The sequence below is a fragment of the Pasteurella bettyae CCUG 2042 genome (assembly GCF_000262245.1).
Lineage (GTDB): Bacteria > Pseudomonadota > Gammaproteobacteria > Enterobacterales > Pasteurellaceae > Basfia > Basfia bettyae.
Map to the genome: position 1 here is coordinate 115344 of NZ_AJSX01000041.1, position 57671 is coordinate 173014.

Annotated in this window: 57 protein-coding genes, 1 pseudogene and 1 other annotated feature (2 of these 59 cut by a window edge); of the genes and pseudogenes, 25 read left to right on the forward strand and 33 right to left on the reverse strand. The window is 35.0% G+C overall.

Going from position 1 to position 57671, the window contains the following annotated elements; all coding sequences use genetic code 11:
- The 8 genes in view from wbaP to HMPREF1052_RS09435 are tightly spaced (at most 20 nt apart) and all read right to left on the reverse strand, a layout consistent with a single transcriptional unit that may run on beyond the window.
- Positions 1-572 carry the beginning of an undecaprenyl-phosphate galactose phosphotransferase WbaP gene (wbaP, locus tag HMPREF1052_RS09400; RefSeq protein WP_005761543.1) on the reverse strand. Its footprint begins 844 nt before the window's first position, so the window shows 572 of its 1416 coding nt (coding positions 1-572); the start codon lies at positions 570-572; the stop codon falls past the left edge of the window.
- A 19-nt stretch (positions 573-591) separates the two neighbouring features.
- The gene (gene glf, locus HMPREF1052_RS09405) at positions 592-1692 is read right to left on the reverse strand and encodes a UDP-galactopyranose mutase (RefSeq protein WP_005761413.1); all 1101 of its coding nucleotides are present in this window, start codon (positions 1690-1692) and stop codon (positions 592-594) included.
- Between the two features lie 19 nt (positions 1693-1711).
- Positions 1712-3187 (reverse strand): flippase, encoded by a 1476-nt coding sequence (locus HMPREF1052_RS09410; RefSeq protein ID WP_005761525.1) that lies wholly within the window; start codon positions 3185-3187, stop codon positions 1712-1714.
- Complete coding sequence (locus HMPREF1052_RS09415) at positions 3177-4496, reverse strand: O-antigen polymerase (protein WP_005761605.1); 1320 nt, start codon at positions 4494-4496, stop codon at positions 3177-3179. The genes HMPREF1052_RS09410 and HMPREF1052_RS09415 overlap by 11 nt, the downstream gene beginning before the upstream one ends.
- 8 nt (positions 4497-4504) lie before the next feature.
- Complete coding sequence (locus tag HMPREF1052_RS09420; protein WP_005761517.1) at positions 4505-5554, reverse strand: sugar transferase; 1050 nt, start codon at positions 5552-5554, stop codon at positions 4505-4507.
- Between the two features lie 20 nt (positions 5555-5574).
- A complete protein-coding gene (locus HMPREF1052_RS09425; RefSeq protein WP_005761518.1) occupies positions 5575-6627 on the reverse strand; it encodes a glycosyltransferase family 2 protein in 1053 nt (350 codons plus the stop codon).
- A gap of 8 nt (positions 6628-6635) precedes the next feature.
- Positions 6636-7703, reverse strand: coding sequence for a glycosyltransferase (locus tag HMPREF1052_RS09430; RefSeq protein ID WP_005761583.1), 1068 nt, complete (start codon positions 7701-7703; stop codon positions 6636-6638).
- Between the two features lie 11 nt (positions 7704-7714).
- Positions 7715-8530, reverse strand: coding sequence for a DUF4422 domain-containing protein (locus tag HMPREF1052_RS09435; RefSeq protein ID WP_005761564.1), 816 nt, complete (start codon positions 8528-8530; stop codon positions 7715-7717).
- Positions 8531-9012: 482 nt separating this feature from the next.
- On the opposite strand from HMPREF1052_RS09435, the gene infA reads away from it, so the two are divergent.
- Positions 9013-9231, forward strand: coding sequence for a translation initiation factor IF-1 (gene infA / locus HMPREF1052_RS09440; RefSeq protein ID WP_005717339.1), 219 nt, complete (start codon positions 9013-9015; stop codon positions 9229-9231).
- A 77-nt stretch (positions 9232-9308) separates the two neighbouring features.
- Here infA and lnt read toward each other — a convergent pair whose 3' ends face one another.
- Positions 9309-10847 (reverse strand): apolipoprotein N-acyltransferase, encoded by a 1539-nt coding sequence (gene lnt, locus HMPREF1052_RS09445; protein WP_005761469.1) that lies wholly within the window; start codon positions 10845-10847, stop codon positions 9309-9311.
- Positions 10848-10948: 101 nt separating this feature from the next.
- Positions 10949-11854, reverse strand: a complete 906-nt coding sequence (gene corC, locus HMPREF1052_RS09450) for a CNNM family magnesium/cobalt transport protein CorC (protein WP_005761448.1) — start codon at positions 11852-11854, stop codon at positions 10949-10951.
- A gap of 229 nt (positions 11855-12083) precedes the next feature.
- Between corC and mglB the strand changes: the two are divergent.
- From mglB to nrdG, 7 genes and pseudogenes are all read left to right on the forward strand, one after another.
- Positions 12084-13076 (forward strand): annotated as a pseudogene (gene mglB / locus HMPREF1052_RS09455) (galactose/glucose ABC transporter substrate-binding protein MglB).
- A gap of 479 nt (positions 13077-13555) precedes the next feature.
- Positions 13556-14890 carry a porin gene (locus HMPREF1052_RS09460; RefSeq protein WP_370446583.1) on the forward strand — a complete coding sequence of 445 codons (1335 nt, stop codon included), beginning with the start codon at positions 13556-13558 and terminating at the stop codon, positions 14888-14890.
- A gap of 63 nt (positions 14891-14953) precedes the next feature.
- Positions 14954-15493 (forward strand): methylated-DNA--[protein]-cysteine S-methyltransferase, encoded by a 540-nt coding sequence (locus HMPREF1052_RS09465; protein ID WP_005761597.1) that lies wholly within the window; start codon positions 14954-14956, stop codon positions 15491-15493.
- A 26-nt stretch (positions 15494-15519) separates the two neighbouring features.
- Positions 15520-16191: a DNA mismatch repair endonuclease MutH gene (gene mutH / locus HMPREF1052_RS09470; protein ID WP_005761607.1), complete on the forward strand. Its 672-nt coding sequence runs from the start codon at positions 15520-15522 to the stop codon at positions 16189-16191.
- Positions 16192-16266: 75 nt separating this feature from the next.
- A complete protein-coding gene (locus HMPREF1052_RS09475) occupies positions 16267-16992 on the forward strand; it encodes a TerC family protein (protein WP_005761494.1) in 726 nt (241 codons plus the stop codon).
- Positions 16993-17261: 269 nt separating this feature from the next.
- Positions 17262-19391 (forward strand): anaerobic ribonucleoside-triphosphate reductase, encoded by a 2130-nt coding sequence (nrdD, locus tag HMPREF1052_RS09480; protein WP_005761456.1) that lies wholly within the window; start codon positions 17262-17264, stop codon positions 19389-19391.
- 51 nt (positions 19392-19442) lie between these two features.
- Entirely contained in the window at positions 19443-19919 is a 477-nt protein-coding gene (gene nrdG / locus HMPREF1052_RS09485; RefSeq protein ID WP_005761554.1) for an anaerobic ribonucleoside-triphosphate reductase-activating protein, read from the forward strand.
- Between the two features lie 59 nt (positions 19920-19978).
- Here the strand turns inward: nrdG and apaH are convergent, their stop codons facing one another.
- The 9 genes from apaH to HMPREF1052_RS09530 all read right to left on the reverse strand — a co-directional run bounded on the left by apaH (position 19979) and on the right by HMPREF1052_RS09530 (position 27344).
- Entirely contained in the window at positions 19979-20809 is an 831-nt protein-coding gene (gene apaH, locus HMPREF1052_RS09490) for a bis(5'-nucleosyl)-tetraphosphatase (symmetrical) ApaH (RefSeq protein WP_005761490.1), read from the reverse strand.
- 44 nt (positions 20810-20853) lie between these two features.
- Positions 20854-21720 (reverse strand): 16S rRNA (adenine(1518)-N(6)/adenine(1519)-N(6))-dimethyltransferase RsmA, encoded by an 867-nt coding sequence (gene rsmA / locus HMPREF1052_RS09495; protein WP_005761455.1) that lies wholly within the window; start codon positions 21718-21720, stop codon positions 20854-20856.
- A gap of 143 nt (positions 21721-21863) precedes the next feature.
- Positions 21864-22808, reverse strand: a complete 945-nt coding sequence (locus HMPREF1052_RS09500) for a peptidylprolyl isomerase (protein WP_005761510.1) — start codon at positions 22806-22808, stop codon at positions 21864-21866.
- 76 nt (positions 22809-22884) lie between these two features.
- A complete protein-coding gene (gene pyrR, locus HMPREF1052_RS09505) occupies positions 22885-23424 on the reverse strand; it encodes a bifunctional pyr operon transcriptional regulator/uracil phosphoribosyltransferase PyrR (protein WP_005761559.1) in 540 nt (179 codons plus the stop codon).
- Between the two features lie 90 nt (positions 23425-23514).
- A complete protein-coding gene (purN, locus tag HMPREF1052_RS09510) occupies positions 23515-24153 on the reverse strand; it encodes a phosphoribosylglycinamide formyltransferase (RefSeq protein ID WP_005761522.1) in 639 nt (212 codons plus the stop codon).
- A 72-nt stretch (positions 24154-24225) separates the two neighbouring features.
- Positions 24226-25263, reverse strand: coding sequence for a phosphoribosylformylglycinamidine cyclo-ligase (gene purM, locus HMPREF1052_RS09515; protein ID WP_005761614.1), 1038 nt, complete (start codon positions 25261-25263; stop codon positions 24226-24228).
- 113 nt (positions 25264-25376) lie between these two features.
- On the reverse strand, positions 25377-26165 hold the full coding sequence (locus tag HMPREF1052_RS09520) for a TatD family hydrolase (RefSeq protein WP_005761449.1): 789 nt from the start codon (positions 26163-26165) through the stop codon (positions 25377-25379).
- Positions 26166-26211: 46 nt separating this feature from the next.
- Entirely contained in the window at positions 26212-26772 is a 561-nt protein-coding gene (locus HMPREF1052_RS09525) for a peptidylprolyl isomerase (protein WP_370446584.1), read from the reverse strand.
- A 62-nt stretch (positions 26773-26834) separates the two neighbouring features.
- Positions 26835-27344, reverse strand: a complete 510-nt coding sequence (locus HMPREF1052_RS09530) for a peptidylprolyl isomerase (RefSeq protein WP_005761447.1) — start codon at positions 27342-27344, stop codon at positions 26835-26837.
- A gap of 152 nt (positions 27345-27496) precedes the next feature.
- Here HMPREF1052_RS09530 and cysS point away from each other — a divergent pair, with 152 nt between their 5' ends.
- Entirely contained in the window at positions 27497-28876 is a 1380-nt protein-coding gene (cysS, locus tag HMPREF1052_RS09535; protein ID WP_005761547.1) for a cysteine--tRNA ligase, read from the forward strand.
- A 187-nt stretch (positions 28877-29063) separates the two neighbouring features.
- On the forward strand, positions 29064-29894 hold the full coding sequence (locus tag HMPREF1052_RS09540; RefSeq protein ID WP_005761431.1) for a class II glutamine amidotransferase: 831 nt from the start codon (positions 29064-29066) through the stop codon (positions 29892-29894).
- Between the two features lie 65 nt (positions 29895-29959).
- On the opposite strand, the gene thrC is transcribed toward HMPREF1052_RS09540, so the two are convergent.
- The 4 genes from thrC to sodC all read right to left on the reverse strand — a co-directional run bounded on the left by thrC (position 29960) and on the right by sodC (position 35552).
- Complete coding sequence (thrC, locus tag HMPREF1052_RS09545) at positions 29960-31234, reverse strand: threonine synthase (RefSeq protein WP_005761464.1); 1275 nt, start codon at positions 31232-31234, stop codon at positions 29960-29962.
- A gap of 57 nt (positions 31235-31291) precedes the next feature.
- On the reverse strand, positions 31292-32239 hold the full coding sequence (thrB, locus tag HMPREF1052_RS09550; protein WP_005761500.1) for a homoserine kinase: 948 nt from the start codon (positions 32237-32239) through the stop codon (positions 31292-31294).
- Positions 32240-32250: 11 nt separating this feature from the next.
- Positions 32251-34701: a bifunctional aspartate kinase/homoserine dehydrogenase I gene (gene thrA, locus HMPREF1052_RS09555; protein ID WP_005761505.1), complete on the reverse strand. Its 2451-nt coding sequence runs from the start codon at positions 34699-34701 to the stop codon at positions 32251-32253.
- Positions 34702-34744: 43 nt separating this feature from the next.
- Positions 34745-34861: a sequence feature (Thr leader region), on the reverse strand.
- 130 nt (positions 34862-34991) lie between these two features.
- Entirely contained in the window at positions 34992-35552 is a 561-nt protein-coding gene (sodC, locus tag HMPREF1052_RS09560; RefSeq protein WP_005761573.1) for a superoxide dismutase family protein, read from the reverse strand.
- 192 nt (positions 35553-35744) lie between these two features.
- On the opposite strand from sodC, the gene HMPREF1052_RS09565 reads away from it, so the two are divergent.
- Positions 35745-36443 (forward strand): YggS family pyridoxal phosphate-dependent enzyme, encoded by a 699-nt coding sequence (locus HMPREF1052_RS09565; RefSeq protein WP_005761580.1) that lies wholly within the window; start codon positions 35745-35747, stop codon positions 36441-36443.
- An 89-nt stretch (positions 36444-36532) separates the two neighbouring features.
- On the opposite strand, the gene murA is transcribed toward HMPREF1052_RS09565, so the two are convergent.
- From murA to mlaF, 7 genes are read right to left on the reverse strand one after another with little or no spacing between them, the layout of a single operon-like run.
- Entirely contained in the window at positions 36533-37804 is a 1272-nt protein-coding gene (gene murA, locus HMPREF1052_RS09570) for a UDP-N-acetylglucosamine 1-carboxyvinyltransferase (protein ID WP_005761516.1), read from the reverse strand.
- A 21-nt stretch (positions 37805-37825) separates the two neighbouring features.
- A complete protein-coding gene (locus HMPREF1052_RS09575) occupies positions 37826-38083 on the reverse strand; it encodes a BolA family protein (protein WP_005761539.1) in 258 nt (85 codons plus the stop codon).
- Between the two features lie 49 nt (positions 38084-38132).
- On the reverse strand, positions 38133-38495 hold the full coding sequence (locus HMPREF1052_RS09580; protein ID WP_005761599.1) for an STAS domain-containing protein: 363 nt from the start codon (positions 38493-38495) through the stop codon (positions 38133-38135).
- 10 nt (positions 38496-38505) lie between these two features.
- Entirely contained in the window at positions 38506-39150 is a 645-nt protein-coding gene (mlaC, locus tag HMPREF1052_RS09585; RefSeq protein ID WP_040596539.1) for a phospholipid-binding protein MlaC, read from the reverse strand.
- 47 nt (positions 39151-39197) lie between these two features.
- Positions 39198-39704: an outer membrane lipid asymmetry maintenance protein MlaD gene (gene mlaD, locus HMPREF1052_RS09590; RefSeq protein WP_005761584.1), complete on the reverse strand. Its 507-nt coding sequence runs from the start codon at positions 39702-39704 to the stop codon at positions 39198-39200.
- Between the two features lie 35 nt (positions 39705-39739).
- On the reverse strand, positions 39740-40522 hold the full coding sequence (gene mlaE / locus HMPREF1052_RS09595; protein ID WP_040596560.1) for a lipid asymmetry maintenance ABC transporter permease subunit MlaE: 783 nt from the start codon (positions 40520-40522) through the stop codon (positions 39740-39742).
- Positions 40519-41331 (reverse strand): phospholipid ABC transporter ATP-binding protein MlaF, encoded by an 813-nt coding sequence (gene mlaF, locus HMPREF1052_RS09600; protein WP_005761565.1) that lies wholly within the window; start codon positions 41329-41331, stop codon positions 40519-40521. Before mlaF ends, mlaE begins: the two co-directional genes overlap by 4 nt.
- 230 nt (positions 41332-41561) lie before the next feature.
- Here mlaF and lptC point away from each other — a divergent pair, with 230 nt between their 5' ends.
- The 5 genes from lptC to rapZ are packed head-to-tail and all read left to right on the forward strand — an operon-like array spanning position 41562 to position 44817.
- Complete coding sequence (lptC, locus tag HMPREF1052_RS09605; protein WP_005761430.1) at positions 41562-42137, forward strand: LPS export ABC transporter periplasmic protein LptC; 576 nt, start codon at positions 41562-41564, stop codon at positions 42135-42137.
- A complete protein-coding gene (gene lptA, locus HMPREF1052_RS09610; RefSeq protein ID WP_005761533.1) occupies positions 42118-42630 on the forward strand; it encodes a lipopolysaccharide transport periplasmic protein LptA in 513 nt (170 codons plus the stop codon). The genes lptC and lptA overlap by 20 nt, the downstream gene beginning before the upstream one ends.
- A 17-nt stretch (positions 42631-42647) precedes the next feature.
- Complete coding sequence (lptB, locus tag HMPREF1052_RS09615) at positions 42648-43373, forward strand: LPS export ABC transporter ATP-binding protein (protein ID WP_005761438.1); 726 nt, start codon at positions 42648-42650, stop codon at positions 43371-43373.
- 4 nt (positions 43374-43377) lie between these two features.
- Positions 43378-43917, forward strand: coding sequence for a PTS IIA-like nitrogen regulatory protein PtsN (ptsN, locus tag HMPREF1052_RS09620; protein WP_005761601.1), 540 nt, complete (start codon positions 43378-43380; stop codon positions 43915-43917).
- Positions 43918-43941: 24 nt separating this feature from the next.
- Positions 43942-44817: an RNase adapter RapZ gene (rapZ, locus tag HMPREF1052_RS09625; RefSeq protein WP_005761571.1), complete on the forward strand. Its 876-nt coding sequence runs from the start codon at positions 43942-43944 to the stop codon at positions 44815-44817.
- 46 nt (positions 44818-44863) lie between these two features.
- Here the strand turns inward: rapZ and xseA are convergent, their stop codons facing one another.
- The 3 genes from xseA to HMPREF1052_RS09640 are packed head-to-tail and all read right to left on the reverse strand — an operon-like array spanning position 44864 to position 47749.
- Positions 44864-46189: an exodeoxyribonuclease VII large subunit gene (gene xseA, locus HMPREF1052_RS09630; protein WP_040596541.1), complete on the reverse strand. Its 1326-nt coding sequence runs from the start codon at positions 46187-46189 to the stop codon at positions 44864-44866.
- A gap of 14 nt (positions 46190-46203) precedes the next feature.
- Positions 46204-47403, reverse strand: coding sequence for a ribosomal protein uL16 3-hydroxylase (locus tag HMPREF1052_RS09635; RefSeq protein ID WP_005761470.1), 1200 nt, complete (start codon positions 47401-47403; stop codon positions 46204-46206).
- A 1-nt stretch (position 47404) separates the two neighbouring features.
- Entirely contained in the window at positions 47405-47749 is a 345-nt protein-coding gene (locus HMPREF1052_RS09640; RefSeq protein ID WP_005761617.1) for an RnfH family protein, read from the reverse strand.
- Between the two features lie 92 nt (positions 47750-47841).
- On the opposite strand from HMPREF1052_RS09640, the gene HMPREF1052_RS09645 reads away from it, so the two are divergent.
- From HMPREF1052_RS09645 to HMPREF1052_RS09685, 9 genes are all read left to right on the forward strand, one after another.
- Positions 47842-48258 (forward strand): EamA family transporter, encoded by a 417-nt coding sequence (locus HMPREF1052_RS09645; protein ID WP_005761532.1) that lies wholly within the window; start codon positions 47842-47844, stop codon positions 48256-48258.
- Between the two features lie 20 nt (positions 48259-48278).
- Complete coding sequence (locus tag HMPREF1052_RS09650; RefSeq protein ID WP_005761425.1) at positions 48279-49892, forward strand: phosphoethanolamine transferase; 1614 nt, start codon at positions 48279-48281, stop codon at positions 49890-49892.
- A 53-nt stretch (positions 49893-49945) separates the two neighbouring features.
- Positions 49946-50530 carry an aminoacyl-tRNA hydrolase gene (gene pth / locus HMPREF1052_RS09655; protein ID WP_005761616.1) on the forward strand — a complete coding sequence of 195 codons (585 nt, stop codon included), beginning with the start codon at positions 49946-49948 and terminating at the stop codon, positions 50528-50530.
- 93 nt (positions 50531-50623) lie between these two features.
- Positions 50624-51715, forward strand: coding sequence for a redox-regulated ATPase YchF (gene ychF, locus HMPREF1052_RS09660; RefSeq protein ID WP_005761544.1), 1092 nt, complete (start codon positions 50624-50626; stop codon positions 51713-51715).
- A 111-nt stretch (positions 51716-51826) separates the two neighbouring features.
- Positions 51827-52723 carry a homocysteine S-methyltransferase family protein gene (locus tag HMPREF1052_RS09665; protein ID WP_005761531.1) on the forward strand — a complete coding sequence of 299 codons (897 nt, stop codon included), beginning with the start codon at positions 51827-51829 and terminating at the stop codon, positions 52721-52723.
- A 141-nt stretch (positions 52724-52864) separates the two neighbouring features.
- The gene (locus tag HMPREF1052_RS09670; protein WP_005761476.1) at positions 52865-54274 is read left to right on the forward strand and encodes a basic amino acid/polyamine antiporter; all 1410 of its coding nucleotides are present in this window, start codon (positions 52865-52867) and stop codon (positions 54272-54274) included.
- Between the two features lie 123 nt (positions 54275-54397).
- The gene (locus tag HMPREF1052_RS09675) at positions 54398-55708 is read left to right on the forward strand and encodes a nucleobase:cation symporter-2 family protein (protein WP_005761606.1); all 1311 of its coding nucleotides are present in this window, start codon (positions 54398-54400) and stop codon (positions 55706-55708) included.
- A gap of 255 nt (positions 55709-55963) precedes the next feature.
- Positions 55964-56941, forward strand: coding sequence for a PTS mannose transporter subunit IIAB (manX, locus tag HMPREF1052_RS09680; RefSeq protein ID WP_005761436.1), 978 nt, complete (start codon positions 55964-55966; stop codon positions 56939-56941).
- A 10-nt stretch (positions 56942-56951) separates the two neighbouring features.
- Positions 56952-57671, forward strand: the 5' portion of a protein-coding gene (locus tag HMPREF1052_RS09685) for a PTS mannose/fructose/sorbose transporter subunit IIC (protein ID WP_005761619.1). Its footprint extends 81 nt past the window's final position; the window shows 720 of its 801 coding nt (coding positions 1-720); the start codon lies at positions 56952-56954; its stop codon lies beyond the right edge, outside the window.

Sequence of the window (57671 nt, forward strand, 5' to 3'; positions counted from 1 at the left end):
GTTGCAGAAATAATAGTTACACCATCAATATTATCTTTTTGAATAGAATCTGAAACAACAAAATAACGAATATCAAACCCTAAATAAGACTCACTATTTAAGGCATTATACACTTCTTTTACATTCTTTCCGGTACCAATAATTACTGTATTTTTCTTGTACCACCCTAATACAATCAACCCTTTTTTAACATAGACTCGAAGCAGGGGAACAAGAATAAATAACATCCCCCATGTTAGTCCCCATAATATTCTAGATAAATAAACTTTTGATAAGGCAATAATAGATAATTCAATAACAAAAAATATCAATAATGTTCGAATAATCTCTTTTAATTCAAACCAAAATGGTTTTCTATAAGTATAATGGCGTAATCTAGTACCAAACCACATAATGCACATAAATGAAGTCACAAGGTGGATAATAATATAATTATTAACTTGATCGACTGGGAAATAAACATGGCTATTATTAAAATAAGATAACCAAAATAAAGCAATAAATAAGGAAAAGAAGAAAGAAATAAAATCTGTACATACTAGTAAAATCTTACTCAAAGTTACTTTATTCATAATGAGTTAACCGCTTACATTAATCTAATTCTTTTAACACACAATCTAAAGCTTCTGCAATAATATTATGCATATCAAAATATTTATACTGTGCCAATCTTCCACCAAAAATAACATTCGATTTTTGTTCAGCTAGCTTTTTATATTTCGCATACATTTCGTTATTTCGTTGATCATTAATTGGATAATAAGGTTCATCACCAGCTTGATATTCTTTAGAATATTCACGAGTAATATAAGTTTTTTCTTGTGTACCAAATTCAAAATGTTTATGTTCAATAATTCGTGTAAAAGGAACCGCACTTTCCGTATAATTGACCACGGCATTCCCCTGATAATTGCCTATATCTAACAATTCATTTTCAAATTTCAAACTACGATATTCTAATTTTCCAAACTTATATCCAAAATATTCATCAATCATACCTGTGAATACTATCTTTTCTGCTAATGATTCATAATGTTCTCTTTGTGCAAAAAAATCGACATTTAGTTTAACTTCAATACCATTTAACATTTTTTCAAAAATGCCAGTATATCCACCAATAGGGATCCCTTGATAAGTATCGTAGAAATAATTATTGTCATAACTGTAACGCACAGGTAAGCGTTTAATAATAAAGGCAGGAAGCTCTGTACACTTACGTCCCCATTGTTTTTCTGTGTAGCCTTTGATCAATTTTTCATAAATATCACGACCGACTAAAGAAATAGCTTGTTCTTCTAAGTTCTGTGGTTCAGAAATATTTTCTTTAGCAATTTGCTCTTTAATTTTTCCCTCAGCTTCCTGAGGTGTAATAACGCCCCACATTTTATTAAATGTGAACATATTAAATGGCAAACTATAAAGTTCGTCTTTATAACGAGCCACAGGAGAATTCGTAAAACGATTAAATTCAGCAAATTGTTGAATATAGTTCCACACCACTTTATTACTTGTATGGAAAATATGCGCACCATATTTATGTACATTGATCCCCTCTACACGATCAGTGTAACAATTACCACCAATGTGATCACGTTTTTCAATAACTAAACATTTTTTACCACGTTTTGTGGCTTCATGAGCAAAAATAGAGCCAAATAATCCTGCACCAACAATTAAATAATCATATTTCATGCAATACCCCTTCATATTTTTAAATATCTTGTCTGTTTTTCTGTATAAACTTATTACTAATGATGTGAAAAATATTAATAACAAAGTTTTCTTTTAATATAACTAATAATAAAAAATAAAATAAAAAGAATACTATACCAATGATAGTAAAATTGACTAATCTATATGATGATAACTCTAACAAAAATGCTAAATAGCTTATATATAACGACAATAATAGAGATAATATTATTTTTCCATAAGATATGTTCTTAAATAGAATAGGAATATATTTTTTTAGTATTATCATTTGCACAATAAATACACTCAACTCGGCTAGAAAAACAGAAATTGCCGTACCTATAGCTGCTAGCTTTGGTGCTAAAATCAGATTTCCAATAATATCAACTAAAGCAGCAATAAATACTGATAGTAATAATTCCTTATCCTTTTTTAATGGCAATAAAATTTGAATACCAAGAATATTAGTGATGCCACTAAAAATCAATGTAACAACAATAATTTGTAATGGTAACACTGACTCTAAATAATTGTTTCCAGCAAGAATTAAAATAGTCTCTTTAGCAAATAAAATAAAAAATGCAATTAAAGGAAGCGTTATTACAATAATGAAATTCATAGATTTTTGTAGTGTTTCATGAAATTTATTATCCATCTTATTTTCAACATAATAGGATAATCTAGGGAGTAAAACGACACCTAAGGAAGTAATAAAAGTAAACAAAATACCTTTTATTCTTACAGCAGCATTATAGTAACCAACGTTAGAAGGAATACTTAATAAACCTAATATAGCTTCATCAACACTTGTATAAATAGCAATAGATAATGAAGTCATAAAAAGAAAAAACATAGGCTTCAAATGTTTTTTAATTTCATAATCAGTATAAATTTTAAAATAAATAATCTGCCTAGTATTAAATATATTTAGAAGCGCAGAGCCCACCATTGCTAAAATTGAGATAAAGGCAAAATAGATATAATCATCTTTATTTTTAATAAAGATAAAGACTAAAACTAACGCAATAAGTTTAAATAAAATAGTTCTAACTGTAATATATTGATACCTTTCTAATCCTTTATATAACCATTCAACTCCTATAACAGTAAACAAAATAAAAACTGAACTTAAAAAGAAAAGATTTTTTTCATTATTAAATTTAGGAATAAAATAAATAGAAAGAGTAAATACGATATAAACAATAAAAAAAGAGATAAAATTTATGAATAACAACTCATGAGCTGTTTTAGATAATAGTTCTTTATTATCTCTGACCCTAGCAATAGCTCTCACACCATATGTAGCTACTCCGAAAGATGCAAAAATAGAAAAATAACTAACGACTGAAAGCGCAAAAGCCACTTTTCCTGTTCCCTCAGGCAATAATACCCTTGACACATAAGGAAAAGTTATCAATGGAAATACAAAATTAGATACCGTTAGAATAAAATTCATAAAAAAATTAAATCTTATACTTTTTACATCAAATTTCATTTATTGATTTTCTCCTTACAAACAAATATGAGAAGAAATATGCAAAAACTATAATTTTAATAAAACTTGCATCGAATATTGTCGAATAAAATCTATTTGAAAAAGATAGCATTAAGATATCATTAAATAGGTAAGCATAAACAAATAGTATAAAACTCACTTTATTTAATTTTACTTTTTTTATTTTTTCGTAGGTAAAAATATAATAAAGTCCTATAAGTAATATTAATGGCATAAATCCTTTGTATGCGAAATCATAAATAAAAGCATAAAATGTCGTATAAACATTACCTATTTCAAAGCCATTATTACTAAATGTAAAAACATCTATTGTGGGAAATATTAGATCTGGATTACTTGTTATTTTACCAATATAAGCATATAACACCCTAAATGTTTGTTCACCAAAAATCAAAGAAAGCGATTCAGCTGGTCTAGAAGCAAGATAATTATCAAGATTAACTAATGGCGCGCCAAGATAAATAAATAGATAATGAAATAATGTTAAATTATTCTCTCTTCCCATTAAATGAAGTAAAAATATAAAAGATATACCAGAGAAAAGTAATATAATTAAAATTTTGACTAATAATAAGATACTTCCTCGATTTAATGCATATTTCCTATTATATAACAGATAAAATGTGACTAACATCATCGTAATAACCCTAAATATAGGACTACGACTTCCATTTAATACAATATTAATACAAAGCAATAAGATAATGATAAGATGTAAAAAATCTATTTTTTTAGTGGCGATATAATTATGAATGCAAATATATACGACTAGGTATCCAAAACCCTGAGTAATAGGATTACCAATACGATACAATAAAGGAACTGAAATATTTAAATCTCTAAATATATCAGTCCAAAACTTAGTCATTACATCATATAAAGAAATCATCTCAGCTAAACTACCTACACGCCCTAAATATGCGATAGAAATAGACTGAAGATATTCAATAAAGGAGAATTGAGTAATAATAAATAAAAAAATAAAGCCTAATGTAATAAATTTATTTATTTTAATTCCCTTAATATCATAAGGACATAGAATAGATTTATCATAAATTCGAGAACATAAAGTGATCAAAGTAAAGATTAAACAAGAACTCACTACAACCAAAACTGTCACTTGATGAAAAACAATCTCATATTCTGACGCACCTAATACACAAATAGCACTAGAAACAAAGAAGGAAAAAATAAACAACACAGATGGATGCATATAGTCAAACTTAACGATTACTAAATTAAATATTAGTAGTAATAATAAGATAGCTGACAATAAATATAAAAACATTAAAATACCTAAATAATTGTTTCAGCAAACTTTATTGCTGTTTTAGTATATGTTCCATTCACTAAAAAAAGAGCCTGTTTTTCTACATTTTCTATCATTTTCAAATAATCATCATAAGTTATTAAAGCTAATTTTTCTGGTAATTCAGTTAACGACGATACACAAATACCTAAATTATTCTTTTTAATAAAATCTGACTCCGCCGCTTCACTCCAAATGATAACAGGCATTCCTGAAGATAAATATAATGATAATTTATGTGGGTTATTATATTTTAAATATTCACCAAACTCACCACTGCAAGTTTCTATACTTTGCCCATCCCAAACCAAACCAAAACCACAAGTTAATTGTCGTGGAATTTCCGCTGAGGGAAATGAACCATGATATTGAATATTTGAAAATTTCTCTAATGAGCATGCAAAATTAGGTCCATATAAATGTACGTTAATGGTAGACAATGAGCCTAATTTTGCAATATAAGCAGATTTTTTAATATCTAAATTCCCCGCAATTGAAATCGAACGTTCAAAAGTCATCTGCTTAGTTGCATCTCTTTGTTGTAGGTAATCAAAAATATCTAAACTAACCAGTTTTACCTCAGGATAGCCTTTTTCTACAAAAAATTTTTTCATCTTTTTATTATGTACAATAATTCCATCCGCCAGTGATAACATTGTTTCAAATTCTCTTTTATAATAATTGTTATATAAGCTTTTTCTTAACTCTTCAACATCATGTACTAACGAAATAAACTTTACATGCTTCTTATTTTTCAACCGATTGAGTACCCAATTACGAATTAGTTGTTTATGATGATATGGATTCTGAATAAACACTATCGAATTGGCCTCAATGCAAAAATACACATTTAACCAATCAATAAAGAAACGAATTTGCCGTTGAATTTTACCTCGTAACGAATTCTCCATTGTTGCAGTTCTAATGAAACGCGCTTTATAACCTAAAGACAAAGCAATGTTATAAATATCTTGTACAGCCTTACTACCTGCATGGTTATGTTCCGTACTTAATTCAACTATTTGGAATTTCTTCATTAATAAACCTAAGAGCCTAATTAATTTTTTAATTTAACAAATAAAATAGGAAACATCTTTTTCACTAACTTAACAAAATTAGCAACTAAAACTAACAGAAAACTCATTTTATTTTTTAATAAAAAATAAAAAAGCTTTTGTTTAGGAGTAATTAAATTAGAGAGAGAAAGATAATTATCGTATTGTGGCAACTCAAAAATATAATTTTTAATCCACATTTTTTGTTCTAGAAATGTCATATTTGCTTGATTGGAACTGTTTCGCTCTATTGCAGATAAACAATACCGAATAAAACGATTAACTAGCAAACGATTGACATTCTGATTTATATATCCTTTCTTATCAATTAATGATTTAAATGAATCTAGGGTTTGCATATGAATAGGAAAGTAATCAGCAACAAATTTAGACGTTAGACTACCATTATTGCGTTTCATATAAAAATAAAGTGGCTCATTCAATATATAAAAATTAGATATTTTTTTAAAAGCTTTAATATTAAACTCAAAATCTTCTTTTAATGCTTGGTGTTCATTAAAAATACCATATTTTTTAATAAGTTCCGTATGATAGAACTTATTATTTGTATATCCAAATAGAAAAGATTCTTCTAAATCAACAAGTATGTCAGTAAAATCATGATTAATCAGACCTGTATATTGACTTAAAATATTTTTCACGTAACTTACATCACCATTAATTTCATACCGCTCTTGCATTCCAACGCTAATAATATCAGGATGATATTGTTCAATTACGTGATTAACTTTGCTCAATAAGGTGCTATCAAACAAATCATCTGGATCTGGAAAACCAATGTATTCACCTGTAGCAATTTTAATTCCTTCATTACGGCTTTCAGCCGCACCTATATTATTTTCATTACAAAGCAACTTCATTCGAGGATCATTAAATCTTTGTAGTTTTTCTTTTGTACTATCAGTTGAACAATCTTCAACAAAAATAATCTCAATATTTTGATAAGGTTGTGTAGCTAATAAATCAAACAACTTATCTAAATATTGGGCGACATTATAACAAGCAAAAATCAGGCTAAATTTTGTATTTTTCATTATTATTTTTAACCTATTAAAATCTGTTGAATACGTTTTGCCACTATTTTAATGTCATAGCCCGCATTTACTAAAGCTGGTATATCACTAATACGCTTATCACCGAACTTGTTGAGTTTTTTTTCAATCTCTTTTATCCAATCAGCACTATTAGAAATTGGCAAAAATTGGATTGAGTTTACCAACCTAACTTCTTTAGAAATAGTTTCGGAGAGAAAAGCAGGCAATCCAGCAGCCTGAGCTTCAACAGCAACGATAGGTAAGCCTTCAAATAGAGAAGGTAAAATTAATAAATCTGCTGCAATCATTAGCTCATTAATATCATGTCGTAATCCTAATAAAGATACATTTGTTAATGCATTATCTGAAATATATTGTTGGATCTCATCTTTTAACTCACCAGTCCCAACATAAGCCAGGATAACATTAGGAAGTGAATGTTTTAGTACTTTCATAATATCTAAAGCAAAAAAAGGATTTTTCTGATGATTCATTCTAGCAACGTATAAAATCACTTTTTTATCCCCCCAATTCAATTTATGGCGAATAGTATGATATTTTTCTTCAGAATAACGATATTGTTCTAAATTAATCCCATTATTTATGACCGTGAATAGCTTCTTCTCACCAAACATAAATACACCTGCTTCTTTAGAACAAGCGAGTTTAACATCAGTAACAAAATTAAGTAGCCATCTTAATATGTAATGTAATTGCTTTTTATCTGTATCTGCACTATGTGAATGGGCAATAACTTTTCTTTTAAGTAAAAATGCTGGAAGCATATTAAGTGAATAACCCGCATTCATAATATTAAAATAAACTACATCATAGTTATTTTGTTTTATTACTTTCCACATTGCCCATAAGCTTTTTAATAACCCTTGACTTTTAGGTGGAATAAAATGAATTCTACAACCATTTTCTAAGTAAAAACTACTCAACGTCATTTGAGAAAAATCACAAACAAAATCAAATTGAATTTGAGTTTTATCAAGGTATTGATAGAGATTATGAATATAAGCTTCCATCCCTCCCAAGTTATCTGTCATTCCATATACAAGTACACGTTTCATGATTGTCTCTATTAAAAACTCTTCTCGTATTTTTTACCAAAAAACTTCGCCATTAAAAATGCAGTTCCTTTCTTCAACCAATTAATTTTCTCGCCATAAACAAAAGGAATTGCTTTCACTTTTAATGCGTTATTTTGAGAATATTGTTTTAACCATACATTAAACAATAATTCACTTACTCGACCATAAAAACGAGCGTGGAATACAGAATATTGTTCTGCAGGAATGCGTTTTTCCAACTCAAATAAAATGGGGAATAACCAACTGCAATAATCATTCACTAATTTTTTCGACATAATGAACATATTAAACATATATCCGCCACGCTGTTTCATTACGGTATCAAAATTTGATAAATATTCACCGCACTTTTCAGCAATAATTTCGCGTGTAACATCCAAATGTTCAGAGTGTAGCGTATTAGCATAATGTGAGTAAAGTGTTTCAATATAATAATTACGCTTACTTGGCACAATAACATCATATTGACTTAATAATTGACTCGCTTCTTGACCGGTTAAGTATAAGCTTTCTAATAAATGACTTTTTCTTTCTGACCGATTCTTTAGTGTAAAGAATCGACGATAATGAATCAGTCCTAAATAATCATTTGGCAAATTTTTCCATGCCCAATAAAGCCCTGTGAGTTCGCAAAAATTTGGGTTTTTGTTTGAAATATTATCACCCGTATCATCACCTTGATAACCAATACTTTGCTTACCTTGTTTACCAACATGTAATGGTAAATATATCGGATCCACAGGCATAAAATAAGGTTTATGCGTTGCAATAATAATTTTAATATTTTTTGGATATTGATTTTCCATAATTACTAATTATTTCTTTTAATAAAATTTTATTAAAACAATTCATTATAACAGTATGCCTTCTTATTATTTATGTGTTTTTAAATAATACTGTGTCATAAGGATACAAATATTGCATTCTCAACTTTCTGCCATAATAAAAGATGATGATGCCTGATCTTCTTGAAAACTATTTTACTAGCGAAATATTAATCCCTTGAATGGCCGCAAATTAAATTACATCGTAATAATATCTTGCTTATGTAACTTTAATGATTGGCTATAATTGTGATGAGTACGTAGAAAAGAATTAGTCATAAAATAACCTTAATTTAAAGAGTAGCATAGATATTAGGTAGATAGTTTTATAGCTTATTGTATAGTTGACTAATAAATCAAATCAATAAAAACTTTCCCAACTTCCTAAAAACCGCTATAATCCGCACCATTCGAGTGTATTCCGCAAAAGTGCGGTTGAAAATATCATTATTTTAGAGGACACAATGGCTAAAGAAGATTGCATTGAGATGCAAGGTACAATTTTAGAAACCTTACCAAATACTATGTTTCGTGTGGAATTAGAAAATGGTCACGTGGTGACGGCTCATATTTCAGGTAAGATGCGTAAAAACTACATCCGTATTTTAACGGGTGATAAAGTGACAATTGAAATGACGCCTTATGATTTAAATAAAGGTCGTATCATTTTCCGTAGTCGTTAATGGATTCAAACTGATTTTCAAAGAAAACGCCCTAAGTCATGCTTAGGGCGTTTTTCTTAATCTAAAATTTTGCTTTTTTATACCGCAGTTTTCATCACTTTACGTTTAATCAAGGCGGCTAAAATTCTTAATACGGTAAAAATCAATGCTAATAAATAAAGTGGCTTATTGCCTAAAGCTGCATAAGGTGTCTTGCCTTTTGTGGGGGCAATTTTAGTGGTTAATACCGTTTGTTTAAACTGAGGGGCTTGAGAAATAATCTTTCCTTTTGCATCAATAAATGCAGTAATTCCCGTATTCGTTGCTCTTACTAGTGGTTTGCCTAATTCTAAGGCTCTCATTCTTGCCATTTGTAAATGTTGCCAAGGGCCAATACTATCGCCAAACCAAGCATCATTAGAAACTGTTAATAAGAAATCGGTATTAGTATGTATATTTTTTTGTAACTGGCTACCAAAAATAATTTCATAACAAATCGCTGGTGCGAAAGTTCTTCCTTTTGCTAATAAAGGCTGTTGTATTTCATCACCATTTTGAAAAGCTGACATGGGTAAATTAAACACAGAACCTAATGGACGTAATAAGCTTTCCAAAGGAACATATTCCCCAAAAGGCACTAAATGATGTTTAGCATAACGCATCATATTATCTGATGAATAAGGTTGCTCAATATTACCTACCGACACAATTGAATTTAACAATTTACCTTGGATTTCATCTTGATATACCGAACCAATAAAAACCTCACTACCTTTCTGTTGAGCCGCTAACTGTAATGCTTTATAAAACGGCTGTAGTTGATTTTCTAAAGCGGGTAATGCGGATTCTGGCAAAATAATTAAATCTGAGGTTCCTAAATGCTCATTAATTAATTTCTGATAAATATCTAAGGTTGCATAAAGATATTGCGGATCCCATTTTAAATTTTGTTCAATATTACCCTGTGCTAGGCTAATTTTTAAGGCTTTTTCTGGGACTTCTGTCACAAAAGATTTTTGTGAAGAATAGGCACTCAGTCCACCAACGATAACTAACATTGCTAAATTTGCCAAGGCAATTGGCAATTTCCGTGGTGTTTTTAATAACGCAGAAATTCCACTAAAAATAACCGCACTTGCCCACATAACAAAGAAAGTTACACCTTCAGCCCCAAACAATGGCGCTAATCCTGAGAAAGGGCTATCAATTTGCGTGTAACCAAATTGCAACCAAGGAAATCCAGTAAATAACCAGCCACGAAGAAATTCAGTAAATGTCCAAATCACTGGAAATATTACCACGCTGGTGACTTTAAAACGTTGAATAATATAAGTGAATAATAATGGATAGCATGATAAATAGGCTGCCAATAACACCACTAAAATATAGCTCAACCATAATGGTGAACCTCCAAATTGGTGAATACTGACATGCAGCCAACTTATGCCTAAGCTAAAAAAACTCAGTCCCCATAGCAATGTAGCTAAAAGTGCGGTCTTTTTTTCAGAATTTTTCGCAATAAAAAGTAAACCAAGAACAGAAATATAAGCTAAATACCATAAGTCAAAAGGAGAAAAAGCGAATACGCCTAAGGCGCCGCTAATAATGGCAATTAAATAGGTAAGATATTTATTCATAAGCACATTTATATTATTTAACAAAGTGCCGATTTTATCACAGCACGAGAGAGATTCTATAGATAGAAATAAAAAAGCTGTTTTAAAACAGCCTTTCAGGATTATTCTTGTTCAGAATACTCAGATTCTATCTTTTCGATTTCTGCTAAGTGTTCATCGGTAAGCGTGACTCGTAATTGAATAATGCGACGACTGTCCGCTGATGTGACTTTAAAGTGAATATTTTCTAATGTAATTTCATCACCACGTTTAGGCAAATAGCCAAAAGCTTGCATAATTACACCACCAATGGTATCAACTTCTGCATCTTCAAAGTGAGTATTAAATTGTTCATTAAAATCGCCAATATCCGTAAGTGCTCGTACCGCATAGGTGTGGCGAGAAAGTTGACGAATATCCACAACATCTTCTTCATCAAACTCATCTTCAATGTCACCCACGATTTGTTCTAAAATATCTTCAATAGTAACTAATCCAGAGATTGCACCGAATTCATCCACGACAATCGCCATATGGAAACGTTCTGAACGAAATTCTTTCAGCATTCGATCCACTCGTTTACTTTCAGGCACAATAACCACTGGACGTAATAATTTTTCTAATTCAAATTGTTCGGTATTCGCTCGCAAAAATGTCAATAAATCTTTTGCATGCAAAATCCCTTCAACATTATATCGCTCATCACCAACCACAGGAAAACGGGAATGCGCTGAACTAATAATCGTATCTAAACAACTTTCTAGATCTTGTTCCATTTGGATAAAGACGATTTGTGAACGAGGAATCATAATATCACGCACACGCAATTCGGCGATTTCCATTACGCCTTCAATCATCTCGCGGGTATCTTGGTCGATCAATTCATTTTGTTCTGAATCACGGATGACTTCTACAAGTTCATCACGATTTTTGAGTTCGCCTTGGAAAAAACGTCCAAATAAGGATTGGAAAAAACTTTTCTTTTGAATAGTATCTTGAGTGGAATTATTCGAGTGTTCGTCGTTCATAAAAAGTAAATCAGTTGCCGTCGGATTGACAATGCAAAAATTATCACAATTTGATTTATATAGCTAGCTGAAAATTATATTTAATTAAGATGTTAAATAATTAGTATAAATGTATGAGCTAGATCACATAATTAACAATATTTTTAACAACTGCTACTTTTTAAACAATTTGGTGCTAATATCAATACAGGCCTTATGATTTAAGCGTTTTAACATAGAGGACTTTGTTATGAAAAAATTAGTATTAAATACCTTAGCGATTTCAGTTTTAGCGGGTGCTAGTATTAGTATCGTAAAAGCAGAATCTTTAGTAGGCGTAACGATTTATCAATATGATGATACCTTTATGAACTTGATGAAAGATGAAATCAGTAATCAGGCTTCAGCATTAAAAGATGTTAAATTTTTAATGAATGATTCGCAAAATTCTCAAGCTGTTCAAAATAATCAAATTGATATTCTTTTAGCCAAGAAAGTGAAAGTTCTTGCTGTCAATTTAGTTCATACGGCTGCCGCAACCACCCTTATCGAAAAAGCCAAACAGCAACAAGTACCGATTATCTTCTTTAATAAAGATCCTGGTGAAAAAATTTTAAGTAGCTACGACAAAGCTTATTATATTGGTTCATCTGCTAAAAGTTCGGCTATCGAACAAGCACATCTCATCGCCATACATTGGAATAAATATCCCGAACTGGACTTAAATAAAGATGGCAAAATTCAATATGCCCTGTTAAAAGGAGAACCTGAAAGTACCGCCGCTATCACTCGTAGCCAATATGTCATTGAAGAATAACATAATCTAGGGCTTAAAACACAAGCTGTATTTAGTGATACGGCGATGTGGAATAGCGATATGGCAAAAGATCGTATGGATTTATGGTTAAATGACACCCAAGGCAATAATATTGAAGTCATCATTAGTAATAATGATGCCATGGCAATTGGTGCGTTAGCTTCACTAAAAGAACATCACAAAAAATTACCGATTTTTAGTGTAGATGCGCTTCCTCGTGTATTGCGATTTGTTAAATCTGGTGATATTACAGGCACGGTACTCAATGATGGAGTTACACAAAGTCGAGTTTTAGTTAAACTCGCCCGTGATCTTGCTCAGGGTAAACCTATGAATAAAGGTGCCGACTGGACATTGGAAAATAATAGTATCAGAACACCAGATATTGCTATTGATCAAGATAATATTGATAAATTCTTAAAGTAAATGAAAGAGGCTAATTCACCTATTTACAACAAGTGCGGTGCGATTTATAAAAATTTTATTGAATTGAATGATTGCTTCTAATTAGCCGTTAAACTCAGAATTTGCCTCTAATAAATGACTTTCTACTAGGTCGCTAATATAAAAATAAATTTTCTCAAAAAGCACCGCACTTTAGCTGCCATCAAGCTATCTCATTCACCAGATACTCATTATCTATATACCCTTTTTCTTATTATATATGTGGTGTTTTAATCGCATATTCTACTGCTATAAAAACATGCTTATCACAAAATTATTCCATGAGATATTGTCACTTGAAAACCGCAATTTGTTAAAAATCCTTTTAAAATCACTGGTCTGAACAGTGAAACAAAACCATAAATAAATTTGCACATATATGCTACATTCTTTTAAACTTGCCGAGTTTTTTATCGTATCCGATAAATATATTAAACTCGTTGGAAAGGGGAACCATGAAAATCACAATGAAAAAAACACTATTATCAGTGTCTATTTTATTTGCATCAAATCAAGCTTCAGCAGCAGCATTCCAGCTAGCTGAACTTTCAACATCTGGGTTAGGTCGTGCTTATTCGGGTGAAGCTGCTATTGCAGATAATGCAGCAGTTGTCGCAACTAACCCAGCACTTATGAGCAAATTTAAAACGATGCAATTCTCAGCTGGTAGCGTTTATGTACATTCAAGAGTACGTATGGAAGGTCCTGTTACCGCAAAATTAGCGGGAGCGACTTTAGCTAAAGAATCAGCTAACAAAGAAAGCGTAGTGCCTGGCTCATCTGTTCCTAATATGTATTTCTTGGCACCTCTTAACGATAAATTTGCTGTGGGTGGTGGTATGAACGTAAACTTTGGCTTAAAAAGTGAATATGCCGATGATTATAATGCGGGAGTATTTGGTGGCACCACAGATTTAACTGCACTTAATCTTAATTTGAGTGGTTCCTACCGTATTACAGAAGGCTTTAGTGCTGGTCTTGGAATTAATGCTGTCTATGCTTCAGCAGAAGTAGAACGTCGTGCAGGAATTATTGACACAGCATTAAGTAATGCAATGCAAAGCCCTGCGGTGAGAGCGGCATTAAGCAATTCAACAGAAAAAACAACGGTATTAACCCATTTACAAGATAAAGCAGCATGGGCATTTGGTTGGAATGCAGGTTTAATGTATGAAATCAATGAACGAAATCGTTTTGGTTTAGCTTACCATTCGAAAATTGATATTGATTTTAAAGATCGTAATGCACTGAGTTATAAACAAACCGCAACAGGCATTGGACCTTATGTGGCTGAAGGTGGATTAGTATTAAAATTACCTGCTTACTGGGAATTCTCTGGTTTTCATCAGCTGACTGATAAATTTGCTGTACACTATAGCTATAAATATACTGAATGGAAACGCTTTAAAAACTTACATGCCACTTATACCGATGGCCAGTTAGCATTCCATAAAGATGAAAACTATCGCAACAACTCTCGTATTGCTTTAGGTGCAACCTATGATGTTAATGAGCAATTAACTGTGCGTGCAGGTATTGCTTATGATGAAGCTGCGGCTACAAGAAAACATGCGAGTGCTTCTATTCCTGATACAAACCGTACTTGGTATAGCGTTGGTGCAACTTATAAATTCACACCAAATCTTGCTGTTGATTTAGGCTTTGCACACTTACGTGGTAAACGTTTGAACTTTACTGAAGAACAAACTATTGCTGGTTTATTAAATGTAAAAGCAGAGTACCACTCTAAAGCACGTGCAAATCTTTACGGTTTAAATATAAACTACAGTTTCTAATTGATTAAAAATCATTGATAATAAAGCGTATCCTTGGATACGCTTTTTTTATGAGGCTTGTGTATGTCAGAAATTTATTATAGCTATTATTCATCTCCTATCGGTAATTTATTAATGATCGCTCAAGATGATCAGCTGACTAATTTAGATTTTGAAGCGGAACAAAACGCACCTAATCCTAAATGGCTTTTAAATGATCAATTGCCTTTATTCCATCAAGTAAAAAAGGCACTTAATCGTTACTTTGATGGGAAAAAAGAAAACTTTGAGGGGATTCCAGTTAATCCTCAAGGAACAGCGTTCCAACAAAGTATTTGGGCAGCATTGCGTCAAATTTCCTATGGTAAAACCTCAACCTATGGCGAATTGGCTCAACTAATTAATCATCCCCAAGCGGTACGTGCAGTCGGTGGTGCGGTTGGAAGTAATCCGATTAGTATTATTATTCCATGCCACCGTATTTTAGGTAAAAATAACCAACTAACAGGTTTTGGTGGTGGATTACCAGCTAAACGCTTTTTACTAAAGTTAGAACAAATTGAGTATGTGGATAAAGGTGTAGAATATGTTAAACCTAAATTACTCAAAAAATATTATGATTAAAATTTTTCTAAAATAGACCGCACTTTATGATCACATCACCTCAATCAAAACAACAATTACTCCACAGAGCTCGTACTATTGCTGGGCTTAGTTTTGGTGAACTTGCAGAAGAACTCAACATTATTGTTCCCCCCGATTTAAAACGAGATAAAGGCTGGGTTGGTCAGTTAATTGAAACTGCTCTCGGAGCAAAAGCAGGCAGTAAACCTGAACAAGATTTTGCTCATTTAGGAATTGAGCTAAAAACAATTCCAATTAATTCGCAGGGCTATCCGTTAGAAACCACTTTCGTAAGCCTTGCCCCGCTGATTCAAACTGCGGGTGTAAATTGGCAAAATTCTCATTTACGTTATAAATTATCTCAGGTTCTTTGGATCCCAATTCAAGGCGAACGAAACATTCCACTAGCCTCTCGTCTGATCGGTTCGCCAATTCTTTGGCAACCCAATGCGGAGCAAGAAGCGCAATTACAGCAAGACTGGGAAGAGCTAATGGACTATATTGTTCTAGGTAAAGTTCATCTGATTAGTGCTAAAATTGGGAAAGTATTACAGTTACGCCCTAAAGGAGCAAATAGCCGTGCCAAAACTAAAGGAATTGGCCCACGGGGAGAAGTGATCGATACGCTGCCACTGGGTTTTTATTTACGTAAAGAATTTACTGCCACAATTTTACAAAATTTCTTACAAAATCGATAATTTCACTTTTATTTATTACTACAAGTGCTATGATTCGCTGTCATTTCTACTCTACTCAATTTAATAAGGGCATTTATGTTTGAATGGTTAGCCGATCCTGAAGCTTGGATCGCATTATTTACCCTAGCAGCACTCGAAATTGTGCTTGGCATTGATAATATTATTTTTATCAGCATCTTAGTTGGACGCTTGCCTGAATCTCAACGACAATCAGGGCGTATTCTAGGTTTAGCGTTAGCTATGGTTACACGCATCCTATTGTTGCTTTCTTTAGCATGGGTGATGCGTTTAACCCAGCCATTATTTACTTTATTTAATCAAGAAATTTCAGGACGAGATCTTATTCTTCTTCTAGGAGGGCTCTTTCTGGTGGCAAAAAGTACCCATGAAATTCATGGTACTATGCATCCCGAAGAAGAGTCTGAAGATAGCTCTCAGGGAAAAAATGCCAATTTTCTCACCACATTAATCATGATTGCTTTACTTGATATTGTTTTCTCTCTAGATTCTGTTATCACAGCGGTGGGTATGGCAAGTCACGTAGAAGTTATGATTATTGCCATTATCATTGCAGTTGGCGTGATGATGTTAGCAGCAAGACCTATTGGTGATTTTGTTGATGCCAATCCAACCTTAAAAATTTTAGCACTCGCTTTCTTAATTCTGATTGGAACCACATTGATTGCTGAAAGCTTTGATTTTCATATTCCAAAAGGCTACATTTATTTTGCAATGGCATTCTCAGTCATTGTTGAAATGATTAATTTGAAAACCCGCCAACACCTTACTCACAAAAAATAAGCTGATTAAAAAAGTGCGGTAAAAAAAACTGCACTTTTTGTGTTTATGAAATAGAAGAATCACTATATATTGTGATTTAGATCACAATATTTATTAAAAAATATTTTTTTTAAATCTCTTGATTTTCTAATTTTTTAAATAAAACAATAACTAAACTCTGCCCAGTCTTAATATGTTAAATTACCTCTAGTTGAAATTCTATAATTTTCTATATATAGTGTAACTCACTTTAGTCAAACACAATATATAGCAATAAAAAGGAACATATTATGGCTTCATTCTTCATCATTAAACGTGATGGGTCACGTGTATCTTTTGAAATTCAACGAATCATTAATGCTATCAAAAAAGCCGCCAAAGCAGTTAATATTGATGATGAAAGATTCTGCCATAAAGTCAGTCAGAAAGTGTTTGATGATATTTTTCAATTTAATCAAAATGAAATCGATATTAGCCGTATTCAACAAATTGTTGAAAATAATTTAATGGCAAGTGATTATCCTCAAGTTGCCCGTGCTTATATTGAATATCGACATGATCGTGATTTATCTCGTGAAAAACGTAGCCAATTAACCAAAGATATTGAAGGCTTAATTGAGCAAAGTAATGTAGAAATTCTCAATGAAAATGCGAATAAAGATGCGAAAATTATTCCGACTCAACGAGATTTATTGGCGGGTATTGTTGCAAAACACTATGCGAAACGTTACATTCTTCCACGTGATGTGGTAGAAGCCCATGAAAAAGGTGAAATTCACTACCATGATTTAGACTATTCTCCATTCTTCCCAATGTTTAACTGTATGCTAGTTGACTTAAAAGGGATGTTAACTCATGGTTTTAAAATGGGTAATGCAGAAATTGAACCGCCTAAGTCTATTGGTACAGCAACTGCGGTAACTGCACAAATTATTGCTCAAGTAGCTAGCCATATTTATGGCGGTACAACCATTAATCGTATTGATGAAGTACTTTCTCCCTATGTCAATTTAAGCTACGAAAAACATTTAAAAAATGCAGCAGAATGGCAAATTCCTGATGCTAAAGGTTATGCTCAAGCCTTAATTGAAAAAGAATGTTTTGATGCATTCCAATCTTTAGAATATGAAATTAATACCTTACACACCTCAAATGGACAAACGCCTTTTGTCACTCTAGGATTTGGCTTAGGAACCAGCTGGCAAGCTAAGTTAATTCAACGCTCAATTTTAGCAAACCGTATTCGAGGCTTAGGAAAAAATCACAAAACTCCTGTATTTCCTAAATTAGTATTTACGATTAAGAAAGGCATTAACCAAGCTAAAGGCGATCCTAATTATGATATTAAGCAGTTAGCCTTAGAATGTGCTTCTAAACGTATGTACCCTGATATTTTGAGCTATGAACAAGTCGTAAAAGTGACGGGTTCATTTAAAGCACCAATGGGATGTCGGAGTTTCTTGGGTCGTTGGCAAAATGGACAAGGCGAGGAAGTTCATGATGGTCGCAACAATCTTGGTGTAGTAAGTATTAACTTGCCACGAATTGCTATTGAAGCCAATGGTGATGAACAACGTTTTTATGAAATTTTAGACCAGCGTTTAGCCATTGCTAAAAAGGCACTAATGACTCGTATTGCTCGCTTAGAAAATACTAAAGCTCGTGTAGCACCAATCCTCTATATGGAAGGAGCTTGCGGCGTTCGTTTGAAGGCTGATGATAATGTCGCACAAATTTTCAAAAATGGTCGAGCTTCAATCTCATTAGGTTATATCGGTATTTACGAAACCATTAATGCCTTATACAACCAAGGTCATATTTATGATGATGAGCAATTACGTAAAAAAGGTATTCAAATTGTTGAATATTTAAGTAATGCTACTAAAGAATGGTATAAAGAAACTGGCTATGCATTCAGTTTATATTCAACACCAAGTGAAAACCTATGCGATCGCTTCTGCCGTTTAGATACTAAACAATTTGGTGTGATTGACGGAGTAACAGATAAAGGCTACTACACAAATAGCTATCACTTAGATGTTGAGAAGAAAGTGAATCCATACGATAAACTAGATTTTGAACAACCCTATCCTTCATTAGCCAGTGGTGGTTTTATTTGCTACGGAGAATATCCAAATATTCAACATAATCTCAAGGCTTTAGAAGATGTATGGGATTATGCTTATGAACGTGTACCTTATTATGGTACTAACACGCCAATTGATGAATGCTACGAATGTGGTTTTACTGGCGAATTTGAATGTACTAGCAAAGGCTTTACTTGCCCGAAATGTGGTAATCATGACAGTGAAAAAGTATCTGTCACTCGCCGTGTATGTGGTTACTTAGGTAGCCCAGATGCACGACCATTTAATGCGGGTAAACAAGAAGAAGTAAAGCGCCGCGTTAAACATATGTAATAAACCACGCATAGTAAAGTCGTACATGGTAATAAAAACTCAGGATATGACATGAATTACCTTCAGTATTACCCTGTGGATATCGTCAATGGCGAAGGTACCAGATGTACACTCTTTGTAAGTGGTTGTACTCATGCTTGTCGAGGTTGTTATAACCAAAAGAGTTGGTCATTTAGTTCTGGTGTGCTATTTGATGATGCTATGGAAGAACAGATTTTAAAAGATCTCAAAGATACCCGAATTAATCGTCAGGGCTTAACCTTATCTGGTGGCGATCCTCTTCATCCACGTAATATTGAAAGACTGCTGCCATTGGTTAAACGCATCAAACTAGAATGCCCTAATAAAGATATTTGGTGTTGGACAGGCTATAAATTAGATGAATTAGATGAATATCAACAGCAAATGTTGCCTTATATTGATGTATTAATTGATGGTAAATTTATACAAGAACTTGCCGATCCTGCTTTAGTGTGGCGGGGTTCATCAAATCAAATCGTACATCGATTCAAAGCAAATGAATTTTAATCATAGGTAAAAGAAAAGTGCGGTGCGAATTTTAAAAATTTCTACCGCACTTTTTCACATTAGCCTTTAAAACTATAATTCTTCAAGGCGGATTGAGTAAAATATTGCTGATCTTCCCAACGTAATAAGCTCATACGATTTCCCCAGGCACAACCTGTATCTAAAGCATAAATATGTGTTGGCGTGATTTCATCCACAAGGCTTGCCCAATGTCCAAAAATAATATTAGTTTGATGATATAAAGGATTATTTAATTCAAACCAAGGCAATAATTCTGCTGGTGCCTCTTTCAGTGAAGATTTGCAATCAAAATCAAGACGGTGATCTGGGTAACAAAAACGCATTCGTGTTAAAACATTAATGCTATAACGTAAATAATCTAAGCCCTGTAAATCTGTTGACCAACGATCAGGTTGGCTATCATACATATTCGTTAATAAATAACGATAATCCCCATGTTGCAATTCATTCTCTACTGCTTTAGCACAATTTATTGCTGTATCAAGATCCCAATCAGGAGAAATACCCGCATGAGCTAAAATAAAATTATGTTCAGCATTATGCACTAATAAAGGCTGATGACGTAACCAATCGATCAATTCGGCAAAGTCTGGTGCATCAAAAAGTGCGGTCAAATTATCACGAATTTTGACTTTCTTAATGCCATAAGCACAAGATAATAAATGCAAATCATGATTACCTAATACCGTTTGTGCAGACTTACCTAAAGACTTTACAAAACGCATACATTCCAAGGATTTATCACCACGAGCAATTAAATCACCCGTAAGATATAATTTATCTTTTTCTGGGCTAAACTTCACTTTTTCTAACAATAGCTGCAATTCATCAAAACAGCCATGTAAATCACCAATAATGTAAGTTGCCATCTTCTATCCTTTAAAAATAATGGCGAACTGCGTCGCCATTTTCATTAATCTTCGTGACTTGTGATGATCTCATCACGGCTCACATCAGCGGGTGGATTATCCGCTAACCAGTTTGCTAACCGAGCATAATCAGCAATAGATAAATTCTCCGCACGAGCTGTTAATGCAATATTTAATTCAGTAAGTTGCTCTGCTGTAAATAATTGGGATAAAGCATTACGCAAGGTCTTACGGCGTTGATTAAATGCTTGGCTTGTAACACGATTTAACCAATATAAGTCCTTTACAGGGTACGGTAAAGTGGTATGTGGAATTAAACGAACCACAGCTGAATCAACTTTAGGTGCAGGTTTAAATGCTGTTGGAGGCACTTCAAGTACTGGCATAACTTGGCAAAAATATTGAGTCATAATAGTTAAGCGACCATAAGCCTTACTATTCGGTGCAGCACATAAACGTTTTACCACTTCTTTTTGTAGCATAAAATGCATATCTTGGATTTTATCGTAAAATTTCAACAAGTGGAAAATTAATGGCGTTGAAATGTTATAAGGTAAGTTACCAAATACACGTAATTTTTGACCTTTTTCGCCTAACTTTTCATCTGCGTATAATTGACCAAAATCGAATTGCATGGCATCAGTTTCAATCACATTCAATTTTTGATGTAAAAATGGATGATGACGTAAGCGTTCGGCTAAATCTCGATCAAGCTCAATCACCGTTAAACGCTCAGATTGTTCAGCAACAGGCTCTGTTAACGCCCCTAAACCTGGGCCAATTTCTACTAAAAACTGTCCTTCTTGTGGATAAATTGCAGCCACAATCCCTTGAATCACATTATCATCATGTAGGAAATTTTGTCCAAAACGTTTACGAGCTGTATGGTCTAAATGTTTTTTTGAATTCATATTTAATTAAATTATTACCCATAAAAATGCCTATTCGAATAATGCAAATAGGTTAATTTGTTCATCTCTCGAAAAAATACCCATCGAGTTCATTCAATGGGTATTATATAATAAAAATCCCAGTCAAAACTGGGATTTCTAAATTATTTTCCAATGTAACGAATATCTGCGCCTTTACGCAACCCTTTCACCCAGTCTTTTTCTTCATCTTTTAATTGATCTTTAACCAAAGATTGATAAGCTCGTTGACGATATGCAGCCTCCGTCATATCACCTTGGCGATTATCAGTGACTTCTAAAATATGCCAACCGAACTGAGTTTTAAATGGTGCAGAAATTGTCCCTTGTTTAGTTGATTTAATGATTTGTGCAAATGTTTGATCATATACATCAGGGAAAGCATAACCTAAATCACCACCATTAGCACCTGAAAGATAATCTTTTGAATACTCTTTTGCAGCAACCGCAAATGTTGTTTTTCCAGATAAAATATCCGCACGAATTTGATTTAATTTAGCTTTAGCTTGTGCGTCATTTAATAATGGATTTAATTTTAATAAAATATGGCGAACTTGGTATTGTGTACCCGTTACCGTAGCCGTTTGCCCTTGTGCTTTAGCTTGCTCAAGCATTTGTTTACTTAAAGCTTCCACTTGTTCACGACTTATATCAATATTTTTACCGATAGAACGATTACGAACTTCAGCCATTAACATTTGATTAGCAATTTGACTGCGGAATTTAGTAATGCCAATCCCTTGATAATCTAAAGCATCTAATAACTGACCATAAGTAATTTTATTTTGTGCGGCGATACCTTCAATCACTTTTTCTACTTGTGCTGGCGTAATTTTTACACCTGATTCTTTAATCGCTTTTTGCACTAACATATCATCAATAATACCATCTAACGCTTGTTGACGATTCGCTTCAGTATTTGCACGTTTACCTAACGCACGTTCTACTTGGCTAGCAAGAATAGGATTGCCATCTACTGTCGCTACAACTTGCTCAACCGCTTGAGCGGTTGATAGAGCCCAAAAACCGACCATTGCCAATAAGAGAGATTTTAAATTACTTATTTTCATATTATTCCGTTATCTAAATTAATAAAAATACCTTTTATTAGAAAAAACTTTTAATAAAAAGTTCCTTATAATATTATCATTTAGGCAATAAAGCCACTTCATAGCAGTTATCATATTTCATCGTGCGAACTTGCACTTTTTCAGCTCGACTTGTTGGCACATTTTTACCTACATAATCTGCACGAATTGGTAATTCTCGATGGCCTCGATCAACAAAAATAACCAGCTCAATTTTTGCTGCACGACCAAAATCCACTAAGGCATCTAATGCGGCACGAATGGTTCGCCCAGTAAATAAAACATCATCAATAAGAATCACATTTTTATTTTGAATGTTAATATAATCCGATGCACCACTATAAATCGGAGATTGGCTTTCAGCTTCAACATATTCTAAATCATCGCGATAAAATGTAATATCTAAATCCATAGCAGGTAAATCTTGCCCTGTTAATTCATTAATTTTACGCTTAATTAGTTCCGCAATTTCTGCACCACGACGTTTGATACCAATAATCACCAGATTATTCAAATCTTGGTGTTTTTCAATAATTTCATGAGAAATACGAGAAATAGTTCGCATAAACTGACTTTCATCCACAATGATTTTTTCCATAAAACTGTCATCTCCTAATTAATTCAATCGAGTCGAGCTACTATAACAAAATTTTAGAAAAAAGCACCGCACTTTACGAAAATTTATACATTATTCTGAAGCATAGCCAGTGGGAGGTAAAAGCTGTTGATCTAAATAGGCTCTTCCTGAAATAAATTGTAAACGTCCATCAATAAACCATTTCACCACTAAAGGATAAATTTGTAGCTCTTGAATTTTAACACGTTGTTCAATATCCATAATCTGATCGCCTGGGAAAATCGGCACTTTAGCTTGTAAAATAACCGCACCACCATCCAGTTCTTCAGTAACAAAATGTACTGTGGTTCCGTGTTCTTTATCGCCAGCTTGCAACGCTTGTTGGTAAGTATTTAGGCCTGGATATTTAGGCAATAAAGAAGGATGAATGTTTAAAATTTTACCGGCAAAACGCTGGGTGAATTCTGCGGTTAAAATTTTCATATAGCCAGCCAAAACTATCAGATCTGCGCCTAGATTCTCAATATATTCAGCGATGGCATTATCCATCTCCAAATTACTTTGGAAGCTTTTACGGCTAAAAACTACGGTAGGAATTTTCACTTTTTTAGCTCTAACCAAACCATAAGCATCTGATTTATTACTAATTACAGCTGCCACTTGAGCATCAATCTTCCCCGTAGAACAAGCATCAATAATAGCTTGTAAATTCATTCCTTGCCCTGAAATCAAGACAACAATTTTCTTCATAGATTTTCCTAAATAATAAAAATAAAATGAAAAAAGCCTAATCATCTTGATTAGGCTTATCATAAAATATAATTATCTAATGATTACTTGCTGCTCACCAGCTTGTAAACATTCAACTTGACCAATTACCCAAGCTTCTTCTCCCGATGCACGCAATAAGGCCAAGGCTTTTTCTACATCTGTTTGTGGTAGTGCAATCACCATGCCTACACCACAGTTGAAGGTGCGATACATTTCATGGCGAGTAATATTACCTTGTTCTTGTAACCATTTGAATACTGGTTGCCATTCCCAGCTACTTTCATCAATAACAACTTTCACATTATCAGGTAAGACACGTGGAATATTTTCCCAAAAGCCACCACCAGTTAAATGGGCAATAGCATGTACATCAGCATTTTCAATGAGTTTTAATACTGATTTTACATAGATTTTCGTTGGAGCTAATACTTGTTCTGATAATGGACGACCAGCCAATTCCGCAGTCGCTGGGTTTACGCCTGACACTTCAATCACTTTACGCACTAAAGAATAGCCATTTGAGTGAGGACCACTTGAACCTAATGCAATTAATGCATCACCTGCTTTTACTTTAGTGCCATCAATGATTTTTGAACGCTCTACAACGCCCACACAGAAACCACCTAAGTCATAATCACCTAAGTGATACATACCTGGCATTTCAGCGGTTTCTCCACCGATTAATGCACAACCAGATTGTACGCAACCTTCCGCAATACCAGAAACAACTTGAGCTGCAACATCGACATCTAATTTTGCTGTTGCATAGTAGTCTAAGAAAAATAAAGGTTCAGCACCTTGCACCACTAAGTCATTGACACACATTGCAACTAAATCAATACCAATAGTATCATGTTTATTCAAATCAATGGCTAGACGTAATTTTGTGCCTACTCCATCAGTGCCAGAAACTAATACTGGCTCTTTATATTTAGTGGGTAATGCACATAATGCACCAAATCCTCCTAATCCGCCAATAACCTCTGGACGTGTTGTGCGTTTAACCAAAGGTTTAATTCGATCAACTAATGCATTACCTGCATTAATATCAACACCAGCGTCTTTATAACTTAATGATTGTTTACTCACGGTTGTTTCCTATAATTTAATAGCCAGAAATAAATTGGGAACTATTGTATCATGCTTACGTAATCGTTTGCGACAGTTGTTTAAAAAGAATTAATGAATTTACTTAATTTATCTTAAGCAAACATCTTACAACTATTTTTCCAAATCACATCTTGAATAACTTCTGGAGATTCTGCTCTTAATTCACAGAGCGATTTAAAAGTCTCAGCGACTCGTTCAGGGCGATTCACTTGCCCTTGAAAACCAAATACGGGCATATCTGGAGTATCTGTTTCTAGCACTAAAGCCTCTAAAGGCAATTTACTGATAACTTGACGTGTTTTGTTAGCTCGTTGGTAAGTAATCACACCACCTACACCAATTTTATAGCCTAATTCGACAAATTTTTTAGCTTGCTCATAACTCCCAGAAAACCCATGCAATACACCTGCTTTAGGTAATTGTAAACGTTTTACAAAAGTAAATAATTGATCATGAGATTTACGGCTATGTAGATTAACAGGCAACTGATATTGTTTGGCGAGTAATAATTGTGCTTCTAGAAACTCACATTGTTTTTTCCAGCATTCGTCAGTTAATAGTTCAGGAATGCTAGATTCCAAGCCTATTTCAGCGATCGCCGTCAAATTTGTTGAGGATTGACGTAAATAATTTTCTAAATTATCTAAATGCGTTAATTGATGCTCTTGAATATACAATGGATGTAACCCCAACCCACAATACAGTTGACTAGGGAAAAGTGCGGTCATGTTTAGAATATTTTCGAAATCATCTTGCTTCACTGCCACAATTAAAATTTTTTGTACATCAGCTAATAAAGCATTAGCCACTAATGAGGATAAGGATTCCCCTGTACTTCGTTGCAAATAATCAAGATGAGTATGAGTATCGAAAAAAGACATAAATTTAGTTCTATATAGTAAAAAAGCGGTCTAAACCACTTCTTATTTATTCAACCGACACGGATTTAATCACCACATCTTCTACAGGTACATCACGATACATACCCACACTAGAGGTTTTCACTTTAGCAATTTTATCGACTACGTCCATGCCTGCAATCACTTTACCGAATACCGCATATCCCCAACCTTGTTGAGTTTGCTCAGTAAAATTTAAAAAGTCATTATCATTTAAATTAATAAAAAACTGTGCAGTTGCTGAATTAGGATTAGAAGTACGAGCCATAGCAATAGTACCACGTAAATTTTTCAGCCCATTATTGGCTTCATTTTTAATTGGCGCTTGCGTTTCTTTTTGAGCCATACCCACTGAAAAACCACCACCTTGAATCATAAAGCCATCAATTACACGGTGGAAAATAGTATTTTCATAAAAACCCGATTGGGCATAATCTAAAAAGTTTTTCGCAGAAATCGGTGCATTTTTTTCATCTAAGCTAATTTTAATATCGCCTTGATTAGTATGTAAGATCACATCTTTAGCATCAACATTTACTGATATTAGCAATGTTGCTGAAGCAAAAAGTGCGGTACAAATTTGAGAAATTTTCATCATATTTTATTCATCAAAACATATAAAGAGTGGGCGAAAAACGCCCACCCAATTAATTAATCTACAGTTACACTGGTAATAATTACGTCTTCTTTTGGCACATCTTGATGAAAACCAGCATTACCTGTTTTAACGCCTTTGATTTTATCCACAACATCCATGCCTTCAACCACTTCACCAAATACAGCGTAGCCCCACTCTTGTACAACTTCACGACCAAACATTTCTTTTGCACGAAAATCTAAGAATGTGTTATCCGCCACATTAATAAAAAATTGCGCAGTGGCTGAATGCGGATCGGAAGTACGTGCCATCGCAATAGTACCTCGTTTATTACTTAAACGGTTATTCGCTTCATTTTTAATGGGTGCTTTAGTATTTTTTTCACGCATACCAGGTTCCATGCCACCACCTTGAATCATAAATCCATCAATAACACGATGGAAAATTGTGTTATTATAGAAACCTTCTTTGCAATATGCCTCAAAATTAGCTGCTGTTTCTGGTGCTTTTTCGTGATTTAATGCAATTTTAATATCACCAAAATTGGTATGTAATGTAACCATTATGTTTTCCTTATAAAAAATGAATGGGAATTTGACTCGCATTATTCCATAAAATGCTGTTTAGTGCTATAAAGTGCGGTATAAATTATAAGAATTTCGTTGCTCTCGTCCTTTGTCGAGAAGTACAAACTCGCCCTAATTGAGAATTTAACATGTTAAAAATCTTTAATACCCTAACTAGAGAAAAAGAAGAATTTAAACCTATTAACCCAAATCAAGTGGGTATGTATGTTTGTGGCGTGACCGTTTACGATCTATGCCATTTTGGTCATGGACGCACTTTTGTGTCTTTTGATGTTATTGCACGTTATTTACGTTTTCTTGGCTATAATCTTCGTTTTATCCGCAATATCACCGATGTTGACGACAAAATTATCAAACGTGCGTTAGAAAATAATGAAACCTGTGATCAATTAGTGGAGCGTATGATTGCTGAAATGCATAAAGATTTTGATGCATTAAATATCTTGCGCCCTGATGTCGAACCTCGTGCGACCAAACATATGCCTGAAATTATTGCTATGGTTGAAGCCTTAATTAAACGAGGTCATGCTTATGTTGCCGCTGATGGTGATGTCATGTTTGATGTAGAAAGTTACCAAAACTATGGTCGTCTTTCTCGTCAAAATCTTGAACAATTACAAGCAGGTGCTCGTGTTGAAATCAAATCCGTAAAGAAAAATCCAATGGACTTTGTTCTTTGGAAAATGTCTAAGCCGAATGAACCAAGTTGGGAATCGCCTTGGGGCAAAGGACGTCCAGGTTGGCATATTGAATGTTCCGCAATGAATAGCAAAGAATTGGGTAATCATTTTGATATTCACGGTGGTGGTTCAGACTTAATGTTTCCTCATCACGAAAATGAAATTGCTCAATCTTGCTGTGCTCATGATGGCGAATATGTAAATTATTGGTTGCATACGGGCATGCTCACCATTAATGAAGAGAAAATGTCAAAATCCTTAAATAATTTCTTCACCATTCGTGATATTTTAACCAAATATGACAGTGAAAGTGTACGTTACTTCTTCTTAACCGCACAATATCGTAGCCTATTAGATTATAGCGAAGAAAATATTGGGCTGGCACGTAAAGCCTTGGAACGTTTATACACTGCATTACGTGGTTGTGATTTCAATGTGAAGATGCCTGAAAGTGATCAATATGTAGAAGCTTTTAAAGAGGCAATGGATGATGACTTCAACACGCCAGGTGCATTAGCCGTATTATTTGATTTGGCTCGAGAAATCAATAAGTTAAAAACTGAAAATATTAATGAAGCGAATCGTCTTAGTTCACGCTTAAAACAATTAGCCGGTGTTTTAGGTCTACTAGAGCAAGATCCTGAATCCTTCTTACAAGGTGATACTGCAGATGATGAAGTGGCAAAAATTGAACAGCTAATTAAACAACGTAATGAAGCTCGTGCGGCCAAAGATTGGGCTCAAGCTGATGCTGCTCGTAATGAATTAACTGCAATGGGTATCGTGTTAGAAGATGGTGCCAACGGCACCACTTGGCGTAAACAGTAACCCCATAAATGACGATTAAGGGAATGTTTTAGCATTCCCTTTTTTATGCTTAATGCTTTATGGTTTTTTTATGTAACATTTTCGTCTAAAAATATCTTGCTTTACTAGTTGAATTGTTTCAATTAATGGTGTTAAATCTGCACTATTATTAAGGCTTTTTTAAATTTAGTGGTAAGGCAACAAGTCCATGTGTCAAATGTTAGCAATGAACTGCAATACACCAACAGATATTGTATTCTCTTTTGAAGGCTTTCGACGCCGAGCAGGAATGACAGATTGTCATTCTGATGGCTTTGGCATTGCATTTTTTGAAGGGAAAGGGGTACGTGTATTTCGTGATGATAAACCTGGTTCAATCTCTCCGATTGCAGATTGTGTGAAACAATATCATATAAAATCATTAAATGTGATCGCACACATTCGAAAAGCAACCCAAGGTGTCGTTAACATTGAAAATACTCATCCTTTTATTCGTGAAATATGGGGAGAAAACTGGGTATTTGCTCACAATGGTAATCTCAATCAATTGCCTGATTTATCCAACTGCTATTGCTCTCCGATTGGAAATACGGATTCTGAAGTCGCTTTTTGTTACATGGCAGCCCAGTTAAAACAACGCTTTTGCAAAAAACCAACAGAACAAGAAATTTTTACGGCTATTAAAGAATTAGCGATGGAATTATCTGCATATGGCACCTTTAATTTTCTTCTTTCTAATGGAGAATGGATGATTGCACATTGTTCCACCAATTTACATTACATTACTCGACAAGCACCATTTGGTAAAGCAGAACGTATTGATGATAATAACGTGATTGATTTCAGAAATTATGTCAAGGACACTGATAAAGTTACTATTGTAACCACCTTTCCTCTGACTAAAAATGAAATTTGGACAAAAATGGAACATGGTGGTTTAGTGATGTTCAAAGATGGAATGAAAGTCCGTGAAATTGTAGGTAAACCTAAAGTTGCAGTAGATGATGGAACATTGGGCATTGCTAAAATAGCAGCGTAGAAATAAAAAAAGTGCGGTCAAAATTTCAAAAATTTGTACCGCACTTTTTTATGATTTACTAAGACCTATTTTAATAAATACGTACGCAATTTGATAAAGTCTGCATCCATTTCCTCAGATAACAAAGGTAATTGATTATGTTTATCTAAAGTGGTAGGCAATGGTAATGTAATATTAAGAATTCGTTCTACACTTTCTTTGAATTTTGCGGGATGTGCAGTACATAAGAAGATTCCAACTTCATCAGGTTGAAGCTGTTCTATCAATGCTTGATATGCAATTGCTCCATGAGGCTCGCAAACATAACCTACTGCGAATTGTGCTTTTAATGCCACTTCTGTCTGCTCATCATTAAAGGCACAAGCGCCTAAATTAGTTAATTTCCAACCATTGCGTTTAAATAGCTCTTCTACACGAGGCCAATTATTAGGACGGCTAACATCCATTGCATTTGATAACGTTGCCACAGTTGCATTAGGTTCCCATTTTCCCGATTGTAAATAACGAGGAACCGTATCATTAGCATTCGTTGATGCAATAAAACGTTTGATTGGTAAACCTAAAGTTTTTGCAATTAACCCCGCAGTTAAGTTACCAAAGTTACCACTTGGTACGGATACAACTAAGTTATTACGTTTTTCTTTTGGTAATTGCGCTATTGCTTCAAAATAATAACAAACTTGTGCCAATAAACGGCTAATATTAATTGAATTCGCTGAATTTAAACCAATAGCTTGACGTAATTGTGCATCATCAAAAGCCTGTTTAACTAAAGCTTGGCAATCATCAAAGTCCCCATGAATAGCCACTGTACGAATATTACCTCCTAAAGTACAGAATAACTTTTCTTGTAATGGGCTAATTTTACCTTTTGGATAAAGGATTACTACATTAATATTTTCTAAGCCATAAAATGCATGAGCTACTGCCGCACCAGTATCACCTGAAGTCGCGGTTAAAATAGTAATTTTTTCATCACCTCGTACAGCTGCCAATGCTTGAGCCATAAAGCGACCGCCAAAGTCTTTAAATGCCAATGTTGGACCATGGAATAATTCTAATGCATAAATATTGTTCATCACTTTGACAAGTGGAGCAGGAAAGGTAAAGGCATTTTTAATCGCATTATTTAAGGTTTGTGTAGGAATCTCATCACCAATTATTGTCGCTAACACTTTCTGGCTACGCTCAACTAATGGTAAATCTAATAATTCCTCAATATTATCTAATTGAGGAATAATCTCTGGAAAAAATAATCCCTGATCTTTTCCCAATCCCTGACGGACTGCCTGGGCAAAATTCACCTGTTGTTCTGGATGTTTTATGTTGTATAAATTCATATTAACTTTTCTATGTTGTGTTGATAATAATATATTCGCCCAATTAACTGATTTCTATTAGTAATTGAGCTCTCTCGCACCTTGATTATCTACTTTGCAAATATGTACAAAACCTTCATTATTTTGTAAATAGCTATTTTCTAAATAGGTAGATAATTTCATTGCTGTGGATAAATCTGCTGCAATTGAAAAAATTGTTGGTCCAGAGCCTGAAATACCTGTTGCTAACGCACCTAAATCACGTGCGGCTTGTTTTACTTCAGCAAAATTTGGTAATAATGACTCTCGATAAGGCTCGGCAATCACATCTTTCATCATAAGAGCCGCTAAAACATCCTGATGAGTATGACAAGCATGAACAAAGCTAGCTAAATGACGACCATGAGCAATCACATCCTGACGCGTATAACTTTTAGGTAAAATTGCGCGAGCTTCTGCTGTTGAAACTTCAATACCTGGATAAGCTAATATCCAATACCATTCATTAAAAAATGGTAATGTCTGACAAATATTACCTAAAGATTGAACCATGAGTTGTACACCGCCTAAATAACAAGGCGCAACATTATCATAGTGGATTGAGCCAGAAATACGCCCTTCAAGCTCTCCCATCATTTCTAATAGTTCCATTTTTGAAAACGGCTCATGATGAAATTTATTTAATGCGACTAATGCCGCCACAATGGAGCAAGCACTAGAACCAAGACCTGAACCAATTGGCATATTTTTTTCTAAAGTCAAACGTAAAGATTTAGTTTGACCACCACGCAATTTAAAACGCTCGCTAAACAACACATAAGCCTGATAAACAATATTCTTTTGCGGCTCTTTAGGTAATTTTCTGACAAAATAACCCGCACTTTCTAATTCAAAACCACTTGAGATAGATTCAATTTGAACTACATCGCCTAATAACGAACCATCTATTGGAGACACAGCAGCGCCCAAGCTATCAAATCCGACACTCATATTTGCACTTGAAGCAGGTGCATAAATTCTTAGCATTGAGTCCTCCATTATTGTTTCAATGTTCTCAAAATATCAGCAAAAATACCTGCTGCGGTTACTGCATTACCTGCCCCATAGCCACGTAATAACAAAGGGATAGGTTGATAATAACGAGTATAAAATGCTAATGCATTCTCTCCATTTTTTACCTTATATAATGGATCGTCTGAATCTACTTCAACAATAGAGACCTTGCATTTCCCATCTTTAATTTGTCCTACATAGCGTAAGACTTTACCTTCAGATTGTGCTTTATCTACACGTTTTTTAAATTCAGCATCAAGTGTTGGTAAAATTTCCATAAATTCAGCCGCACTTTTTCCCTCTGAAAAACCTTTAGGTAAAACACTCTCTACTTCCACATCTTCAAGCTCAAGCTCTAGACCTATTTCCCGAGCAAGAATTAATAACTTTCGTGCAACATCTTGACCTGATAAATCATCGCGTGGATCGGGTTCTGTAAAACCTTTTTCACGTGCTAAAGTGGTTACTTCCGATAGGGACAATCCTTCTTCTAACTTACCGAAAATAAAAGATAATGACCCCGATAAGATACCTGAAAAATATTCCACTTCATCACCTGCGGCAAGCAAGTTTTGTAAGTTTTCGATAACAGGTAATCCAGCACCAACATTAGTATCATATAAAAATTTACGCTGGTTTTTACGTGCATTTTCACGGACTAAATTATAGTAGGCGATTTCGCGAGTATTCGCTTTTTTATTCGGGGTAACCACATGAAATCCTTCGCTTAACGCTCGCGCATATAAGCCAGAAACAGATTCAGCGGTAGTACAATCAACAAATACAGGGTTCACTACATGATGTAATTTAATAAATGAAAGTAATACATCGAAATCAGATGGCTGAGTTGCATTGGCAAGATCTTCCTTCCAATTATCTAAACATAATCCATCTTTATTAAGTAACATTTTATTGGAGTTTGCTAATGCACAAACTCGAATTTCAATATCCTTCTTTGCTAAATACTCTTTTTGATGTTTAATTTGTTCAATGAGTTCTCCTCCAACACCACCAACACCAACTAAAAACATATCTACACTCTTTTTATTATTAAAAAGCGCTTGGTGAGTTGCTTTTACTGCTTCTATCGCTTTATTTTGTGCAACTACCGCAGAAATAGATCGTTCTGATGAACCTTGAGCAATGGCAACAATGCTAATATTAGCTTGGGATAGTGCAGTAAAAAAGCGGGCTGCAATCCCTTTTGCTTGTTTCATACCATCACCGACCACAGAAATAATTGATAAGTCTTGAATCACTTCAACAGGTTCTAATAGTTTATCTGCAAGTTCTTGAGCAAATTCTATATTTAATGCTGACTCAGCTTTATCAATTAACTTAGCTGGCACACAGAAGCTAATACTATATTCAGAAGAAGATTGTGTAATTAAAATCACTGAAACGCCAGCATTTGACATTGTTGAGAAAACTCGAGCTGCCATGCCAACCATCCCTTGCATACCAGGGCCAGAAACATTAAACATAACTACATTATCAAGATTTGTAATCCCTTTGACCTGTAATTCTCCCAATTCTGGTTGACGACTATCAATAATGGAACCTGGTGCATTTGGATTAGCAGTATTCTTAATTAAGCATGGAATGTTTGTTTGTACTAAAGGACCAATTGTTCTAGGATGGATCACCTTGGCACCAAAATAAGATAATTCCATCGCTTCACGATATGAAAGATTTGGCAACAAGCGGGCATCTGGCACTAAACGAGGATCACAAGTAAATACGCCATCAACATCAGTCCAAATTTCACATACACTTGCCCCAAGACAAGCAGCTAAACATGCAGCTGAATAATCAGAACCATTACGTCCTAACAACACTAATTCACCATTTTGATTACCTGCGGTAAAACCTGCCATCAATACAATATTCTTTTGTGGAATTTCTTCTGTAGCAATACGCTTTGTCGATTCTTCAATATCAACTGAGGATTCTAGATAACTGCCATAAGCTAATAATTTTTCAACTGGATTAATTTGTGTCACTTGATAACCACAAGCTTCAAACCAAGCTTTCATAATAGCAATTGAGAGTTTTTCACCTCTACAATCAATGGTTGCTTTTATTGCGTCATCTATTTTGCCTAATTGGCGAATTGATTCTAATAAAGTTGCAATTTCATCAAATTCATTATCAATGATCGCTTTTGTTGCGACTAAAGCAAAATTGTTATTTTTCTCATACAACCCATTAATAATCTTATAAAAAATTTCACGAGCTTCATTGAAATTGGTATCAGTGGACTGGTTAAGACTCGCTTTTTCAGAGAGTGCAACCAAATGGTTAGTAATTTTTGCAGGTGCCGATAATACTGCTGCGGCTTGTTCCTCCAAATGGGCTTGTTCAATTAACTGCGCCGCTTGTAAAAAACATTCTGGGTTAGCAAGCGAGGTTCCGCCAAATTTAAGTACGCGCATAGATAGCTCCTATCAGTAATATGTTGTGAATATTTAAAATCTGCATAAAAAAACCCGCATAATATGCGGGTTTAATGTATTTTTTATTTAGTACGCACTAACCCGCCCCGTTACACATGGTAATGGTCATCATAATGGTGGTCATGGTCATTGCGAAGTTATTCATAAAATAATCTATGTTCAAAATTAATACACTACAAATACAAAAGTTTTTATACCTTGTCAATAAAAAAATAAAAAAACCTGAAGAAATTATCTCCAGGTTTTATTTTTAGTAATAATTTATTTCATTATTTGATTACACCACAAGCCATTCTTGCTCCACCGCCACCTAATGCAGTTGGGTGATCTGAATGGTTATCACCTCCAACGTGGATCATTAATGCTTTATTCGCAATTTCATCTAATGATTTAATTCGAGGAGCTAAAACAGGATTGGTTGCTGTGCCATCTGGATTAACTGCTAATGCTGGGAGATCACCTAAATGAGCATTATCTTCCCAAGGATAGCCATGACGCTTAGTTTCTTTAGGATCCCAATGTCCACCAGCACCTAATGCAGCCACTTTCTTTCCATCTTTCTCACCAGCAGCACAACTAGGATTTTGATGAATATGGAAACCATGTAAACCAGCGGATAAACCTGTTAGTTCAGGAGTAAATACTAATCCATATGGAGATTCAGTCACAACCACTTTACCAATGGCTTTATCACCCTTTTCTGGGTCTAATAAACTCATTTCGATAACTTTGGATTTTACTTCCATTGTTTCTGTTTTCACTTCATGAGCCACAACTGTTGTACTCAATACCAATAAACTCAATGCTGAAATAACCAATTTGTTTTTCATATAAAACTCCCGTATAAATATTCAAATTAGCAAAATGCTAATAAGATATTAGCATTCTATTAAAGATAAACAATATAATTGTTATTTATTTGTTATGCACATCACAAAAATATAACTAATAGATGTTTTTTGATAAGTGTGTAAAATATTATGCTATGGGAGAGAAATCACGGGCAATACATAAGGACTAAAATGGAAATTGCTAAAAACTTGCAAAATATTCATAAGAACATTCAATTAAGTTGTTTAAATCATCATCGAGATAGAGACTCAGTAAAATTACTCGCCGTATCAAAAACCAAACCAGTAGAAGATATAGAGACGGCTTATCAAGCGGGTCAACGTGCGTTTGGTGAAAATTATGTACAAGAAGGTGTTGAAAAAATTGAATACTTTAAAACCAAACACACAGATATAGAATGGCATTTTATTGGTCCATTACAATCGAATAAAACACGTTTAGTCGCAGAAAATTTTGACTGGATGCAAACACTTGATAGAAATAAAATTGCAAGTCGTCTTAATGAACAACGCCCCGTAAATAAAGCACCTTTAAATGTGCTTATTCAAATCAACATTAGTGATGAAAGCAGCAAATCAGGGATACAACCTGATGAAATGATCACGTTGGCAAAATTTATTAAAAACCTACCGCACTTACGCTTACGTGGACTAATGGCTATCCCTGCGGCTACAGATAACATTGTAGAGCAAGAACAAGCATTCACTGCGATGAATCAATTATTGATAAAATTAAAACAAGCCTTTCCTGAACAACAAATTGATACATTATCCATGGGAATGACGGATGATATGGCTAGTGCAATAAAATGTGGTTCAACCATGGTAAGAATAGGCACTGCAATCTTTGGGCATCGTAACTATGATTAAGCAATAAATTTTCCTAAAACAGACCGCACTTTACATCACTAATATAAAAAAAACACTCCGAAAAGTGTTTTTTATTATATTAAAATCAATTAGTCGCTTTCTGAAAAACGCTCAATATTAGCCCCTAAGCCACGTAATTTCTCTTCAATACGCTCATAACCACGATCAATGTGATAAATACGATCAACAATAGTTTCACCAGTGGCAATACACCCTGCTAACACGAGACTAATTGAGGCACGTAAGTCTGTTGCCATGACTTGTGCACCAGAAAGATGTTCTACTCCTTGAATTAAGGCAGTATTACCTTCAATTTCACCTTTAGCCCCCATACGAATAAGTTCTGGCACATGCATAAAACGGTTTTCGAAAATAGTTTCCGTAATTTTACTCGTTCCCTCTGCAACCACATTAAGTAAGGTAAACTGAGCTTGCATATCTGTAGGGAATCCAGGGTGTGGCATAGTACGAATATTAACAGCTTTAGGGCGCTTACCTAAAGAAGCTAAAGTAATAGTATCTTCAGTCACATCAACTTGCATACCTGCTTCACGTAATTTTTCAATCACTGCATCTAATGTATCCGCTTTAGTACCTCGGCAAGTAATACGCCCGCGAGAGATCGCGGCTGCCACTAGAAATGTACCAGTTTCAATACGATCAGGTACCACACGATGTTCACAACCACCTAAACGTTCAACACCTTCAATGATGATTGTATCTGTACCCGCTCCGCTAATTTTGGCACCCATCGCATTTAAAAAATCAGCAGTATCCACAACCTCTGGTTCACGTGCTGCATTTTCAATTGAAGTTGTTCCCTCTGCCAAAGTGGCTGCCATCATAACAGATAAAGTTGCACCAACACTAACCTTATCCATATAAATTCTTGCACCTTGCAAACGACCATTTACCGTAGCTTTTACATAACCTTCGTCAAGCTCAATAGTTGCACCCATTTTTTCTAAGCCTGAAATATGCATATCTACTGGACGTGCACCAATAGTACAGCCACCAGGTAATGATACTTGCCCTTCATGAAAACGTGCAAGCAATGGTGCTAATGCCCAAATTGATGCACGCATGGTTTTAACCAACTCATAAGGAGCAACATAACTATTAATTTTACTCGCATCAATCATAACCTTATCGGTATGTTCAATACGCTCTACCACGACCCCTAAAGTGCGTAAGATCTTAAATGTGGTATCGACATCTTTTAATACAGGGACATTTGTTAATGTCACTGGTTTTTCTGCTAAAATCGCGGCAAAAAGAATAGGTAATGCCGCATTTTTTGCCCCCGAAATATCTACGGTGCCACTTAAACGAGATTGCCCATAAACACGAAATTTTTCCATTTTAACTTCCTATCAATAATATTAACTTACAACGTTTAACATCCGTTCTAATTTCCATTTTTCAGGACTGAAGGTTTTGATCGTTAACGCATGAATTTCACCTGAAGTAAAATGCTCCATTAATGGTGCATAAATTGTTTGTTGTTGTTTTAATTTTGACAGTTTTGAAAGTGTTTCACTAACGACAATCACACCGAAGTGTGCATTTTCACCTTGCACATACACTTCATCTAAATTTAATGATTGCTTAAGAATTCGTTCGATTTCTTGGGTTTCCATTTTTGTTACCGATAGGTTAATAATTGAAATTGAATTATTGACTAATTCATTATTTTAAATAAGGTTTAAGCCAATCTGCTAACCCTACGAGATCAGCCAAAGTAAGCAACTGGGAAGGCACATTTTCCAAGTATAATGTTTTACCTGGTTGTTGTGTTTTTTGACAATAATTAATCAAATCGCATAATAACGCAAACCCTGCTGAGTCAATACGAGAAACTTGGGCTAAATCCCAAGTAATATTTTGGTCTACGATTTGCTTTTCTGACAAAAAAGAAGAACGTTGCTGCCTTTTTTGGAATTCGTTCCAAAGAGGTAACAACGTATCTCTAGATAGCTCCCCAGCTAACTGGAAAGCTATTCTATCATCATTTTGCACCGCTGCCCATTTTAAATGTTTTTCAGCTTGCATAATTATTCTCTTATTTTTTACTGAATGTCACAGGCACAGCTGCCGCGCGTTGCACTTGAGCTGTTAACGCATCAATACCATCTTTACGTAAGATACCGCTCCATTCTTGTTTTTTAGTATCCACCATACTTACGCCTTCTGCGGTCATATCATAAACCTGCCATTTACCAGATTTACTATTTTTACGCCATTGGAAATTTAAGTTTAATGGCGCTTGACCATTTTTTTGTAATAATTTTACTCGCACACTTGATTGGTTATCGGTGGCATTTTGTTCTGGTTGAACTTGGATTTCCTGATTATTATACATGGTTAAAGCTTGAGCATAAGCTTGTACAATAAATTGATCAAAAGCACTGAAAAATTTTTCACGTTGTTCTGGCGTGGTGGATTTAAAATATTGTCCTAATACCAAAGATCCAGCGTAGTTAACGTGAACATAAGGCATTAAATCTTGACGTACAAGTGTTTTTAAATAATTAGGATCTTGTTTAATTTGAGCTTGATTTGCTGTGATATCTTTAAATAATTTATCGGCAGCTTGCTGTGTTAATCCATAAGGACTATCATCAGCCATTGCAGTCTGCACTGCAAAAAGTGCGGTCGCTAATACAAAAATTTTTGCTAACCATGTTTTAAATGTGACTTTCAACATAACCTTCATTTCTCCAATGTCTAAAAGTTAGAACTTTTCTATAAAATTTATTCTGCAGCCTTAGTTTCTTTTGCTGTATCGCCTTTTTTATCTTTATCACCATAAATAAATTGGCCAATCAGATCTTCTAAAACCATTGCTGATTTTGTATCAACAATTTTGTCTCCGTTCTTCAACATCGCAGTTTCACCATCATCAAATCCTACACTTAAGGCAATATATTGTTCTCCTAATAAACCTGAAGTCTTAATAGATAAAGAACTATTTTCTGGAATTTGATTATATTCTTCATTTACTGCAATAGTTACTCTAGGTAAATAAGTTTTTTCATCTAAAGCAATATTAGTCACGCGCCCAATTACCACACCGCCGACTTTTAATGGAGATCGTACTTTTAGTCCACCGATATTATCAAAAGTTGCATAAATATTATAAGATTTTGCTTCATTAAAGCCCTGTACATTAGCAACTTTTAGTCCCATAAAAACTAAAGCAGCAATACCTAATAATAAAAATAAGCCGACCCAAAATTCATATTTAATTGTTTGTCTCATTGTTTTTCCTAAATTTCCAGCAATCCTGTTATTGATTAACTTGCACCAAACATAATCGCAGTTAACACAAAGTCTAATCCTAGTACTAATAAAGAAGCATTAACCACGGTTCTTGTTGTTGCTTGGCTAATACCTTCTGATGTAGGCACACAATCATAGCCATTAAATAAAGCGACCCAAGTCACAGCAAATGCAAAAATGACACTTTTAATGAAGCCATTCCATAAATCCATATTGCGAACTGCATTTTGCATAACCGACCAAAAACTACCGACATCAATGCCTTTCCATTCTACGCCAATTAAGTGACCACCGATAATCCCAACTGCTGTGAATAACAGCGCTAAAATCGGCATTGCAATCACACCTGCCCAAAAACGTGGTGCAATCACTCGACGTAGAGGATCCACTGCCATCATTTCTAAACTGGATAACTGCTCTGTAGCTTTCATTAACCCAATTTCGGCGGTCAATGCGGATCCTGCTCGTCCGGCAAATAAAAGTGCGGTTACCACTGGGCCTAATTCTCGTAATAAGGATAAAGCAACCAATTGACCTACATTTGCTTCAGCTGCAAAATCAACTAAGATGACATATCCTTGTAATCCTAAAACCATCCCAATAAAAAAGCCTGATAATAGGATAATGAGTAATGATTGTACCCCTAATACATATAATTGTTTGATCAATAATGGAACATGTTTTTTAATTTGAGGTTTGCCAATTAAAGCCGCAAATAACATAAAACCTGCTCGTCCCAAGGCTTTAATGGAGTTGATTACATAACCACCAAATGCAGAAATTATATTAACGATCATTTGCATACACCTCCGTTAAACAATTCTTCTGCATAATCTTCTGATGGGTAATGAAAACGTACTGGACCATCTTCTTGCCCATTAATGAACTGTACAACTTGAGGATCAGTACTTCGTAATAGCTGTTCTGCCGTACCCTCTGCAATTACATGTTTATCGGCAATAATATAAGCATAATCAGCAATACTTAAGACTTCATGAACATCATGTGAAACGACAATTGAAGTTAAATTTAAAGCTTCATTTAAACGCTTAATTAAGCTGATAATCACGCCCATACTAATTGGATCTTGCCCTGTAAAAGGCTCATCATACATAATCAGTTCGGGATCTAATGCAATCGTACGAGCCAATGCAGCACGTCTTGCCATCCCTCCAGATAATTCAGAAGGCATTAATTGTGCAGCGCCCCGTAAACCAACAGCCTCTAGCTTCATTAACACAATTTGACGAATTAATGATGGAGGTAAATTAGTATGTTCTCTAATCGGAAATGCAACATTTTCAAACGTTGAAATGTCTGTAAATAATGCACCTGATTGGAACAACATTCCCATACGTTGACGAACCTTATAAAGTTCTGAATTAGACATTTTGCAAATGTCTTGTCCATCAAATAAGATTTCACCATGTTCAGGGGATAATTGCCCACCAATTAATTTTAATAATGTGGTCTTACCAATCCCAGAAGGGCCCATAATCGCAGTAATTTTACCTCGTTGAACCTTTAAGTTGAGATTGTCATAAATCGTTCTCTCACCACGCTTAAAAGTGAGATGATTCACTTCAACTAGTGTATTCTCACTCATAAAACCTCTGCTTCATATTTCCTCTTCATAAATAAAAGTGGGATAATCCACGAATTTTTACACAATGTCAAAGTTATTCGTATAAATTTACATAACTTTAGACCTTCAATTTGACCTGATATAAGCAGTTTTGTTCATCGAAATAAATAAAAATCTTACTTCTGTTGCATAATTTTTATAAAATTATGATATGATTTCATCTATTTATTAACACAAAATCAAATTATTTTATGAATATTCGTTGGAATATTATTCTGGCTACAATCGCTTTAGTACTGTTGGCATGGTTCTATACCTTAAATCAAGAAAAGCCTGATTTGACAGAGCTAATTAAAGCGCCTGAAAGCCCAGAATATATTGGTGAAAAAATGGAAACCACGATTTTCTCACCTACTGGTAAAAAACAATATTTAGCTTATTCAGATAAAGTCCAACATTATAATAATGATGGGCACACTGACTTTGTCAATCCTGTGGTATATGTATTAGATATAGAAGGTGAAAATAAACAAACACAAAGTTGGAAACTTACTGCTAAAAACGCCAAATTGACTAAAGATAATCTCTTATATCTTACAGGAAATGTAATCGCTGAAAGCCTTGATAAACTTTCTCAATTACAAAAAATTGAGACTAACCAAGCCATTGTTAATTTAAAGACACAGGATATTACCTCTGATACAATAGTGACTATCCAGGGATTAAATTTTATCAGTTCAGGTTTGAAAATGACTGGCAACTTAAAACAACAAATCGCGACCTTACAAGAACAGGTAAAAACGCATTATGAAATTAACCGCCAATAAAACTCTTATTACTACAATATTAATGTTTTCATCACTATCCGCTTTTGCCCTAAAAGATGATACCAATCAACCTATTAATATTGTATCCGATAGCCAATCCTTAGATATGGAAAATAGTGTTGTTACCTTTACCGATAATGTTGTTATCACTCAAGGCTCAATTCTTATTAAGGCTCAGAAAGTAGTTATAACTCGCCCGCCTAAAGATTCAGGAAAAAAAGAAACCGTTGAAGCCTTTGGCTCACCAGTAACCTTTCATCAAATACTGGATAATGGTAAACCTGTTGATGGACGAGCAAACAAAGTTCATTATGATTTAGGTAAAGAATTTTTAACATTAACAGGGAATGCTCAACTAAAACAACTTGATAGTCAAATTGATGGAAATATAATTACTTACGATGTCAATAAACAACAACTCAAAGCCAGTAGCACACAACAAAGCCGTGTAAAAACTATACTTATTCCATCGCAACTTAATCAGAAAAAATAATTAGGATACGTTTTTTTATGTCTATTCTTTATGCTGAAAATCTAGCAAAAAGCTATAAAGGACGTCAGGTAGTATCTGATGTAGATTTTACTGTTAAATCAAATGAAATTGTAGGCTTATTAGGTCCAAATGGAGCGGGTAAAACTACATCTTTTTACATGGTTGTGGGACTAGTTCGTCATGACCAAGGAAGAATTCGCATTGATAATGAAGACATTAGCTTATTACCTATGCATAATCGTGCACAAAAAGGCATTGGTTATCTTCCTCAAGAAGCCTCTATTTTCCGTCGTTTAAGTGTATATGATAACTTAATGGCAGTTCTTGAAATTCGTCAAGACTTAACAAAAGAACAACGCCAAGCACGTGCAGAAGAATTAATTGATGAATTTAATATTGGGCATATTCGTGATAATTTAGGTCAATCACTATCTGGTGGTGAACGTCGCCGTGTAGAAATTGCACGAGCTCTTGCAGCTAATCCAAAATTTATTTTATTAGATGAACCCTTCGCTGGTGTTGATCCAATTTCAGTCATTGACATTAAGAAAATTATCATGGATCTACGAGATCGTGGTTTAGGTGTGTTGATCACTGATCATAATGTTAGAGAAACATTAGATGTTTGTGAGCGTGCTTATATTGTTAGTGCAGGAAAAATGATTGCAACAGGTACACCAACTGAAATTTTAAATGATGAACATGTTAAACGTGTTTATTTAGGTGAAGGATTCAAGCTGTAACCCCATGATTAAATTTACTGAATTGCTCTCCCCTGAAAATATTCGTCAGGGGATTATTTGTTCAAGCAAAAAACGTTTATTCGAAATCATTTCTGATATCGTTGTGCCTCAAATTGAAAATAATCTCAATACAGAGGATAACGTTCCTTATTTGAATGAATTTGAATGTTTTGAAAATTTATTTGCAAGAGAAAAACTAGGCTGTACAAGTCTTGGAAATGGTGTGGCTATCCCAAGAGCAAAAATTCCTAATAGTGAGCATGCTATAGCTGTGTTTTTACAGCTTGGTTTACCACTTGATTATGAAGCACCAGATAGAAGAGAAGTTGATCTTATTCTAGCCATTCTTATTCCAGAGAATATGTGTGCTGATTATTCGCTTATATTACCAGAATTAGCGGAAAAACTATCAGATAAAAACCTATGTAAACAGTTAAGAACTGCCCAAAACAAGGATGAAATTTGGCAGATTTTTAATCGAATCGACGGTAATATAAATACTCAAGCAGAAGGAACTGAAACAATAACAGAAAAAGACATTTAATAATATAAATTACTAGGTGACGTTATGGAACTTATCATTATAAGTGGGCGATCTGGTGCGGGGAAATCTGTAGCCTTACGAGCACTAGAAGATATTGGCTATTATTGTGTAGATAATCTACCTATCAATTTATTGCCCCAACTCGCAGATATTCTTTCTCATTCTGAAAAATCTGCGGCGATTAGCCTTGATATTCGTAATTTACCCAATTCACCTGACACGCTAGATCAACTATTCACTCAGATGCAAAAGGCTAACCATCAAGTTAAAACAATTTTCTTAGATGCTGACCGAAGTACTTTAATCCGCCGTTATAGCGATTCACGCCGATTACACCCTCTTTCTATGCAAAATATGTCTTTAGAAGCTGCCATTGATACAGAAAAAGACTTGCTAGAACCACTATTTCAACATGCTGATTTAATTATTAATACCAGTGAAATTTCAACTCATGAATTAGCGGAACAAATTAGAAAATTTCTTCAAGGCAATAGTAATAAAGAACTAAAAATCATTATTGAATCCTTTGGTTTCAAATATGGGCTGCCATTAGATGCTGATTATGTGTTTGATGTTCGTTTTCTACCTAATCCACATTGGGATCCTAATTTACGCCCAATGACGGGGTTGGATAGCCCTGTTATTGACTTTCTCAATCGCTATAAAGAAGTGCATAATTTTATCTATTTAACACGTAATTATATTGAAATTTGGCTACCTGAATTAGAAAAAAATAATCGTAGCTATTTAACCATCGCAATAGGTTGTACTGGAGGGAAACACCGTTCTGTTTATATTGCACAACAATTAGGAGAATATTTCCTTGCTAAAGGAAAAAATGTCAAAATCCAACATAAATCTTTAGAACGCTATAAAAAGTCTCCTTCTACAAATCCCTAATTTGTTAAAAGTGCGGTAAAATTTCCACAAAAATTACCGCACTTTTCTATTCAATAACCTGACTAACAATTGTGCCATTCAGTACTCTTGTTTTTATGGTATCACCTAGTTTTACTTGCTCTATCTGAGTAATCGCATTTCCTTGGGCATTCTCTGCGATAGAATAGCCACGAGCTAATACTTTTAAAGGACTTAACCCATCTAACTTACCACACAAATGGGTTAGATGATGTTGACGATTAGCTAAATTTTGTTTTAAGAAAAAATTTAATCGAATCTGAAGTTGAGTAACATATTGAGACTGTTTCTGTACACGATAAGGTAACGGATTATTATCTAAACGTTGCATAAGTGCGGTCATTTTGTAGCGATTTTTATCCATTAAACGTTGTATTGAGGAATGTAAACGCTGTTCTAATTGTGCCGTCTGTTGTTTTTGAATACGCAATTGCACTTGTGGATGTTGATTTTGCAAACGTAATGATAAATGTTGTAATAACTGATATTTATCATTAAATAAGCGATCTAATGCTATTTCTAAACGTTGATATTTATAAGCAATTTGTTGTAATAATTCATCTTGGTTACGGCTCACTAATTCCGCAGCGGCTGATGGGGTTGGTGCTCGCACATCAGCCACAAAATCGGCAATAGTTACATCTGTTTCATGACCTACAGCACTGATTACTGGAATTACCGAATTAAAAATAGCTCTCGCAACTAACTCTTCGTTAAAACACCAAAGATCTTCAAGAGAGCCACCTCCACGCCCAATAATTAGCACATCCACTTCATTACGCTTATTGGCTAATTCAATCATTTGTACAATTTCAGTTGTAGCCTCTTTTCCTTGCACCGCAGTTGGATAAATCACCACTTTTAAACTGGGGTCTCGTCGTTGCAATATATGCAAAATATCCTGTAATGCGGCACCAGTTTTTGAAGTCACCACACCAATTGTTTTACTAAAATCAGGTAAGGATTTTTTTAAATTTTGCGCGAATAATCCTTCTGCCGCCAATTTCATTTTTAAAGCTTCGAATTGCTGCTGTAACAATCCTTCGCCTGCGGGATGCATAGATTCTATAATAAGCTGATAGTCTCCTCGGGGCTCATATAAGCTTACACTTGCACGCACTAACACTTGCATACCATTTTGTGGTCGGAAAGTGACACGCATATTTTTCATACGGAACATTGCACAACGTACCTGAGCATTTTCATCTTTTAAGGTTAAATACCAATGCCCAGAAACAGGTTGAGTAAAATTAGAAATCTCCCCTGTCAACCAAACGAATCCCAGCTGTCCTTCTAGCATCTGACGAACAGAGTTATTTAATTGACTCACTGAATAAATATTATCGTTATGCATAAAGTCTGTATTAATTATCCTAATAAAACCCATCCATCATCAACCCAGTTACAAACTGAATCCAACAAAATTTCCATTGCAGATGTTTGTTCTTCTACATCAGCAATTAATTGTTTTAACTCAACTAAAGAGACCTCTTCACCATCAGCTAAACGTCTTAATACTTCAGCCTCTACTGGATTTAGTTCATCTAACCACTCACCATTAGCAAAGATTTGTAACGGATTTTCAAGGTAAACTAACTTACAGTTATTATCCTGTGTAAGCACAGCACCATCTTCCAGTTCAGATAAGATTTGCTCAGGATCAGATATTTCATCACTAACTAGCATCTCATAACGACGAGAACTTACCGCTGTTGCCACAGATTGTTTAAATAAACGATCAAATTGCTCTGAATTAGCCAATTTTTCAAGTAATGCCTGCTTCATAGCTTGGATTTCAGATTCAGCTAATTTACCCGTATGTTGTTCTGTTTGATTTAAGCGTAGTGGAATATTGAATTCATTCAGGTCAATATCAGGATTGTGATGGCAGAAACCTTGATTAATATGGCTCATCAATTCACCTAAATTTGGATAACGTAAGCCAAAAGAGAAGGTTAAACAATCATCTTCTGCAATACCATAATGAGCCATACGAGCAGGAATGTAGAGAATATCGCCTGGATTCATTACTTCATCAATAACTAATTCTCCCATATCATCAAATATACGGATGGGCTGATCAGGTTTAAATTCTGTACTAGGATCACACCATTTACCTAATTGCCAACGACGATGGCCATAACCTTGTACAAGAAAAACATCATATTCGTCATAATGTTTACCTACGGAACCACCCGCAGGAGCATAGGAGACCATAATATCATCGCGTTGCCATTGAGGAATGAAACCAAAACGAGACCACATTTCACCTAATTCTGTTGACCATTGTTCCATATTTTGTACAAGTACAGACCATTTCTCAGGTAACTCATTAAAATCAGATTCCGTTAAAGGACTTGGTGTAAATGTCCATTTATCTTCTGAATATTGTTTAAGTAAACGAGCTGTAACATCTTCGCCTTGAGCTAACTCAAGAATATCCTCAGGCTCAAACATTCCAATAATTTCAGGTAACCCATTACGGATAATTAATGGTTTCTTTTGCCAGTAATCACGTAAAAAGATTTCAGCTGTAATAGGTTCAGGTAAACAGAATTTTTGACTCATATTAATCTTCCCTTTCTGATTGTTTTGCTGCTAACTTTTCAGCTTTTTTCTTTTCTTCTAACTCTTTCGCTTGCTGGGCTGCACGTTTACGACGAATTTCTTTAGGATCGGCTAATAATGGACGATAAATTTCAATACGATCTCCATCTGCTAAGAGATCCGTTAATTTTACAGGACGTCCAAATATGCCTATTTTATTTTCACGTAAATCAATATCTGTATATTGTTGTAAAATTCCTGATTGCAGAATCGCAGTTTGTACTGAAGTCCCTTCATCTAGAGTAAATTGCTTTAAATAATAATGATCTGGAAATGCGTAAGCGATTTCAACTTTAATCTGTGCCATGAAAAACCTCATTGTTTATTAGTTATACAACTTCTTGTGGCAAAAATTTGTGTTATTATAACGGAAAACTGCGGTCAAAATAAGGAAAGAATATGAATTGGCTTTTACTCGCATTTGGTTCTGCATTTTTTGCAGGCTTAACAGCAATTTTTGGCAAACTCGGTGTAGAAGGAATGAGTAGTAATCTCGCTACATTTATTCGCACAATTGTTGTATTATTCGTTTCCGCTGGCATTATTTCTATGCGCAATGAATGGCAATTACCACAACATATTGCAGCAAAGCCGCTCACTTTTCTTATTTTATCTGGTATTGCGACAGGCTTATCTTGGCTATGTTATTATCGAGCATTGCAACTCGCTCCAGCCTCTTGGGTTGCACCTATTGATAAACTAAGTGTTGTGATAGCAATTGTATTGGGCGTAGTTGTATTAAAAGAACCTATTAGTCTACAATTAGTAATTGGTTCCTCCTTTATCTTATTAGGAGTACTGGTATTATCACTTTAAAAATACTCAATGGATATGAAATGAATCTTCTTAGAAAACTAAATTTTAAAAATTTACTTATTATTTTTATTTACACCTTTCTACTACTTATCAGTGAATTACTCTACAGACATTACTTTGATATCCCGAATATTCCAGTTAGAAAACTCCCTGAAAGTTTTCTATTTATTTTTATATTTGTCGTTATATTCTTTTACGCAAAATTAACGATTAGCCGTATATTCGTATTCCTATTTTTTACAATAAGCATCATTGGCAATAATATCCACTATGAAGTTTATAAAAGTTGGCTAACAGGAATTCATTATTATTTATCTATCACAGAATTTCATGAAGCGACGGCTGCTGGTGGATCATTAATTCCGAAAATGTTTCCACAAATTTCTTGGGGAATCATGGAATGTCTATTCTTTGGTTCTCTCTTAATGTTTAATCAACGTCGAAGTCAATATGCTGATATTGGACTCATTATCTTACTCTTACTGGCATTAATAAAAGGGGTGAAAACAGATCAAGAGGGAATTATTTCACCTAAATTAGAATATAATCGGATTAAAGAGAATTATTTGGTAATTGGGCAGTTTTTTACTCGTATATTACCTAGCGAATTATTTAATTTACACAATGTTGCTTATTATCATCATGATGAGCCTGAAAAAAGCCACCAACCTGATATACGCAATATTATTTTTATCGTGGGCGAAAGTGAAACATCAAAACATACCAGCCTGTTTGGTTATCATCGAAAAACCACACCATTTATGGATTCCCTTGCTAATGATCCTAATAGCATCATTAAACAAGCATTTTCAGGAGGTACGCTCACAATTCTGTCATTGCCGTCATTATTTAATGCAATACCATACCCAAATGGTGAACGCCAAATCCAAAGTGGCAATACGAATTTATTTAAATTAGCCAAACAACAAAATTTCAAAACCTATTTTTATTCTTCTCAAGCAGAAAATCAAATGGGGATGGTGAGTTTATTAGGCGCAAGATGGATTGATGATGTACGTTTTCCAACTTATTGGGGATATCAAAATAAAGACAATATGCCAGATAAAAATTTACTGCCATCTTTTTATGATATCAATCTAACAGATGACTATCATTTTATTATCTTGCATCAACGAGCTTCACATTTGCCTTATGGAGAATTACTCACAAAAGACGAAAATTACTTTGGTGATCAAACATTATTAGATAGATATGATAATACTATTTATCAAACTGATTTATTTATCAAATCAGTTTTTGACCATTTAAAAGCAACCAATAGAGATGACTGGCTATTAATTTATACCTCAGATCATGGACAATTGGTAAATAATGAACAAGTTAACCAAGGCAATTATTTACCAGATAATTATCTTGTTCCATTAGTCATATATACACCTAATAACAAATTGGCGGCTAAATTAAAAAATATATTTGATAGCTGTCCTAAAGCTAGCCATCATCAATTATCAACTAGCATGATTAATTTATTAGGCTATCATATGCCTATTGCGGATTGTCAAACCAGCTATATTAATGGTGATGTCTTATCTGGTGATTTAGGCTATTATAAAATTTCCCAACCAGCAGAACAATTAGAATACATACCCGCAACTCCACCAGCGGCTAAGTAGCAACTTATAGATAATTAGGGTATACTTACCCGCTTCCATAAATAGGGATCAGTATGACGGAAATAAAGTTAATTGTTGGATTAGGAAACCCTGGCGATAAGTACTTAGATACTCGCCACAATGCTGGAGAGTGGCTGATTAATAGGCTGGCTCAGCGTTTTAATTTTACTTTAAAAGATGAGGCAAAATTTTTTGGGAAAACAGCTCGAACGATTATTGCTGGCGAAGAAGTTCGTTTTCTTATTCCAACGACATTTATGAATTTAAGTGGTAAAGCAATTAGTGCATTATCTACCTTCTATCGCATAAAACCTGAACAAATTCTAGTCATTCATGATGAGTTAGACTTACCACCAGGTATTGCAAAAATTAAACAAGGTGGTGGGCATGGCGGTCATAACGGTTTGAAAGATACCATTGCACAATTAGCCAATAATAAAAACTTTTACCGCTTACGTATAGGGATTGGTCATCCAGGTGATAAAAACCTCGTGGCAGCTTATGTATTAGGAAAGCCCTCTCCTACTGATTGGACGCTTATTGATAAAGCGCTTGATGAAGCAACAACTTGCGTTGAGATCTTATTAAAAGATGGCATCACCAAAGCAACCAATCGTTTAAATGGGTTTAAAGCTTAATAATATTTTTATGGTATGCAAATAGCATATCTAATATTCAATTTGGTGTAGAGAATAAATACTGCACCTTCCATAAATATAGGGAAACAAATCATGGGATTTAAATGTGGTATCGTGGGTTTACCTAATGTGGGTAAATCAACACTGTTTAACGCATTAACCAAAGCAGGTATTGAAGCTGCTAATTATCCATTCTGTACAATTGAGCCTAATACAGGTGTTGTACCCATGCCAGACCCTCGCCTAGATGCACTGGCTGCAATCGTTAATCCAGAAAGAGTTCTGCCTACTACCATGGAATTTGTAGATATTGCAGGTTTAGTGGCTGGTGCAAGTAAAGGGGAAGGTTTAGGCAATAAATTTTTAGCCAATATCCGAGAAACCGATGCGATTGGACATGTTGTGCGTTGTTTTGAAAATGATGATATCGTACATGTTGCAGGTAAAATCAATCCTGCTGATGATATTGATATTATCAATACTGAATTAGCTCTTGCTGATTTAGATAGCTGCGAACGTGCTATTCAACGTTTACAAAAACGTGCTAAAGGTGGCGATAAAGACGCTAAATTCGAATTATCAGTGATGGAAAAAATTCTTCCTGTATTAGAAAATGCAGGCATGATTCGCTCTATAGGTTTAGATAAAGATGAATTATTAGCAATTAAAAGTTATAACTTTTTAACCTTGAAACCAACCATGTATATTGCTAACGTTAATGAAGATGGTTTTGAAAATAATCCGTATCTAGCACAAGTACGTGAAATTGCAGAAAAAGAAGGGGCTATGGTCGTGCCCGTATGTGCGGCTATTGAAGCTGAAATTGCAGAATTAGATGATGATGAAAAAATTGAGTTTCTCCAAGACCTTGGAATTGAAGAACCTGGTTTAAATCGAGTAATACGAGCTGGTTATAAATTATTAAATTTACAAACCTATTTTACAGCTGGAGTGAAAGAAGTGCGTGCTTGGACAGTTTCAGTAGGAGCTACCGCACCTAAAGCTGCTGCAGTAATTCATACCGACTTTGAAAAAGGCTTTATCCGAGCAGAAGTGATTGCTTATCAAGATTTCATTGAATTCAAAGGTGAAAATGGAGCAAAAGAAGCTGGTAAATGGCGTTTAGAAGGCAAAGATTACATCGTACAAGATGGTGATGTTATGCACTTCCGTTTCAATGTATAAGCATGATTCTAAGTTATAAATTTTTGATCTAAAAATTTCTGAAAAAACTTACCGCACTTTAGCAAAAGTGCGGTATTTTTATATAACAATAAATCTTTAACAGGATAAGTTATGTCAATCACAATTCTTGATGGCGGTATGAGCCGCGAATTAATGCGTATTAACGCCCCGTTTAAACAACCTGAATGGTCGGCGTTGTCTTTATATGAAAAACCTTCTGCGGTGCAACAAGTGCATGAGGAGTTTATCAAAGCTGGTGCACAAGTGATTACCACCAACAGTTATGCCGTAGTACCTTTTCATATTGGTGAACAGCGTTTTCATGCTGACGGCAAAATGCTCGCCGATCTTGCGGGACGCTTGGCAAAAAGTGCGGTCAGAAACTCAGGTGTTTTAAGCACAAAGGTGGCTGGTTCTTTACCACCAATGTTTGGCTCTTACCGTGCGGACTTAATCGGAAAAGATCGTTTCGCAGAAATCGCCCAGCCCATTATTGACGGCCTTTCCCCTTATGTGGATTTATGGTTATGTGAAACTCAAAGTGCGATTATTGAACCTGTTTCTGTACAAAAATTATTGCCTAAAGATGGCCGCCCTTTATGGGTTTCTTTCACGCTAACTGATGAACATCCTACGTCCGAACCTCAACTTCGTTCGGGTGAATCTGTAAAAAGTGCGGTAGAAAAAATGGTTGAAATTGGCGTCTCTGCGATTCTTTTCAACTGCTGTCAACCTGAAGTGATTGAACAAGCGTTAATTGTTACACGTGACACTCTGCATACCTTAAATGCAACGCATATTCAAACAGGCGCTTACGCCAACGCCTTTGCGCCACAGCCCGAAGATGCTACGGCAAATGATGGTTTAGATGAAGTGCGCAAAGATCTCGACCCACAATCTTATCTCGCTTGGGCACAAAAATGGACAGCACAAGGTGCCACCATTGTTGGCGGCTGCTGCGGCATTGGGCGAGAGTTTATCAAAGTGCTTAGTGAAAATTTGAAATAACCTAACTCCTCTCTTTAGAAAAGAGGGGGGGGGGGGAAGATTTGAATCGAAACTAGAATTTTCGTATGCGTAAAATTATTTTGTAAAATTTTCTTCTCCTTTTGGTGAAAGGAGAAGCGTTTTTATCATTAAGGAACCATAATGTCTAACAAAAAAATCGGATTGCTTTCGCTTACCGCATTGGTGCTAAGTTCGATGATCGGATCGGGGATTTTTAGTCTTCCACAAAATATGGCGGCAGTAGCTGGCGCGGAAGCCATTTCTATAGGCTGGTTGATAACAGGGATTGGGATCATTTTCCTTGGTCTCTCGTTCTTTTTTATTTCGCGCCTTCGTCCTGAATTGGACGGTGGTATTTATACTTATGCTCGCGAAGGCTTTGGCGAACTCATGGGCTTTATGTCTGCTTGGGGCTATTGGTTGTGCGCCACTATCGGCATTGTGGGTTATCTCACAGTAGCATTTGAAGGCTTAGGTGTGTTTACTGACAGCGAAAGTGCGGTCATTTTTGGGCAAGGAAATACCATTGCTTCCTTTATTGGCGCATCTATTATCGTTTGGTTGGTTCACGCGTTAATTGCAAGTGGCATGAAAGAAGCTGCATCGGTAAATTTAGTGGCAACCTTTGTGAAAGTCGCCCCCCTAGTGTTATTTATTTTGCTAGGCTTATGGTATTTTGATGCTGAAATTTTCAATGCAGATGTAAAAGGCACTGTATTAAATAACCGCGTAGGGGAACAGGTGGAAAGCACGATGCTTATCACGCTTTGGGTGTTTACCGGTGTGGAAGGTGCCTCCGTTTTGTCCGCACACGCCAAAAAGCGCACAGACGTAGGTTTGGCAACAGTGCTTGGGATTCTGATCGCCTTGGCATTATATGTAGCAATCACCATTCTTTCTCTAGGTATTTTGCCACGCGAAACCATCGCCAATCTTGCCAATCCTTCTATGGGACCATTGCTTGATGCGATGATAGGACCTACAGGCAAAGTGATCATCACCGCGTGCTTGATTGTTTCCGTGCTTGCCTCTTATATTAGTTGGACGATGTATTCTTCGGAAATTCCGTATCGTGGTGCGAAAAATGGCGCATTTCCGAAAATTTTGGACAAACTCAATGAAAATGGCACGCCAATCAATTCTCTATGGTTTACAGGCTTTATCGTGCAATTTTGCTTGGTGCTGGTATTTGTATTCGAGCAAAGTTATAACACCTTGTTGCTGATTTCCACCTCAATGATTTTGATTCCTTATTTCTTAATCGGTGCATATTTGACCAAACTTGCGTTCCAAAAGCAGGCACATTGGTTTATCAAACTGACAGGCATTATGGCTTCAATTTATGGTTTGTGGATTGTTTATGCCGCAGGTTTGCAATATTTATTGCTTTCAGTGGTGTTGTATGTGCCTGGCATTTTGTTATTCCTTCATTCAAATCGTAAGTTTCATGGCAAATTCAAATTAGTCAGTTTCGAGAAAGTGATTTTGACAGTCATTCTCGTCATCTTCTGCTATGCCATTTATCGTTTACCTGAATTACTCGTAGCTTAACTCAAAGTGCGGTCTAAATTTCCGAAATTTCTACCGCACTTTTTCTTTATTTGAGACGCAAACGTTTGCTTAAATGTGAGATTCTTGTATAATTCGCCTAATTTTTATTTATGAGATATTTTTATGCATAACAATCTCCTTTACTCAGTTGAAGATAATCCTCCATTTGGTTTAAGTTTATTACTAGCGGCTCAGCACTTATTAGCGGCTTTAGGCGGTATTATTGCGGTGCCTTTAGTAATTGGTGGTGTATTAAAACTGCCAACTGAAGACACTATTACTTTGGTCAACTCTGCACTATTAATTTCGGGAGTCGTAACCATTATTCAATGTCGCGGAATTGGTCCAATAGGAATTCGTTTACCCAGCGTCATGGGAACAAGTTTTACCTTTGTCGCTGCGGCACTCGCGATAGGATTTGGCGAACACGGTGTATCTGGCATTATGGGGGCCTCGCTAATTGGCTCATTAGTGATGATCATCGGTAGTTTTTTTATGCCTTATATACGTAAATTATTTCCTCCTGTTGTTACTGGCACCGTTGTCATGATGATTGGTTTGAGCCTTATTCCTGTGGCAGTGGACTGGTTTGCAGGCGGGCAGCGAGGTGATGTAAATTATGCGAAACCAGAAAACCTACTGATGGCAACATTTGTTTTGGTATTAGTCGTTGCATTAGTACAATGGGGAAAAGGGATTTTCTCTGCGGCAGCCATTGTAATAGGAATGATGGCGGGCTATGTGGTTGCGCTTTGCTTAGGTTGGGTAAATTTTGAAAGCTTGCACCAGGCTCAAACATTCGCTCTACCTCAGCCATTACATTTCGGTTTATCTTTCCCTATCGCTGGAATTATTGGAATGTCTATTGCTTATTTGGTTACTATTGTGGAATCCAGTGGTAATTTTCTGGCATTAGGTAATGCCACTAAAACAGAAATTACAGGCCAGCATTTACGTAGTGGCGTCTTATGCGATGGCTTAGGTTCTGCACTCGCAGCGATTATGTCTACCACACCTTTTTCATCATTCTCACAAAATATCGGTGTAATTTCTTTAACTGGTGTAGCAAGCCGTCATGTCGTCGCTCTAACCGGTGGATTATTGGTATTAGCAGGTCTCTTTCCTATATTCGGTGCATTAATTGTATCCATTCCATTACCGGTATTAGGAGGAGCAGGTTTAATGATGTTTGCTATGATTATTTCTGCTGGTATTCAAATGCTAGATAATATTGAACGTAGCCGTCGTAATGGATTAATCATCGCTATTTCTATTGGTTGTGGCTTAGCAGTGACTACTCGTCCTGAATTATTAGCTCAATTACCTGAATTCGTAAAAGAAATTTTAGGCTCAGGAATTACAGTAGGTTCATTATTAGCCTTAATCTTAAATTTAATTTTACCAGAAGATAAAAAAGCGACAGCCTCTGAATAAAATAAGAATTATCTTTCTAATCAAAAAAATAGTAAATTCGACAAATATCATTAAGCGAGAAAAAATCTTCTCGCTTTTTCTATATATATTTACGTTATTTTTTATACAATTTCTTTAATTATTTTGATTACTAAAGTAAAAAATGTGATCTAATTCAAGAAATGAGAAAAATTATCAGCTGAAACGTTTTCAGCTAAAATATTTAAGATAAAATAGAGAATTGACATTAATTGGCACAAACATTAAGGAGTCAAAATGACTATTGCTATTATCATAGCAACGCATGGTGTGGCTGCTGAGCAGTTGCTAAAAACTACAGAAATGCTCATTGGAGAACAGGAAGATATCGCTTATATTGATTTTGTTCCTGGAGAAAATGCTGAAACTATTATGGCAAAATATCAGGCATTGCTAGAGGGGCAACTTTCACATTGCGACCAAGTATTATTCCTCGTCGACATGTGGGGTGGTAGCCCATTCAATGCTGCAAATCGTTTCCAAGAAGGCAAATCCAATATAGATGTAGTCACAGGCGTAAATATTCCAATGCTAGTGAATACCTGTATGGCTAGAGATGATGTAAATTCACTACAAGAATTAGTTGAAGTGGCATTAGAAGCGGGATTAACTGGTATTCGTTCATTAAATCATCAACCAATAAAAGAAGAATCAGTTCCTGTTACTCAAGCACAGCAAACTACATCAACACCAACCCAACAAATTGTTGATGATGGAAGACGATTAAATATTGCTCTAGCTCGTATTGACGACCGTTTAATTCATGGTCAAGTCGCAACTGTTTGGACAAAAGAAAGCAAAGCTAGCCGTATTGTAGTGGTTAACGATGATGTTGCTAAAGATACAGTTCGTTCAGCGATGCTAAAAAGTGTTGCACCTCCAGGGGTAACTGCACATGTTGTCAATGTTGAAAAAATGATTCGTGTTTATAACAATCCTGAATATGCTGATGAGCGTATGATGTTATTATTTACTAATCCAACCGATGTAGTCACACTCATGGAAGCTGGTGTTCCATTCAAATCAGTGAATATTGGTGGCATGTCATATAAAGAAGGTAAAAAAATGATTACCAGTGCCATAGCCGTCAATGATGTAGATATTGAAGCATTCAAGAAACTTAATGCACAAAATATTGAACTTGATGTGCGTAAAGTATCGAATGATACACGCCAATATATGATGGATTTATTAAAGAAAAATAACTTAATCTGAGGAAACTAAAATGGAAATTTCAACATTGCAAGTCATTCTTGTATTTCTAGTCTCCTGCATGTGTGGTGCGGGTTCAATTCTTGATGAGTTCCAAACTCACCGCCCTTTAATTGCTTGTACCTTAATTGGTTTAGTCCTTGGTGATATGAAAACGGGGATTATTGTAGGCGGTTCACTAGAATTATTAGCTTTAGGTTGGATGAACATTGGTGCTGCACTTGCACCAGATGCAGCATTAGCCTCTGTTATCTCAACTATTCTTGTTATCGTTGGTAAACAAGATATTACTACAGGTATTGCTGTGGCAATTCCATTAGCAGCCGCAGGACAAGTACTAACTTATGTTGTTCGTGCTATTACCGTTGGTTTCCAACATGCCGCAGATAAATCAGTACAAGATGGTAATCTCGCTCGTTTAGACTGGGTACACTTCGGTGCATTAATGCTACAAGCTATGCGTATCGCTATTCCAGCACTTATTGTTGCACTAACAGCAGGAACAGATGTGGTTCAAACTATGTTGAATTCAATTCCTGAAGTGGTGACAACAGGTTTAAAAATTGCAGGTGGTTTCATTGCTGTAGTCGGTTATGCCATGGTTATTAATATGATGCGTGCTGGACACTTAATGCCTTTCTTCTATGCGGGCTTCGTAATTGCAGCATTTACTAATTTCAATTTAGTTGCATTAGGTGTTCTTGGTACCATTATGGCAATTCTTTATATCCAA

Coding starts and splice junctions, on each gene's coding strand:
- glf (WP_005761413.1), bottom strand. CDS start 1,692: ATGAAATATGATTATTTAATTGTTGGTGCAGGATTATTTGGCTCTATT.
- HMPREF1052_RS09410 (WP_005761525.1), bottom strand. CDS start 3,187: ATGAAATTTGATGTAAAAAGTATAAGATTTAATTTTTTTATGAATTTT.
- HMPREF1052_RS09415 (WP_005761605.1), bottom strand. CDS start 4,496: ATGTTTTTATATTTATTGTCAGCTATCTTATTATTACTACTAATATTT.
- HMPREF1052_RS09420 (WP_005761517.1), bottom strand. CDS start 5,554: ATGAAGAAATTCCAAATAGTTGAATTAAGTACGGAACATAACCATGCA.
- HMPREF1052_RS09425 (WP_005761518.1), bottom strand. CDS start 6,627: ATGAAAAATACAAAATTTAGCCTGATTTTTGCTTGTTATAATGTCGCC.
- HMPREF1052_RS09430 (WP_005761583.1), bottom strand. CDS start 7,703: ATGAAACGTGTACTTGTATATGGAATGACAGATAACTTGGGAGGGATG.
- HMPREF1052_RS09435 (WP_005761564.1), bottom strand. CDS start 8,530: ATGGAAAATCAATATCCAAAAAATATTAAAATTATTATTGCAACGCAT.
- infA (WP_005717339.1), top strand. CDS start 9,013: ATGGCTAAAGAAGATTGCATTGAGATGCAAGGTACAATTTTAGAAACC.
- lnt (WP_005761469.1), bottom strand. CDS start 10,847: ATGAATAAATATCTTACCTATTTAATTGCCATTATTAGCGGCGCCTTA.
- corC (WP_005761448.1), bottom strand. CDS start 11,854: ATGAACGACGAACACTCGAATAATTCCACTCAAGATACTATTCAAAAG.
- HMPREF1052_RS09465 (WP_005761597.1), top strand. CDS start 14,954: ATGTCAGAAATTTATTATAGCTATTATTCATCTCCTATCGGTAATTTA.
- mutH (WP_005761607.1), top strand. CDS start 15,520: ATGATCACATCACCTCAATCAAAACAACAATTACTCCACAGAGCTCGT.
- HMPREF1052_RS09475 (WP_005761494.1), top strand. CDS start 16,267: ATGTTTGAATGGTTAGCCGATCCTGAAGCTTGGATCGCATTATTTACC.
- nrdD (WP_005761456.1), top strand. CDS start 17,262: ATGGCTTCATTCTTCATCATTAAACGTGATGGGTCACGTGTATCTTTT.
- nrdG (WP_005761554.1), top strand. CDS start 19,443: ATGAATTACCTTCAGTATTACCCTGTGGATATCGTCAATGGCGAAGGT.
- apaH (WP_005761490.1), bottom strand. CDS start 20,809: ATGGCAACTTACATTATTGGTGATTTACATGGCTGTTTTGATGAATTG.
- rsmA (WP_005761455.1), bottom strand. CDS start 21,720: ATGAATTCAAAAAAACATTTAGACCATACAGCTCGTAAACGTTTTGGA.
- HMPREF1052_RS09500 (WP_005761510.1), bottom strand. CDS start 22,808: ATGAAAATAAGTAATTTAAAATCTCTCTTATTGGCAATGGTCGGTTTT.
- pyrR (WP_005761559.1), bottom strand. CDS start 23,424: ATGGAAAAAATCATTGTGGATGAAAGTCAGTTTATGCGAACTATTTCT.
- purN (WP_005761522.1), bottom strand. CDS start 24,153: ATGAAGAAAATTGTTGTCTTGATTTCAGGGCAAGGAATGAATTTACAA.
- HMPREF1052_RS09520 (WP_005761449.1), bottom strand. CDS start 26,165: ATGTCTTTTTTCGATACTCATACTCATCTTGATTATTTGCAACGAAGT.
- HMPREF1052_RS09530 (WP_005761447.1), bottom strand. CDS start 27,344: ATGGTTACATTACATACCAATTTTGGTGATATTAAAATTGCATTAAAT.
- cysS (WP_005761547.1), top strand. CDS start 27,497: ATGTTAAAAATCTTTAATACCCTAACTAGAGAAAAAGAAGAATTTAAA.
- HMPREF1052_RS09540 (WP_005761431.1), top strand. CDS start 29,064: ATGTGTCAAATGTTAGCAATGAACTGCAATACACCAACAGATATTGTA.
- thrC (WP_005761464.1), bottom strand. CDS start 31,234: ATGAATTTATACAACATAAAACATCCAGAACAACAGGTGAATTTTGCC.
- thrB (WP_005761500.1), bottom strand. CDS start 32,239: ATGCTAAGAATTTATGCACCTGCTTCAAGTGCAAATATGAGTGTCGGA.
- thrA (WP_005761505.1), bottom strand. CDS start 34,701: ATGCGCGTACTTAAATTTGGCGGAACCTCGCTTGCTAACCCAGAATGT.
- sodC (WP_005761573.1), bottom strand. CDS start 35,552: ATGAAAAACAAATTGGTTATTTCAGCATTGAGTTTATTGGTATTGAGT.
- HMPREF1052_RS09565 (WP_005761580.1), top strand. CDS start 35,745: ATGGAAATTGCTAAAAACTTGCAAAATATTCATAAGAACATTCAATTA.
- murA (WP_005761516.1), bottom strand. CDS start 37,804: ATGGAAAAATTTCGTGTTTATGGGCAATCTCGTTTAAGTGGCACCGTA.
- HMPREF1052_RS09575 (WP_005761539.1), bottom strand. CDS start 38,083: ATGGAAACCCAAGAAATCGAACGAATTCTTAAGCAATCATTAAATTTA.
- HMPREF1052_RS09580 (WP_005761599.1), bottom strand. CDS start 38,495: ATGCAAGCTGAAAAACATTTAAAATGGGCAGCGGTGCAAAATGATGAT.
- mlaC (WP_040596539.1), bottom strand. CDS start 39,150: ATGTTGAAAGTCACATTTAAAACATGGTTAGCAAAAATTTTTGTATTA.
- mlaD (WP_005761584.1), bottom strand. CDS start 39,704: ATGAGACAAACAATTAAATATGAATTTTGGGTCGGCTTATTTTTATTA.
- mlaE (WP_040596560.1), bottom strand. CDS start 40,522: ATGATCGTTAATATAATTTCTGCATTTGGTGGTTATGTAATCAACTCC.
- mlaF (WP_005761565.1), bottom strand. CDS start 41,331: ATGAGTGAGAATACACTAGTTGAAGTGAATCATCTCACTTTTAAGCGT.
- lptC (WP_005761430.1), top strand. CDS start 41,562: ATGAATATTCGTTGGAATATTATTCTGGCTACAATCGCTTTAGTACTG.
- lptA (WP_005761533.1), top strand. CDS start 42,118: ATGAAATTAACCGCCAATAAAACTCTTATTACTACAATATTAATGTTT.
- lptB (WP_005761438.1), top strand. CDS start 42,648: ATGTCTATTCTTTATGCTGAAAATCTAGCAAAAAGCTATAAAGGACGT.
- ptsN (WP_005761601.1), top strand. CDS start 43,378: ATGATTAAATTTACTGAATTGCTCTCCCCTGAAAATATTCGTCAGGGG.
- rapZ (WP_005761571.1), top strand. CDS start 43,942: ATGGAACTTATCATTATAAGTGGGCGATCTGGTGCGGGGAAATCTGTA.
- xseA (WP_040596541.1), bottom strand. CDS start 46,189: ATGCATAACGATAATATTTATTCAGTGAGTCAATTAAATAACTCTGTT.
- HMPREF1052_RS09635 (WP_005761470.1), bottom strand. CDS start 47,403: ATGAGTCAAAAATTCTGTTTACCTGAACCTATTACAGCTGAAATCTTT.
- HMPREF1052_RS09640 (WP_005761617.1), bottom strand. CDS start 47,749: ATGGCACAGATTAAAGTTGAAATCGCTTACGCATTTCCAGATCATTAT.
- HMPREF1052_RS09645 (WP_005761532.1), top strand. CDS start 47,842: ATGAATTGGCTTTTACTCGCATTTGGTTCTGCATTTTTTGCAGGCTTA.
- HMPREF1052_RS09650 (WP_005761425.1), top strand. CDS start 48,279: ATGAATCTTCTTAGAAAACTAAATTTTAAAAATTTACTTATTATTTTT.
- pth (WP_005761616.1), top strand. CDS start 49,946: ATGACGGAAATAAAGTTAATTGTTGGATTAGGAAACCCTGGCGATAAG.
- ychF (WP_005761544.1), top strand. CDS start 50,624: ATGGGATTTAAATGTGGTATCGTGGGTTTACCTAATGTGGGTAAATCA.
- HMPREF1052_RS09665 (WP_005761531.1), top strand. CDS start 51,827: ATGTCAATCACAATTCTTGATGGCGGTATGAGCCGCGAATTAATGCGT.
- HMPREF1052_RS09670 (WP_005761476.1), top strand. CDS start 52,865: ATGTCTAACAAAAAAATCGGATTGCTTTCGCTTACCGCATTGGTGCTA.
- HMPREF1052_RS09675 (WP_005761606.1), top strand. CDS start 54,398: ATGCATAACAATCTCCTTTACTCAGTTGAAGATAATCCTCCATTTGGT.
- manX (WP_005761436.1), top strand. CDS start 55,964: ATGACTATTGCTATTATCATAGCAACGCATGGTGTGGCTGCTGAGCAG.